Raw genomic sequence first — 57,671 nt, 5'->3', positions numbered from 1 at the left:
TATCCTTTGAAAAATCAAAAGCATTCTTATAATTACACAGTTTGTCCATATTATTAAAAATCATATACTTAACTTCCTTTCACTACTGTTATAGTCATATTGCTTAATGTAATTTATAAGATTACTTCCAATTATAGAATTAGAAGCAATCTTTTTAAAATCAATATCATCGTTAGTGTACTGCAGTATTATTTCATCATTATATCCATCGCCAGGCATAATTCCAGAAAAAATAAATCCTAGAGATTCAAGATATCTTGTTATATATGCAGTACTTTTATTGCATAGCTTCAAATAAATAAATATTGTCTTATTATTTTTTAATAATAATTTATTTATCTCATCAATTAATTTTGTACTACCATCAATACTAAAAGAATTAATATGAATTATTCCAACAGAATAATCAGCATTGGTACAAGCTAATGAGGTCTTAGAGGAATCAAGTTCATTTTGGTCTTTGGTGCTTTTAAATTTAATTTTTATACCTAAATTGTTATATAGTTGATTTACGATCTTCTCGTGATGTGCTGGAATATAGGCAATTTTTTTTCTCTGCTTTTTCATAGGCCTATATTTAAGTATTAGGCTTTCTCTATCTTGTATCTCACCGCAAATATTATTAAATTTGAGTGGTGTTATTCTAGATAGAAGTAATGCACAATCCTTAAAACCATATTTTGATGCACACCTTTGAGAGTAGGTGTGACTTGTTACTGTAAGAACGTACAGTCCAATAGCACCTAACTTTTTACCTTCATTAATTGCAAATTCAGTTAAATAATTAAGGTGACCCATACCTCTAACAGAAGGATCGACAAAAGCATGTGATAATTCTAAAACATAAGGATTAGAACCATATTCTAAGGATACATGTCCTAAAACCTTATTATCATAATTCATAGATATATATGAAATTAACTTTTTTTCTAAATTCATCTTCATTAAGGCATTAGCATCATAAATGTAGTTATGAATATATGAATTTCCATAAGTTCTGTATGCACACTTTGTAATTTCTTCAGCCTCAGCACATGTTTCAAGTTTTTTTATATAAAAGCCATCATACTCACTAATACTCTTTTTATTAGAAGAATTAAATTTATTAAGTTTTGGTTTAAAGCTAAGTAATAGAGTTATAAAACTAGAGCCCCAAAATGTAAAAATACCAAGGTATCTAACCCAACAAGGGAAAGTGCTTAGTACAACTTTAATTAGCGATGAAATTAAAATTAAAATATGAGAAGCAAAGAAGTTAAATACATAGAATACTATAATTAAATAGATCATAGATTTGTTATTGTATATGAAAGAAAATTCGCTTTTAAAGTTGGTTTTATTGGAAACGATTTCATATAATGGCTCAATTTTAGAATCCATAGATAAAATTAATAGTAATGAAATAAAATTAATATCGGTTAAATCTTCAAGCTTAGAGTTAACTGATGATTCAAATAGGGAAATAAAGGAGTAAACTATAAAACATAGTATATATAGCATTGTTATTGAAAGAGAATTGTTACTTAATAGTACAAATGCAAATATTATAAATATAAATATTAATTTAAAGAGATAAGCTACAAAAACACATGTTTTTTTATTAAGTTTATCTCGGATAGGAGAGATAAGTCTACCTAAAAAAAGTTTTTGAAAACATTTACACACATATGTTGGATGTATTGTTATATTGTTATGCATTGTATCACCTCAAATAAATGAAATTATTTTAGACCAACAATGAGTATTATAATACCTCTAGATGTAAAAATCAACAAACTTACTTAAATTTTTACAGAATGTTATAAATTCTAAGGACTTTAGGGTGAAATATGGTTTTTTCTGATAGAATCAAGATCTTATAACTAATTTTAATAAGGAGAGTTATCACTTTTTATGTACAATAATTTTATGAAGTAATGTATTTATAAATATCTTTTCTTACAGGAGTAATCAATTGATATTTAATTTCTACAGCTGCTTTATTAGTGTTTTTCATAATAAACTGGACATGAGAACATCTACAAGTTACCTTGGTGAGCATCAATATTTGTGATGATATAGGTTTAGAAGTTCATCCAAATGTTGATCAGTTCATACGTATTGAAGAAGGGCAAGGTCTTGTTAAAATGGGAAGAAATAAGGAGAGATTAGATTTTTAAGCAAAAGTCTATGATGATTTTGAAATCATGATAACTGCTGGTACATGGCACAATATTATTAATCTAATTTATTATAAAAAAAATTTTAGATAAAGCCTATCATTTAGAGGAATTAACTAATCGGTTTTTTGATATTACGAGATTTAATCTTCAAGAGATTCCATTAAGCAAAACAAAAATTGACGGAGAATTCTTCTTACAACAGATAACGGATGAGTTCTATCCATTGTATATACTAAAAAATTATAGATAAATTTAAATGTATTGCCAACCTTAAAATTATGGTGATGGTAATCTTTGGGCGAGAATTTGAATAATGTTTTAAAAAATTCTATCAGTTATATTAATAGAGATTCTGTTATTAAAATTGTAGGTAGAGAAGAGCCTAAAATAACTAGTATAACTGTGAAAAATGATGTGGATAGCATATGTGATCATGAACTTAAACTAATATTTTCAAAATTATACCAAAGTGATAAAGTAAGAAATCAATCATCATGGTTGGATTCGGACTTGCTATTGCCAAGGAAATTGTAAAGCGGCATGGCGAAACATTAAAGGCAGAAAGTGTAAATGGGCATACAACCTTTAGCATTCATTTACTAAAATCTTTATAAAATCTATATAAAGCATAAATAAACATTTGTTCAATCATTGATAGACTAATGATGAGACAAAGGTTTATTTATTTTTTAGAAGGACTAAAAACAGAATTAAAGAATCAAGCAAAAAGAGAATCTGATTTAATAGAACTTATCTACATTTGATTTAAAAATAGGATCATATTCATAATAATTAGTGATTCTACATAAAAGCTAAAAATCATTTTTGAAAAAGAAAAAGAGGCCACTTTTTCAGCGATCTCTAACTAAATACCCAATTATTTTATATGACTATCAAAAGACACGCTCGAGTTCTTGTCCGAAGGAGTTTCTAAAAGGTTTTTCAGATTATTTGCAAACCTATGGATACGCTGGGTAGAATAGAGTTGAAGATATTAAAAGATTGCATTGATTAGCCCATGCCATGAGAAAATTCCATGAGATAATAGTAAACTTAGATGATGAAGCCGTAAAAAAATCTAGAGCAATTATAGGGTTTAATTTTTGCGAGAAACTTTATAAGATAGAAAAAGAACTTAGGTAAGCCTATGGTGATAAAGAAGATTTCTATAAAAAAATATATGAAGTAAGTCTTGAGAAAATAGTTCGCTGCTAGATGCTTTCGAAGAATATGTAGAAAGAGAAATTAAGGATCCATTCCCCAAAAGTCTACTTGAAAAAGCATTAGATTACACTAGAAAACTTTTACCAGATATGAAAACTCTTTTAGAAGATGGTGCTTTAGAAATAGACAATAATGGCTCTGAGAGAGCTATAAACCCTTTTGTTATCGAAGGAAAGAATTGGCAAAAGTGCAAAATCAAGTGCCTTGATATATAGTATAATCGAAACTGCTAAAGCTAATAATTTAATAGTTGAAAAATATATAGTATATTTATTTGATATATTATCTAAGGATGAAGTTAAATTAAAAGAAGATATTCTAGCTATACTACCTTGAATGAAGACCATTCCTTCGGAAGTAAAGATTTTAAATCCAAATAAAAAGTAATATTGAAATTTACTCCCAGTAGAGAGCTACGCTGCTTTTTGCTGGATAGGTTCGCTTAGCAATAATTTTTAAAATCAAGACGTAGAATTGTTGAGTAGATAAAGGAAATTTCACCCCAAACCTCTCACAGAACCGTACGTGAAAGTCTCCCTTCATACAGCTCTTATTATCCAATCGTTGGTACTATATCAATCTGCCAGTGGCAAAATAGAGTTGGTCTTGCTTTAGCAATATTAGCTATAAATTTATAAGCTCTCCTATTACTCTTTCTTACTCTTTTATATTTTCGCTTAACCCGTCTTATCAATGTTAAATTAATATAATATAAAACTTTCCTTGCTTCACCTGCACAGTATTGTGAAAAATAATTTGTCCATCCTCTTATTATTGGATTTATTGCTTCAGCTAGTTTTTTTTGTTTCCTTCTTTAATTCTCTAATCTTTTCCCTAAATTTCTGTGATGCTTGTTTACTCACAGCGGGCGTAAAAGCATTAAAGAAATTTCCGTATTTACTTTTTATATACTTTCTTCTGAAAGTGTATCCTAGAAAATCAAAAGATTCATGTTCATGTCTTCAATTAAATTTATCACTTCTGCAATATACTATCATTGTTTTATATGGATGTATTTCAAGTTTACATTCTTTTGGCTTTCCTTTTAAGTGATTCAATAGTTTCTCTTTGAAAATGAATAACAGCATCATCTGCATATCTTACCCATGGGCTATCTGGATGATTTATTTCAAAAGCATAATGTAAAAATAAATTTTCAAGAATAGGACTAATTATTCTACCTTGAGGTGTCCTGATTCTCTTTTGCATACTTCTACCTTTGGCTCAAGTTCCATTCTAACTATCATTTGAGCAATTCTATATTCTGTAGTAGTTATTCCTAACAGTCTCTTGTTTCCATTTTTCCTAGGTATTTTAACATCTTCCACTGCTTTCAGAAAATATGTTCCTGAAGACGTTATATTCCATAACTTTTGATTACAGCACCTAAAGGTAGTTTGGAATCTACACCTGAATGTCGATTCCGAGGGGCCTTCCCTCATATCTTATAAAGCATGAATTGGCTATTAAGCCATATTAAGGACACACTTTGACGCTTGCCAATTCTTCTGAAAATTTCACGTTGAGATAGTCCTTCTCTTAAATAATCCAATATAATTTCTTATTTTTCCTTTAAATTTATCACCCTCACACAACCTTTATTACACATAATATTTGTTAATAACATGTGTAATAAAGGCTTGTAAAGTTCTATGTGGAAGAATTTTCAATTATTTATTGGTATATAATTAGTTTGTGTTAAACAATAGTATTAAATGATATTAAATAAAATAAGAGTACTATTTAAATTAATAAGAGTCATGAACTAATCTATCAACCAATTGCTTCCTATACTTAATCTTTTCTACTTGCATTGCAATTAATGAATAAAGCATTGGCTTAATATTATAGCCCTTAGGGCCATGAGAAGCGTGAGATTTGTTCAAACAGCTTACTAAAGGATTAAAATTCAATTTTGAGAATCATTTCTAATTTTGTAGCTGGTTGAGTTTTTATAATTTCATCAAAGGATAAAAAGCTTTCTTATTGAATATAAATAAGTGTTCACCACGTTGATTTGTATTTGGTTGTACTTTACATATTCGACATTTGGGGTGAACTTTCCTTTTCGAATTTAAAAAAGCTTGGAAAATCAACGTATATAAAATATGAAATTTACTCAGTTATGTGAATTATAGGAGGTAATATGACTTATCAATATCAAATTTCTTTGTTTGATAAAGAATATGTTAAACTTAAAGCAAATGAAAAAAAAATTAAAATATTGTTTTGGAATATTCAAAATCCATCATATGAAAGAGCTAAAAAACAACTTGAATGGATGTACAGTTTAAATGTAGATGTATTTATATTAACAGAAGTTAAACTATCAAATGGATTTTATTACATTAAAACTGAACTTGAACAATTAGGATATGAAATTGTATTTAATAGATCTGAAGAGTATTTTACTGTCATAGCAATTAGGGAAATAAAGTTTATACAAAAAGAGTTTTCTATAAATGTAAAGTCCCAAAGAATAGCTATGATTGAAATGGATACTTTTGTTGGAAAAGTAACATTAATTGGCGCATATATTCCCGCTAATGGTTTTGAGTTTAATAAAATAAAAGCCAAAAATGAATTTCAAGAAAAATTTTTAGATAATATTGTGAAATTAATGAAGGATAACTTAAATAATAGTGAATTTATTATTGGTGGAGATTTAAATATTCTTGAACCAGGACATAATCCAAATTATCCTGAATTTATTAAATGGAATTATTTTTATGAAGGATTAACAAAGTTAAATTTAAATGATGCTTTTAGAGTGTTAAATCCTTTGATGAGTGGATATACGTGGAATCAGAGAAATGAACCTCAAAGATTAGATTATATTTTTATTACAAACAAAATAATTACATATGTAGAAGAATGTATATATATTGACAAGCCACGTGAGGAGAAATTAAGTGATCATTCAGCTCAGCTATTAATATTAAGTGATAAAAATAAACAATAATGATATATTTATTTTGAAAAGGACGATAGTACTGACATGGAGAATAGAAATTTTATTGTTATAGAGAGTGTAGATTCACAAGTGAAAAAAATTAGCAACTTATTTAGAAAAAATTTTTAATATAAAATATATTAAAAGAAAAGAAATTCCTAAAGAAGATGAATTATAGCTAGCAGAATTTAAAAAAGTTAAAGATTTGATGTGGCCCAAAAATGATGCTGAAATAGGACATTTATTACCATTAGAATATTGGATAGGTGTTCAATCAATTTGGTATACTTTAAAGTCAAAATATATTAAAGAATATGAAATAAAGAAAAATAATATACTAATTATTGCATTATGGTTAAATTACCATATTTGAGACGAAAAAATTCATTAGATATTAATGATGAGTAAAGTTAAGGGTAAACACACGACAATAGGTGAATATTCAGATATGGTAAAAAATTATTTGTTTTTAAAAGCAGACATATTAACCTTATATATTCAAAATATTGGAAGTGAAATGTAGAACTTTAAAATAATTGTTAAAATTAATAAAGAAATAATAAAAAACAATTAGAGAAACAACCTTATCTTATTATTTTAGACTTAATGCTTCTATATATTGATGGACTAAGCATTTTCAAAAGTATTCGTAAAAAATACTATTATCCCATTATTATGATTACAGCTAAGAATGCAGATCAGGATAAAATATTAGGTCTAAGTTATGGTGCTGATGATTATATTACAAAGCCATTTAATCCATTAGAAGTGATTGCTAGAGTAAAGGCACAATTAAGATAATATAAAAAATATACTGAAAGCATAACTAATACGGAGAGGATTTATCATAGAGGGCTCACTTTAAATCAAGAAAGCAAATAAGTAAATATTAATGAAAAAGAGATTAAGCTTACACCAACTGAGTTTAAAATTCTAGTAGTCAATGTATGATTTAAATATAATAGGTAAAAGTGTACCAAGAAAAGAATCTTTAGACAAAGTAACAGGTGCAGAAAAGTATACAGATGATTATGAAGCCACTGGACTTTTACATGCAAGAATGGTAAAAAATCCCTATGATCATGCAAGAATAAAGGCTATTGAATATGAAAATTAACTAATAAAACCCATAACAACAAGAAATATGATGTTATGGGTTATTTTGAAAAATATTTTTTTATATGCTTAACCTTTTGGTTTAAATACCATGGCAGAAATAAACCCAAAGACTATTGCTGAAGAGACTCCTGCACTTACTGTCTTTAAAACACCAGTAAATATTCCTACAAATCCCGTTTGCTCAGCCTCAATTATAGCCGCTGTTACAAGGGTATTTCCAAAACTACTTATAGGGACAAATGCTCCAGCACCTGCGAATTTCACCAAAGGATCATATAGACCAAGTCCTCCTAAAATTGCACCGATTACAACTAGTGTGCAAGTTGTGTGTGCAGGAGTAACCTTCAAAGTATCCATTATAAGTTGCCCGATAACGCAAATTAAACCACCTACGATAAATGCAAAAATAAATTTTTCCATAACTTAACTCACACCTTCTTTTTTACATTTCTATAGAAACAGCATGGGCGATGCTAGGTATGCTTTCCTTTTGTTGAAAGGATAGAGGAGACATTAAGGCACCTGTTGCAACAATTAATATTTTCTTTAATTCTCCTTTTCGCATACGATTAAGTAAATGTCCATAAGTTACAACAGCAGAGCAACCACAGCCACTGCCACCACAAAAGCTTGGTTGATCTTTTTTATATATTAAAAGTCCGCAATCTGTAAATATATGTGTTGGCATATTTATTCTATGTTTTTCGAATAAAGCATTAGCAAGTTCATGACCAACTTTTCCTAAATCACCAGTAGCAATGAGATCATAATGAGAAGCATCAATATTTAGATCTCTAAAATGAGCTTCAATGGTATCTACAGCTGCTGGTGCCATAGCTGCTCCAACGTTATAGGGATCTGAAATTCCCATATCCACTACCCTTCCTATGGTAGCAGAAGTTATTTTAGGTCCATCTCCATTTTGTCCAAGGACTACAGCTCCAGCTCCAGTTACTGTCCACTGAGCAGTAGGCGGCCTTTGCACACCATAATCTGTAGGATATCTAAATTGTTTTTCAGCAGCTGCATTATGACTACTTGCAGCTGCTACAACATACTTAGCTGCTTTACTTTCTATTAATTGAGCTGCTAATGATAAACCTTCCATGGAGCTAGAGCAAGCACCAAAGACTCCTAAATAAGGTATTCCTAAAGTTCTTGCAGTAAAGCTACTAGAAATGATTTGATCCATTAAATCTCCACTTAAAAAAAAGTTAATATCTTCTTTTTGTAAATTTGCTTTTTGTATTGCTCTTTCGCAAGCATGCTCAAGTAGAGCCCTTTCTGCTTTCTCATAGCTATCTTGCCCAAGCCATAAATCTTCATGAAGTATATCAAAGTCATCAGCTAAAGCACCATTACCTTCAAAAGGACCACCAACAGCTGCAGAAGCTAATATTGTAGGTTTAGAATCAAAAATCCAAGATTGATGTCCTTTAAGCATTTACATCGCCCCCAACCATTTTATTGTCATTTTTATTGTAGCAACTACAAAAGCTGAAAAAACTCCATAAACAATAATCGCGCCTGCAAGTCTGAACATATTTCCAGCCACTCCAAGTACAAATCCTTCACTCTTATGTTCAATTGAAGCAGAAGCTATAGAGTTGGCAAAACCTGTGATAGGAACAGCAGTTCCACATCCAGCCCATTGACTAAGATGATCATAAATTCCAAGGCCAGTAAATAACGCTGCAAAAAAGATTAAAACTATGGAAGTAGGCGCTACTGAGGTCTTTTCATTAAAATTAAAATAGTTAATAAAAATCCACTGTAATCCTTGACCAATTGTACATATTGCACCACCTACGAGAAAGGCTCTAAAACAATTAGTTAAAATAGGTCTTTTGGGTTCTATATTACTTACTAATTCATCATATTCCTGCTGAGTTGTGGTCATTTTTTTCTTTTTCATATCTGACATTTATTTCACCCTCTAACGTAATAAATATGGTTCTAATTTTTTCATGACTTTTTCTAATTTTTCAGCACTTTGTAAGTACATATTTTTTGAATCTTCATTGTTACAGTCTAAAGAAAATGATACGAGGTCTGCTTGACTTTTTTGAATGCTAGCATATAGCATTTCTTTAACCTGTGTTTTAGGGACTTGTATCATATCATCAAAAATATCTACATATAAGTCTCCAGAAGAATCTACTTGACCAAGAAAAACATTTTCAAGGGAAACCCCTTTGATTTCTAGCTGGGTTGTAAGCCAGTCGCGATTTAATCCAGCATTAGTAAGACCTTCATCTAATATATTTCCATCTAAGATAACTGGTTGTGGTTCAGTTTTAGGTGCTACTTGTTTTCCTAAGTCATATGGAGTAACAGGTTTTTTATCAGCTTTTAAACTAACATTTATATCTCCGGTTGATTCCATTACAGCAAATTCAACATCGGCTAAGTTAAATGCTTTTTTTGAACGCATTTCTTGTAGGAATTCTTGACCTGTAATCCTCTCTTTAGATAAGTTATCTTCCATGACTTTACCGTTTTTAACTAGGACTCTTTCCTTACCATGTATTAAGTTATAAATCAACTTACTTTTCATGGAAGCGTAATCTAAGATAATAGGCATCAATGCCCAAACAGCCAGCGTAGTTAGTCCAAAGTAAATATTATCAATGATATTTAAAGAAATTAAAACAATTATAATAGCAATGACGGCATAAGAAATAAAGTCAAAGGGAGTAGCCCTAGCTAAGGTCTTCTTTTTCATGTATTTTGCTATAACTAATGATAAAAAAAATAAAACTATTGAATTAAATAATATTATTAACCAAGAATTCATATGCTACCTCACTTAGTTCCCTTTGTATTGGGGCTCTTCAAACTCCATAGATCCTATTCTTTTTTCTAAATCCGTTTTAATTTTATTTATTTCTTCAGATGTCTGATTATAAATAGCTTTAGATTTTTTATCACGTTCTTGTAATGAGTACATTCTTAAAGTGGCCTCAGCCCCCTTTAGTGTAGCCAATGTTTGTTTTACCTTTGAAATTGCAGTCATATAAGAGCCTCCTTTATATTTATTAAATTACTTTCTAACTTACTTTAACCAATAAGCTTAATTTTAATTCATTTCTTAATATAAATATTTACTTAGATTATTAAAGCATCTGAAAATAAATAATAAGTCAAATAGACGAGCATTCTGACTTATCTATTTTTGAAGATGCTTAAAGACAAATCACTAAAGTTTAATAAATATAGACTAGATTAAAAAAGGAATATATTTCATTATGAATAAGGTGAATATTTAAATTGATTATGAACAAAATATATTTGCAATAAAAAATTATAAAGGAGGGATTTTTATGCCAACAGGAACTAAACTTGAAACAGCATTAGCTAGTGTTAAAGGATTAGCTGCTGATATGAAGACATTTTCTTTAGATACAGACAATCAAGAAGCAAAACAAATGTTTAATCAACTTGCAAGTACAATGGAAAATGTACAACAAACGCTTCAATCAAGAGTTGACTATGTAAAGCAAGAAGAACCTCAATATAATGAATAATTAATATACTCTCATATCTAGTTAAATTTATATTTTATAGATATGGGAGTATATAATATAATTTTGAGTTCTTTTAGAATTATTAAGCTATGAATTAATTACATCAATAAACTTCCAATATAAAAATAATTGCTAATAAGTATATTAATATCTATGCTTTTATAACACATTTAGAAATGAAGAAAAATTCCAATATGAAAATGTGTAAATAAAAATAGTACCTTGTNNACAAGGTACTATTTTTATTTACCGAAGATAGCTATATGCAATTAGCAAGACTTAAAAGAAGAATATCAGTTATAGTTACCCTATAATCCTTCTGAATGGAGTCTTTTATAAATTTCTCGATATGCTTTAGTTAATCAATATTCCGAAACGGCTAAGCATTAATAATATAAGTTCTTATTCAATATTTATTTAGATTATCTTTTTTGCGAAAGCCCCTATTATAATAGTAATGATTGTTTTAATATATAAAAAAGTTATGTAGAAGATATATTCTGCAAATACCTAATCACCTAAGTTTCGTACAAAGGAAACTTAGGTAATTAGGTTATATTTTTTTAAATTTAAATTTTGAAACCATAAGATAAGTAAAAAGTGCAAATAGAATAATTGATAAAAGTATAGAAAAAATACCATTATTAGGTGTAGCTAATGAAAATAATGCAATAATAGAACCTGCAACTGTTATGGGTACTCCAGTAAAAATACCATCAAATTGGCTTGTATTATATTTTGCCAATCTATAAGAACCACTGATGATATATGACAATAGAAAACAACCGCCAATCACTTTCATATAGTCTAGATCAAGAAAGTTATATTTAATAAATACTAAAAAAGCTGGTGCTACTCCGAAGGAAATTAGATCAGACAAGGAATCTAACTGCTTTCCTAAATCACTAGATACATTTAAAAATCTAGCAATTCTACCATCGTATCTATCTATTAAAGCTGCAATAATTATAAATATAGCAGCCCAAAAGTAATTTTGCTTAAAAGTTTCAAGTATTGAAAGAATTCCCAATGATAGATTAATAGATGTAAGTAAATTTGGTATAGACGTTTTAAGCATAGACTCACTCCTCGTTAACTGAATTGACTTAATTAATTTTACAAGATTTTTAAACATTTTTATTATATGAAGACTTAGAAAACTTACTTATAAGCTTATCTTTGTAACATATTCCTAAAATAAATGATATTACGGATATTACCGATACTATTATTGTTGATATATAATTGCCATAATGAAGATTTGATCCAATACTTACAGATGCTAAAAGCCACGGAAATCTACTAACGAGTAAAATTCCAAAAAATCTTAATGGATTTATAGGTGTTAATCCTGCAACGTATATTAAAAAATCTTTAGGTAGCCCAGGAACTAGAAAAACAATGAATAAAATAGCAGAAAATTTTTTGCTATCCATAATGTCTACCATCCATTGAGAATTTTTCCTATTTAGTAACTTTTCTATAAAAGGAGTGCCTATAAGCCTAGTAAAGTAGAAAGCTATAATAGCTCCTAACAGCAACCCTATTGTTGTGTAAATTACACCAAAGGTCACACCATAAACATATCCACCAGCAACTTGAATTACTTCTCCTGGAATTGGAGCAATAATCGTTTGTAGCATTTGAAAAAAAATTAAAACAACAGATCCAAAACTGCCTAGAGAAATTATATAATCCCTAAATTTATCAAGTGATACAGTCAATTCAAGAATACGTGGTAAATATTTTAACACTAATATAATTATTAAAAAGCCTAATAAAGCTAATGAAATTTTACAAATTAAAATTTTTTTGGATTTATCCATAATTGTTTATTCCTTCCTCCTATATTATTTTAATTAATAGTTTATTAGGAATATCTTAAGATTTGTCTATAATAAATCTTAAGAGTTCTTAAGACTTCTTAAATCATTTAAATAATATAGATTTAAATTATATTGAAGTATATACTTAATAATAAAATGGAGGTAGATTCAATGGATACTATGAAGAATATTTTGATAGCAGATGATAATGAGGAGATAAGAGAAATAGTCCACGTTTTACTAGAGAGCGAGGGTTATAATGTAATAGAAGCTGTAGATGGTGAAGATGCTGTAATTAAAGTTGATGAAAGTATAGATTTAATCATACTTGATATAATGATGCCTAGAAAGTCCGGATTTAAAGCATGTGTAGAAATTCGTGAAAAAACAAGTGCTCCTATTTTACTTTTAACTGCTAAAACTCAAGATTCAGATAAATGCATGGGATTTTCTGTTGGGAGTGATGATTATCTATCAAAGCCATTTTCATATACCGAGTTAGTTTCAAGAGTTAAGGCGCTACTTAGAAGGTATTATGTATACAAAGGAAAAGAGAAAATTGATTCAACTGGTCTTATTAATATAAATGGATTAACAATAAATACAACTTCAAATGAAGTATCAATAGATGAAGAAGAAGTTACACTGACGGAAATTGAGTATAACATCTTGCTTTTAATGGCACAGCATCGGAAAAAAATATTTTCAGCACAAAATTTATATGAAAGTGTTTGGAAAGAACCTTATTTTTATTCTTGTAACAATACAATTATGGTACATATAAGAAACCTGAGAAGGAAATTGGAGAAGGACCCAGAGAACCCTAAATATATAAAAACAGTATGGGGAAAGGGGTACAGGATTGAATAAGAACTTTTTATGCACCAAGTTAGAAATTAAATTAATTCTATGCTTAATATTTTCATTTATTATATCTGTTGGTATCTTCTTTTTATTACAAACAATAGGAGGAAGTATATTAGATAATCATTTTAGTAAAATATCCTTTATTGACAACCAAAAAAATCAAGCCATATCCGATTTTAGAAGATATATATCAGATAACAATTTGACAATAAATGATCATGATGAAATAACAAAATGGGTTCGTAAAGAAAAATACGTAAATCTTTATATTTATAAGGACAATAAATTAGTTTATGATTTTAACAGGAACAATTCAACTATTGGTTATGGAGAACATGAGGAGAGTTCAATAATTTTGCCAAGCAAAACCCTTTATAATATTGAATTTACTGATACGAACGCACAAATATATATGGAATGCTTTTTTGAATACAAGTATTATTATATTGCGAGCTTTTTAGGTATTGCGATTTCCTTTTTTTGCTTTATAGCGATTATGTTATTTTTCATAAAAAGAAAAACAACGTATATTGGAATGCTTGAGAGTGAAATAAAGATATTAGAAGGTGGGAATTTAACTCACGAAATTACTATTAATGGGAATGATGAGCTTTCTTCTTTGGCTCAAGGAATTAATGAGATGAGAAAATCATTTATAGGAAGATTGGAAAGTGAAGATAAAGCAAGGTTAGCCAATAGTGAACTGATTACAGCAATGTCACATGATTTAAGAACACCTCTAACAGTGCTAGTAGGATATTTAGATATTATAGAATACAAAAAATATAAGACAGATGAAAATTTAAGACAGTATATTCACAATAGTAGAGAAAAAGCATATCAAATTAAATATCTTTCTGACAAATTATTTGAATACTTTATGGTTTTTAACACTAATGATGATGATTTAGAATTAGAGACCTTTGATGGAAATGAACTTTTAGATCAACTATTTGAAGAACAAATTTTTATATTGGAAGATAACGGGTTTACTTTTCAGATTAATTCTTGCAGTACGCCTTTTCTTATAGAGGTAAATTTAATTTCGATACATAGAGTTTTTGATAATATTTTCTCTAATATAACGAAATATGCAGATAAATCCAAGCCAGTTAAAGTTAAATACTATATCGAAAATCAATTACTATTTATTTATGTTGAAAATCAAATAAATAATAATTTGAAAGCAGTAAGTAGTACAGGAATCGGTATGAAAACATGTGAAAAAATTATTGAAAGGCATAGGGGAGAAATTGTTGTTAGAAAAACGGAGAATACTTTTTCTGTCCAGATTAGCTTAGCTATAAAATTAAATAATCACTAAGTAAAATTAAGATAAGGCATCTTCAAAAAATAAATAAGTCAGAATGTTCGTCTATTTTGTGTTATACTGTGTCAACAGAACCCTTAGATAGTNNTGTTTCCTTGTCTAACTCAAAATATACTTCCCATCTTTGACTTATTATTTATTTTCAGATGCCTAATAAAAATAAAGAAAAAGAGCTTTCAAATGTAGAAATTCCCCACCGCCTGTACGTGGCTTAAATAGCTACTTGCAGGCGGTTGTATTTTTTGATTGGTTAGGGTAGCTCTACCAAGTAAATATTTTCAAGTAAATATTTTTGATGAAGCTAACCTACATTTTTTCATTCCTTATAGAATCCTTATAATTGTCTATTATGATTTAATTATACAGGAGGATTATAAGAATGAATGATTTAATTTTAGAAACAAAAAATCTTTGTAAAACATTTAAGGGACAAAAGGTGGTACAGAATATATCACTTGAGGTGAGGAGGAATTCCATATATGGACTGCTTGGGCCAAATGGAGCAGGAAAATCCACAACCTTAAAAATGATAACTGGAATGCTTCATCCAACCAGTGGAGAGATTTTCTTTGAAAACCAGCCATGGAGCAGAAAGAATCTAAGTGATATGGGAGCTTTAATTGAGTCAGCACCACTTTATAATAATCTCACTGCAAGGGAGAATTTAAAGGTGCGTACTACAGTCTTAGGGCTACCCGATGATAGAATCGATGAGGTATTACATATAGTTGATTTGGAGAACACAGGGAAAAAGAAGGCACACCAATTCTCTATGGGAATGAAGCAAAGGTTAGGTATTGCAATTGCTCTCATTAATAATCCAAAACTACTGATTCTAGATGAGCCTACTAACGGGCTGGATCCCTTTGGAATACAAGAACTTCGAGAGTTAATTCGTTCTTTTCCAAAACAGGGAATTACAGTGATTTTATCAAGTCACATTTTAAGTGAAGTAGAACAGATAGTTGATCAGATTGGAATTATCTCAGGGGGAGTCCTAGGATATCAAGGAGACATGAAGCAGGGAGAGGATTTAGAGCAGTTGTTTATGGAAGTTGCAGGAAAATATAGAAGGGAAGGTGAATAATATGTATTCATATTTTAAATCAGAAGCCTTGAAGATGAAGCATACTTTTGCCGGAAAGCTTATTATTTTAGCACCAATGTTCACTATATTACTTTCTCTAGTTTTAGCTCCTATGTATTTTAAAAGTAACTGCTATAATCAGTGGTATTCTATGATACTTCCGGGGAGCATATCTTTAGGATGCACCTTAGTTGCTATTAAGGATCAGAGGATGAAAAACATGGCAGTGATTTCCTTACCAATTAATCTTAAAAAAGTATGGATATCGAAAGTGCTTGTATGTACAGCGATGATTATTGTAGCTTCTATGATTCTTTTCTTGGGGACTTTAGTTCTAGGAGGCATTCTTAATCTAAATGAAATAATAAGAATTCCAATCACCAATGGATTTGTAGGAATTTTGGTTCTAGCTATTACATTCTTATGGCAGATTCCACTTTGCCTATTCCTTGGTAGCAAGATTGGAATGTTTCCAACCATATTAATTAATATGGCTGCTTATATGATATTGGGAATATTAACTGCCACAAAAAGTATTTTATGGATGATACCTTATGCAATTCCAGCTAGGCTCATGTGTCCCATTCTAAAGATTCTTCCAAATGGACTACAAGCTGTAGAAGAAAGCGTGACATTTAAACCAGAGCTACTGTCTAGCGATGTGATTCTACCTGGAATCATTATTTCAGTAATTCTATTTATTATTTTGACAATGATAACAGCAAAATGGTACGAAGGGCAGGAGGCAAAATAAATGAAGACATTTTTTAGATTTATGAGGGCAGATTTTCAAAAAATTCGTCATACACCAATGCTCTGGATTCACATTGTGGTTCCAATACTAACTGTAACAGTATTTCTTTCCTACTATTCATTTTCCACAGCAAGTAGCTTCGGAAAGGTGGGTGGATATATGGAGGCTTTAGCTATAGCATTTCCACTATTAATTGGTATTCTTAGTGCCATGGCTGTAGAACAAGAAGCTTCAGCAGGACATTTTCAAGAACTTTTAATAGCAAAATATAAATTAATGAGTTTTTTTAGCAAGGTGTGTACGCTACTTTTACTGGGATTTGGTTCTCTTTTTATTACAGTAGGCGGTTTTGCTTTTGGATTCAAATTTTTACTTCATCAGAATCTGTTTTCATCTAACTTTTATGGAAAGATGATTTTGATTTTGTTTTTCAGCCAAATTTTTCTGTATTTATTGCATATTCTATGCAGCTTTCGCTTTGGATCAGGAGCTTCTATAGGACTGGGGATTGCAGAAAGTTTGGTTGCCGCTCTTATGCTTACGGGCCTTGGGGAAGGAATATGGATGTGGATTCCCTGCGGCTGGGGTGTAAGGTTTAGTGATTATTACATATCATGGAACACTAATAATGGTGGTATTAGTATATTGATGGAGGAGTTTCAAAGTGGGGCACTCATTTGCTTTGTCATGACAGTTCTTTTACTTTTGAGCAGTTTTATTTGGTTTCACTATTTTGAGGGAAGAAATGAAGATTAAAGATGTTAAGCTTAAAAGTTAGAAATCCTATAATGCTTAAAAATGAGTTATAATTAACAAAAGGGAGTGATAGTATGGCAAATATATTAGCAATTGATGATGAACAAGGGATTTTGGAACTGATAAAAACAGCATTGTTAAGAGATGGTCATCAAGTTACTACGGTAAGTAAATTCTCTACACTTCCTGTGGAGCAGTGTTCATATTATGACTTGATTTTACTAGATGTCATGATGCCTGACATGGATGGATTTACCCTGTGTCGAAATATCCGTGACCTAGTAGATTGTCCCATTCTCTTTTTAACGGCAAAAACCATGGAAGAAGATATTATTAAGGGATTGGGTATGGGTGGTGATGATTATATTACAAAACCCTTTGGATTAGGAGAATTACGTTCAAGAGTGGCAGCCCATTTAAGAAGGGAGCAGAGAGAAAAACACCACAATTTTATTATATCTGGACTTAAGTTTAAGTTATCAGCAAAAGAGGTATTTGTAGGAGATGAATTGATTTCTTTCACAAAAAGTGAATATGAAATTAGTGAATTTCTTGCCCTTAATCACGGACAAGTATTTTCAAAAGAAAAAATATATGAAGCCGTATTTGGCTTTGACAGGGAAAGTGACAGTTTATCCATTGTAGAACATATAAAAAATATTAGGGCAAAATTAACAAAAGTAAATCGTTCTCCAATAGAAACGGTTTGGGGGATTGGGTATAAATGGATTTAAAAGGAAAAAGAAGTCTTCGTAGTATATTTATCAGATATATCTTATATTTCATATTGGGAATAGTTCTGATACTATTTTTAAATATCGTGACATTTTCACTTATGCTTAATAGCAAGATAGTACTGCCTGCCAATTATTTTGAACAGAAGATTGAAAGCAACCGTGATATCATCTTGAAAGCGGATATAGTAACAAAGGATATGATACCGCAGGGATGCAGCTATGGAGTCTATAATGAGGATGGTAAGATGCTTTATGGCAATTTCAATAGTAAGGAATCAAAAAATGCCTGGACTGCTATGAAGGGAGATCAAAAGAGTGCAGGAGGAAGATACTATTATAAGGTATTTCATAGGGAGAATCAGATTTGCATTGTTGAATATTCTTTGATGCCACAGTTTAACCATCCATTATTAAGAAAATATTTTATAAATCCAGAATTATTCATGGGCATTTTGCTTATTTGTCTTTTTATAGGAGAAGTATTATTTTTGTCCACTAGATTTGGCAAGTATTTTTACAAAGAAATGAAGATTCTGATGAAGGCAACAGAGCAGATAAAAGAGCAGAATCTAGATTTTCAACCTGAGCACTCCAATATTCGTGAAATTGAAGAGGTTATTGACTCTTTAAATCGAATGAAAAGCGCATTAAAGGATTCTCTAGAAAAACAATGGAATATGGAAAAGTCAAGGAAGAATCAAATCTCTGCACTGGCCCATGATATTAAAACCCCTTTGACCATTATTAAGGGAAATGCAGAATTAATTAAGGAAACCTGTCAGGATGTGGAGCAGGTAAAATACAATGATTATATTCTAAAAAGTGCAGATGAAATTCAGCACTATCTAAAAGTACTTATGGATATGACAAAATCAGAAGACACGTTGGTTTTAAAACCAGTTAAGATAGAAACTAAAGCATTTTTTCAAAAGCTTGTAGAGCAGGAGGAAGCCTTGGCTTCTGAAAAAAATCTTCAGATTATAAATGAACAGGAAACAATACCGGAATTCTTCTATGGAGATAAGGAGCTTTTATATAGAGCTATCATGAACGTAATTGCAAATGCCGTTGAATATTCTCCTAAAAACGGCAGGTTGCTTTTTAAAGTTCAAGGAACTGAAAAAAACTTGCAGTTTTTGATTGCAGATAGTGGAGAGGGATTTTCAAAAGAAGAATTAGAATTAGCAGCAGAGCAGTTCTATCGGGGAGATAAGAGCAGAAATTCTAAAAATCATTATGGCATAGGCTTGTATATCACAAAATCATTTATAAAATTGCACCACGGAGATATAGAATTATCTAATTCTACAAAAATGGGAGGTGCACAGGTGGTATTAAAACTTAATATAGCTGATACCTTTACTCAAGAAAATATTATATGAATAGTTTACATAGTGATCTAAAGTTATGAATGTATAAGTTCAAAGGTGTATATACTAAACTTTGTTATGAGTATGAAAGTTAATTTAAAAGATGAACAATATATTTTACTAAACCAATAAATACGTATATAATTAGTGGTCGTAAGAAATTATTTATATAGATACAAAAGGAGAGTTGTTATGGAGAAAACTGCGAGGATAAATTTTGAAATAATACTATATAGTAGTATTATAGGAGGTATGGTAGGTTTCGTAACGTGGTTATTTCTAGAAGCAGTTAGTTTAGGAATTCACTTTATATGGCATACACTACCGAATTATTTTAATACAAATCATTGGACTTTAATTATGGGTATAATAGGTGGAATATTAGTAGGAGTTATACAGAAGTATTTCGGAGATTACCCTAAATATATGAATCAAACTTTAGATGAATTTAAACAAAATAAAAGAGTAGAATATAAATCAATACCAAAAGCTATTATTGCAGCGCTTACAACTTTATTTTTTGGAGCTAGCTTAGGTCCAGAGGCAGCACTTACAGGTATAGTTGGTGGTAGTATTACATTTGTTGGAGATAAGATAAAGAGTAGGTTTAAGAAAAATAATATCATTAATGAGTATGCAGAAGATATAACTCAATGTAGTATGCAAGCAAGTATAGGTATGATATTTAGGGCACCTTTATTTGGCGTATATACTCTTAGTGATGATATTGATAAGGATAAGAGTGTAATAAAAAGAATAAAAACTATTATATATACAGTTACTACGATAGCTGGCTTTTTAGTTTTTATATTATTATCTCAAATAGATAATATGGAATCTTTTGTAGTTAAATTTGGAAGCAGTAAAATTGGAAGTCGTGAAGTAATATTTGCAGGGATACTTATATTAATAGCTATATTATTAGGTGAGATTTATAAAATGTATGGCAAAGTACTTCATAAAGTGTTGAAAATTTTTGATGATAAAAAGATTATTAAAGCATTGATAGGAGGTATATCAATAGGAATTATAGGTACATTATTACCTTATACATTATTTTCTGGGGAACATGAATTAAAGAATTTAGTTTTCCAATGGAATAGTATAGGGCTATATATGTTGATTATTATAGGTTTAGTTAAGTTATTATTAACAGAAATTTGTTTATCAACTGGATGGAGAGGTGGACATATTTTCCCTATAATATTTTCAGGAAGTTGTATTGGATATGCCTTATCAATTTTGTTTTCAATTGATCCAGTATTTAGTGTAGCTATAGTCACTACAGGTTTTGTGAGTAAAGCTATAGATAATTATATTGTTGCTATAGTTATACTTATATTCTTTTTTCCATTAAATAATTTACTGTTAATGATATTATCTGCTGTCATAGGAAAATTATCTAATAATTTGCGACATGTGATATAAAACTTAATCTATAAATAATTAACTATAGTTTTCCTTTGTAATTTACGGATGAACTGATTATAAATTTACTTACAAGAATAATAAGGTAATAAAAAGGGTGATGATAGTAACTTAATAAGCAACGCGCTTAATTCATAATATAAAATTTAACAATTATCAGATAAAAGGGATATTTTTATAGCTGAAAATATCCCTTTTGTTTACAGTATAAATAGGTTAGTAAAATTTTTTTATAAGTAATATTTTAAGAAAATATCTAAAAGTTGTTAAAGTTTTATTCTAATTATTTATGAGTCAAGTCATAATTTGTAAGAAAAATAGAGCTTACTATTGGGAGAAATTTAATTTAAATTAACATATTATTATTTGATATAACCATTTTTGTAAAAAAATAAACCAATATATAGAAAATAGGAATATCTTGACAATTAAATATATGAAATGATAGAATAATATCGTGTTGTAAATGGTTACGACAAATAGAGAGATAGATGACAATCCTATAGTCGCAGCAGTAAAAGATGAAAAAGAATTAGAGTTAGCTTTAGAGAGTGATATACAAGTTATTTTCATTTTATTCGGAAACATATTAAATATTAAATATTAAAAATATAAGTGAAAAAATATTTAATAGTAATAAAATAGGTGTTATCCATATATACTTAATAGAGAGGATTTCAAGTAAAGAAGTATCTTTAAGATTCCTAATTGAAAACACAAAATTCCAAGGGATAATAAGTACAAAGCCACAAGTGATAAGGTCAGCTAAGAGACTTGTACTTATAACCGTTCAAAGAGTATTTATGATAGATAGTTTGTCTAAAGAAAATATAAAAAATCATTTAGTACATGGGTGTGATGCTGTAGAGATTCTTCTAGGATTACTTTTTAAAATAATTAAGAAACTTTCTTTAAGTCTTAATAAGCCTTTAATAGTAGGGGAATTAATTTCAGATAAAGAAGATGTAATGGAAGCCTTAAAGTGTGGTGCGACATGTATATCTACAACTAAAAAAGAAATAAGGTCTATGTAGAACAAAGAGAATGAGAGAAAAAGCTACATAAGATTGCTCATGCAATTTTATGTGGTTTTTTTCTTAAAATAATAAATTTTAATAAAAGGGGGAGAGCAAAATGCAAGCATATTTAGCAGAGTTCTTAGGTACACTTATTTTAATTTTACTAGGTAATGGGGTTGTTGCCAATGTAGTACTAAAGAAAACAAAGGGAAATTCTTCAGGGTGGATTGTAATAACAGCAGGATGGGGGTTTGCTGTAGCAGTAGCAGCATATATTACAGGATGGATGAGTGGTGCTCATCTAAATCCAGCAGTAACTATTGGACTAGCTTCATCAGGATTATTTTCTTGGGGAAAGGTACCAATGTATATAATAAGCCAGATGTTAGGAGCTATGGTTGGGATGCTTATTGTTTATATTAACTATAAGCAACATTATGATGAAACCTTAAATGGAGAAGACATAAGAGCAACATTTTGCACAGCACCAGCTATAAAAAATAAATTTTATAATTTTGTAGGTGAATTTACTGGAACCTTTATATTATTATTAGGTATAAGAGGAATAACTTATAGCGAAGTCTTTAAAACTACCTTCCAGGGTTCAGGTGGAGAAATAATAGGAACAGTAGGAATTATGGGATCATTCTTAGTAGGTATTTTAGTATGGGGTATAGGATTGTCTCTTGGTGGCACAACAGGATATGCTATAAATCCAGCTAGAGACTTAGGACCAAGAATAGTGCATGCTATACTACCTATAAAGAATAAAACGCATTCAGATTGGAGCTATGCCTTAATACCAGTTATAGCACCTATACTTGGAGGAATTTTTGGAAGCTTAGTATTTGATTTAATTGTTAAATTATAAATTTGAAATTGTAAAATTAGGGGGAGATAACTATGGGAAAGTATATTATAGCACTAGATCAAGGAACAACAAGTTCAAGAGCAATTGTATTTGATAAGGAGCAAAATATAGTAGGAATAAGCCAAAAAGAATTTACTCAAATATATCCTAAAGAAGGATGGGTTGAGCATGATCCAATGGAAATATGGGCTACTCAATATGGAGTTCTTCAGGAAGTTATAGCTAAAACTAATATTACTCAAGATGAAGTAGCAGCTATAGGTATAACAAATCAAAGAGAAACTACTATTGTTTGGGAAAAAAGCACAGGAAGACCTGTTTCTAATGCTATTGTATGGCAATGTAGAAGAACAGCAGATATATGTGATAATTTAAAAGCTAATGGCTGGGAGGATTATATTAAGAAAAATACTGGGTTAGTTGTAGATGCTTATTTTTCAGGAACTAAAATAAAATGGATACTAGATAATGTAGAAGGTGCAAGAGAAAAAGCAGACAAAGGAGAACTTTTATTTGGAACTGTAGATACATGGCTTGTATGGAAGTTAACTAATGGTAAAGTACATGTCACAGATTATACAAATGCATCAAGAACTATGCTTTATAACATAAAAGAGTTAAAATGGGATGAGAAAATTTTAGAGGAATTAAATATACCAAAGTCAATGTTACCAGAAGTTAAAAATTGCTCTGAAGTTTATGGTTATACAAATCTTGGTGGAAAAGGTGGAGTAAGAGTTCCTATAGCTGGTATGGCAGGAGACCAACAAGCTGCTTTATTTGGTCAAACTTGTTTTGAAAAGGGTGAAGCTAAGAATACCTATGGAACAGGATGCTTCCTATTAATGAATACAGGCGAAGAAATGGTAGAAAGTAAAAATGGTCTTTTAACTACTATAGCTATAGGTCTTGATGGAAAGGTTCAATATGCTTTAGAAGGATCTGTATTTGTAGGAGGAGCTGTTATCCAATGGCTTAGAGATGAACTAAGAATAGTAAACGATTCAACAGATACGGAATATTTTGCATCTAAAGTTGATGACAATGGAGGAGTATATATAATACCAGCTTTTGTTGGACTTGGAGCACCTCATTGGGATATGTATGCTAGAGGAGCAATATTTGGACTAACAAGAGGAACTAATAGAAATCATCTTATGAGAGCAGCTCTTGAGTCTATAGCATATCAAACAAGAGATCTTATAGATGCTATGAAAGAGGATGTTGGATCAGATCTTAAGAGTATAAAAGTAGATGGAGGAGCAAGTAGAAATAAATTCTTAATGCAATTCCAAGCAGACTTATTAGGTAAGAAGGTTGTAAGACCTGTAATATCAGAAACAACAGCATTAGGAGCAGCTTATTTAGCAGGTCTTGCAGTAGGATTCTGGAAGGATAAAGAAGAAATTAAGAAATTCTGGCATATGTCCGATGAATTTGATGCAAAGCTTGATAAAGAGCAAGTAGATAAGTACTATAGAGGATGGAAAAAAGCTGTTAAGAGATCTTTAAGATGGGAAGATGAAGAGTAGTATTAAATAAAATTCTTATAATTTATGCTGTATCAGATTGAATATTAAATTTTATCTGATACAGCATATTTTATTTAAGCATAAATAGAGCTGTATTTTTTATAAAATCATCACTATTAAACTCAGGGTTATTAAGCTGATTTTGTATTAATATTCCATCCATAGTAGTAAGTAATAGCCAAGCTAGATATTCTCCATCAGAGTTAGGCAGTCTTTCATTAATTTTTTCAGTTAGACTTCTTTTGAAATAAAGATATCTTTCAACATATTTTTCTCGTAAAGATGTATTTTCAGAAACGCAAGCACCAATTAAATAAAGTCTTAAATTCCCATATTCTTTTTCAGCACCTCGTTCTAAAACATATTTAAAAAGTCGTGGAGCACTAGTATTTTTTTCTTTATTTTCAACCCAAACTATTAAATCATCAGCAAGTTTAGAAACATATCTATCAATAATATCAAAAAGTATATCTTCTTTATTATTATAGTAATAATACAAAGTTCCTTTGCTTATCTTTGATTCCTTTGCAATTTTAGCAAGAGTAATATCATGAAAGGATGTGCTATGTAAAAGTGAGATTGTATTTTCAACAATTTTTTCTTTAATATTTGAATTAAGTGGTGTAGCCATAAAACATCTCCTAATTAATTTTATACTAAGAACTAATATATTAAAACTGTATTAATAATATACATAATTGTAACATATTTACAAAACAAAATGAATATATTTAGATTAAGAAAGAAAGTCAGTCGGTTGACTGACAAAGAAGGTGAGATAGTGCAGTTGATGAACAAGCTTAAAAAGAAATTATATAAGCAGTTTGGGAAGGATATTAGTGTAACAGAAAAAGATAATATTATAACATTAAGTGGGAGTTTAAATAGCTGGGATGATGTTGTCAGTGCAGGACGTATATGTGCTAATAGAAAGAGCGTAAAGTATGTTGTTAACAATATTACTTGTAGTAATATCAAGTCTGTGCCTATGAAAATTCCATCATTGAAGGATGATGTTCTTCATGAAAAGAATTTTGATGTTGTTGTAATTGGAGCTGGAATTGTTGGGTGTGCTATTGCTAGAGAATTAAGCAAATGGAATTTAAGTATTTTATTAGTTGAGAAAGAGCATGATGTTGCACTTCATGCCTCAAGTAGAAATGATGGAATGATACATCCAGGTATAGATTTAAAAATTGGACAGGTAAAACATAAGTATAATGCACTGGGAAATAAAATGTATGATGAAATCTGTAGAGAACTAGATGTACCGTTTAAAAGAACTGGACAATATCTAGGGTTTACAAATAAGTTTATGAAATATATCTTACCTTTAGCTCCAAGGTACTGGAGGAGAATGGATGTATCTTGTAGTTATGTGAGCAAAGAGGAATTACTAAAAAGAGAGCCTAATTTAAATAAAAATATTAGTTGTGGACTTTTCTTTAAAAGTGCAGGAATTGTTTGCCCTTATGGTTTAACTATTGCTTATGCTGAAAACGCAGTTGATAATGGAGTGAAATTAAGCCTTGATACTGCTGTACTTGATATGAAAGTTGAAGATGGAGTTATTAAAAGCATAATTACCAATCGTGGTACAGTTTATCCTAAGATTGCAATAAATGCAGCTGGTGTATTTAGTGAAGATATTGCAAAAATGGCAAAGGACCACTTTTTTTCAATACATCCTAGAAAAGGAACAAACTCTATTTTAGATAAAAAAGCAGCTTTTCAAGTAAATACTATTGCTTCTTTAATGGGAACTGTAGATACACAGAAAACAAAATCTAAAGGTGGAGGAGTAGTAAGCACCATAGATGGTAATTTATTAGTGGGACCAGATGCTATAGAAACTTATGATAAAGAAGATTTTTCAACTAATGCAGAAAGTATTAAAAGAGTATTTGAAAGGCAAAAGGAAATTTCTCCATTATTAAGTACATCTGATATAATAACCTATTTTACTGGTGTTAGAGCCGCTACATATGAAGAGGATTTTATAATAAAAAAAGGACACTTTACTAAAAATATTGTACATGCAGCAGGTATACAATCACCTGGTTTAACTGCAGCTCCTGCAATTGCTGTAGATGTAGCTGAAATGACAGTTGATTTACTTTCAAAGGATAATAATATTGAAAAAAACAAGAGCTTTAATCCTTATCGAAAGAGGATAGTAAGAACTTCTGAACTTGATATAGATGAACGAAATAAGCTAATAAATGATAATCCTGATTACGGTGTGATTATTTGTCGTTGTGAAGAGATAAGTAAAGGAGAAATAATAGAGTCATTACGTAGGTCTGTATTTTGTAACACTTTAGATGGAGTAAAAAGACGTGTAAGACCAGGGATGGGACGTTGTCAAGGTGGTTTTTGCAGCCCATTGGTAGCACAAATTATTGCTGAAGAAAAAGGAACAGAATTAAAAGATGTTCTTAAAAATGGGGAAGAAAGTAAGATTGTTTATTGTAGCACAAAGGAGGCTATAGAGAATGAATGATGTTGAAAGATTTGATGTTGCAGTTATTGGTGGAGGACCAGCAGGACTTGCAGCTGCACTTTCAGCAGAGAGTGAAGGTGCAAAGGTAATATTAATAGAACGTGAAAATCGTCTTGGTGGAATATTAAAGCAATGTATTCATGATGGATTTGGTCTAGTACGATTTAAGAAGAAAATGGCTGGACCTGAATATGCAGAAAAATTTATAGAAGAAGTTAAAAAAAGTGCTATACAAATAGAATTATTAACCTTTGCAATTAATATTAAGAAAGAAATGGGATTAATTTACCTTACTTTAGTAAGCAGAAGTGGTATCCGTGAGATTATAGCAAAAAGTCTTGTATTAAGCACTGGTTGTCGTGAACGTACAGCGAAACAGATTGGAATACATGGTACAAGACCTTCTGGTATTTTTACAGCAGGAACTGCACAGTATTATACAAATATTTTAGGACAGCTACCTACTAAACGTTGCATTATTCTTGGAAGTGGTGATATTGGATTAATTATGGCTCGTAGATTAACTCTTGAAGGGGCAGAGGTTCTAGGTGTATATGAAGCTAAATCTACACCAAGTGGACTTATGCGTAATATTTCGCAGTGTTTAAATGATTTTAATATTCCACTTTACACAAGTCATACAGTAACAAGAGTATTTGGAGAGCGAAGATTAACTTCTGTGGAAATTGCGAAGGTAGATGAAAATATGAAACCTATAAAAGGAACTGAAGAAATAATAGAATGTGATAGCTTAATTTTATCAGTTGGACTTATTCCTGAAAATGAGCTAGCTGAAAGCTTAAATATTCCTTTAGATATAAGAACAAAAGGACCTATAGCTGACCAAAACTATATGACAATGGAAGAGGGAATTTTTATATGTGGTAATGCTATGCATGTAAATGACCTTGTAGATTATGTATCAGAAAGTGGTGAATCAGCAGGAAAGGCCGCAGCTAATTATTGTATAAGTAATCGTATTATGGCTAAAGTTAATGCAGATTACAATTTTTTATATACTATACCACAAAGAGTTGATATTAATAAAACTTCAGATAAGACAGTTATATTTTTCCGTTCAAGTAAAGAGAGAGGTGAGACTGTTTTAATTTTAACAGTTGATGATAAAGAGATTTTTAGTAAGAAATATAGAAGTTTACGTCCTCCTGAGATGGAACGTATAGTAGTAAATTTTAATAAATTCAAAATACATGAAAATAGTAATATTCAGCTTTCACTAAGAGAGGTGCATAAATAATGGAGATGATATGTATTGTTTGTCCAATGGGATGTAAGCTTTCTGTAGAAATGCAAGGAGAAGATATCATTGTGAAGGGAAATAATTGTAAACGTGGGGAAGAGTTTGCAAAAAGTGAAATAATAAACCCAGTACGTACCTTAACAACTACAGTAAAAACTATTTTCAAGGAAATGCCACTTTTACCAGTGCGTACTGATGGAGAAATTCCAAAGGGAAAAGTATTTGATGCTATGAAAGTATTAAATAAGGTAGTTATAGATTATGAAGTTAACGGTGGAGATGTTATTCTTGAAAATATAATAGGGAGTGGCTGTAATGTAATTGCAACAAATAGTATTAATAAATGAAGGGAGAAATAATATGCCTACACCGCTGGTATTAACCTTTGATATGGGAACACAAAGTGCAAGGGCTATGCTTGTAGACCCCAATGGGAATATTGTTATGAAGTCACAAAAGAAATATGAACATCCCTATTATGCAAAAGAACCAGGCTGGGCAGAACAAAGTGCAAATTTCTATTGGGAATCTCTTTGTGAGGTAAGTTTAGCATTAAAAAGTGAATGTGGGGAACTATGGGAGGATATAATTGCAGTAACATGCACAACAATCAGGGATAGTTGCCTTTGTGTAGATAAAAATGGAGAGCCTTTAAGAGATTTAATTTTATGGATAGATAAAAGAGAAACGGTGGATATGGAGCCAATAAAGAGAACGACAAAATTCTTGTTTAATTTAGTTGGAATGGGAGAAGCTGTTGAACTGCAAAGGAGAGTATCTACCTGTAATTGGATAAAAACTTATGAATCTGAAATATGGGATAAAACATATAGATACTTATTATTATCAGGATATTTAAATTATAAACTTACAGGAAAATTTACTGATTCATGTGCAAGTATTATTGGACACATACCTTTTGATAGTAAATCAAGAGGATGGATGAAATCAAATAATATTAAGAGATGTATATTTGATGTAGAGCAGGAAAAATTATGTGACTTAGTTGAACCAGGAGATGTTATTGGTCAAATTTCTTTAGAGGCCAGTGAAGCTACTGGCATTGGAACACATCTTCATTTAATAGCTACAGGGTCAGATAAAGGATGTGAAACACTTGGACTTTCATGCGCAACACCTAATAAAGTAGCTATTAGCTTTGGAACTACTGCAACTATACAGCTTACTACTGATAGATATATGGAGCCATTACCTTTTATTCCTGCTTACCCTGCGGTATTAAAGAATCACTATAATCCAGAGGTTCAGATTTATCGTGGATATTGGCTCATATCTTGGTTTAAAAAAGAGTTTGCAGCAAAAGAAGTGGAAGAAGCAAAACAAAAGGGGATTGACCCTGAAGAGTTATTAAATGAAAGGTTAAAAGAAGTTCCAGCAGGTTGTAATGGACTTATATTTCAGCCATATTTTACTCCAGGTGTAGTAATGCCAAAGGCAAGAGGATCAATTATAGGTTTTTCTGATATCCATACAAGAATACATATATACAGAGCTATAATTGAAGGTTTAAATTTTGCATTATTAGATGGAATGAGAACAATTGAGAGAAGAGGCAAGATTAAAATTAAGAAGATTTTTGTTGCTGGAGGAGGCTCTAGAAGTAAAGAAATATGCCAAATAACAGCTAATATGTTTGGGCTTCCAGTTTGTCGTATTCAAACTCATGAAGCAAGCGGACTTGGAAGTTCTATAGTTGCTTTTGTTTCAAAGGAAGTTTTTTCAGATATAAATGATGCAGTAGAAGCTATGGTCCATATTAAAGATGAATTTATTCCTGATATGAAAGAGCATAAATTATATGAGAAATTATTTAATGAGGTTTATAAAAAGATATTTCCAAAGCTTTTACCTTTATATAATAAAAATCTTACTTAGGCATCTTACAAAAATAAATAAGTCAGAATGNNTATTTTCAGATGCCTTAAATAAATATTCAGTTTAAATAGTTAGGAAATATGAAAAAAATAAAGAGAACTAGTTATTACTATTTAAGAAAGAGGGGGAAGTTATGTCACATCCATATAAAGATTTTGAACCAAAGTGGGTTAATGAAAAATTTAGCAAAACATCTTACCGTTCTATTTTCAAATGGGGAGAACCATCACAGATTAAAGCACCAAAAGAGAGCTTATATAAGATGGTTAAAGAAACCTTTGGATTAGATGATGAATTTTTTAAAGAGTATAAAGAAGATTTGGGTTTTGATGAAGTTAAATATGATATCCCTTGCAAATTAAGTAAGGTACAAATTGATAGATTTAAAGACATAGTAGGTGAAGATTTTGTATGGGCAGATGATTATTCTAGGCTATCTGTAGCTTATGGAAAAACTATGTATGATATTTTACGTCTCCGTAATAAGATTATAGAAAATATTCCAGATGTAGTTATTTATCCTGACACAAAGGAGCAAATTGAAAAGATTGTTGCTTATTGTGTAGAGGAAGAAATCCCTGTTTATGTTTATGGTGGTGGTTCAAGTGTTACTAGAGGTGTTGAATGTACAAGAGGTGGAGTTTCTCTTGACATGAGACTAAGATTTAACAAGGTTATATCATTTAATGAAGTAGATCAAACAATTACTGTTGAAGCAGGGATGAGTGGTCCTAAATTAGAAGAAACATTAAATAATGCTGTTAAGCTTTTTAAAGCAGAAAGACCTTATACATGTGGTCACTTTCCGCAAAGTTTTGAATATTCATCTGTAGGAGGGTGGGTTGTAACAAGAGGAGCAGGACAAAATAGTACTTATTATGGATGTATAAGTGATATTGTGATAGGTCAAGAATATGCAACACCAATAGGCAATATTAAAACAGATTCTTATCCACGTAAAGCTACAGGACCTGATATTGGACAAATTATGATGGGGGGAGAAGGTGCTTTTGGAGTTCTTACCCATGTAACACTAAGAGTATTTCGTCATACTCCAGAGACTATTAAGAGATTTTCATTTATGTTTAAAGATTGGGAAACAGCACAAAAAGCTGCAAGGGAAATGATGCAAAGTGAAGCTGGATTTCCATCAGTATTTCGTTTGTCTGACCCAGAAGAGACTAAGATTATGCTAAGGTTATATGGGGTAGATGAAAGCCCACTAAGACGTTTATTTAATATTAAAGGCTTTAAAGAAGGGGAAATGTGCTTATTCCTTGGATTTACTAATGGTGAACAGGGATTTAGCAAAAATTGTGCAAGGATTGTAAAGAAGGTTGCAAAGAAATATGAAGGGATGAATTTAACAGGGATAGTTACAAAATCATGGGAAAAGGGACGTTTTAATGACCCATATCTACGTGATACTATGCAGGATTTTGGAATTGTTACTGATACTATGGAGTGTAGTGTAAATTGGAGTAACATGTCTCAAGTTCATCGTGATGTAAGAGCTTACTGTAAGAGCAGACCTAACACAATATGTATGACACATATGTCTCATGTCTATCCTCAAGGAGCAAATTTATACTTTATTTTTATTGCAAAGATGAGTGACCCAGAAGAATATAAAGCGTATCATGCAGGTATCCTTGATGCAATTCAAAAAGCAGGAGCATCAATGAGTCATCATCATGGTATTGGAAAAATGTTTGGTCCTTGGTTAGAAGGTTCAGTAGGAAGAAATGAGTATAGTATTTTCCGTGCTTTAAAGAATCATTTTGACCCTGATAATATTATGAATCCAGGAGGAACACTTGGCTTTGATTTATTGGAAGAGGAGAAGAAGTTTTTACGAAGTGATATAAGATAGAAAAATGTTTCTTTTAAATTGCCCCAAAATGTTAGATTTTAAGCTATTTTAAAAATGGAAAGTGTACCAAGGAAGGAAGAATATAATAAAAAGGAATGTACCTTCTAAAAGATAATTCTATATTTTTCATGAATCATCTTTTAGAAGCTGTACAGCCATTTTTATAAAGATCTCCTTAAAGGGTACACTTTTTATTTTAAATTTTTATAAAAGATTCATTTAGAAATCGAAATTTCATACTATAGAAAATATAGCTATTTTATAAAAAAACTGCATAATTTAAGAAGGCTGACAGAGAATTTTTTATAACATAAATTACTAGATGGAATAAAATTAAATATTTGCATTAAATTAATTTTGACCTAAGGAAATAAAACAGTTTAGATAAAGAGCTAATAGACTAAAATGTATAGGTATAGTTAAGTTGCTAAGATTTTGGAACTTTGCTAAAATCAAATTATTATAATATTTAAGTAAGAGGATTATGGATGAATGGAATATAGGTATGAAAACATAGAGCATGATTCAAAGATACCAATTAAAATATTTACTCATACATTAGAGCAATTTCCTTATCATTGGCATGAGGATATGGAGATATTATTTGTTCTAAAGGGAACTATTGAGGTTTTTGTTGATAGAGAAGTTACGTTTTTAAAAGAGGGTGATATTTTTTTAATAAACAGTAATGAAATTCATTACGTAAAGTCAACAAATTATCTAGAAAAATCACAATTATTAGCACTTCAATTTAACAAAGAGTATTTAAATAAATTTAATATAGATTTAAGTCAGGTACAGTTTAAATTAAATTCAAGTCAAGATAATATCAGTAATAAGAATATTTACAATAAAATTAGAGCAATTCTTGCAATGATGATGAATGTAGTTATTAATAACGAAAAGCCATATGAACTTTTAATTAACAGATATTTATTGGACCTTATAATTATTCTTGTAAATAAATTTAGTGTTAGTGAAAGACGTGATTATACTACTATTAAAGCAAGTGAAAATAGATTACATGATATAGTTAAATATATCAATGATAATTATAAAGATAGTGAACTTACAGTTACAAAAATAGCAGGAATTTTTTATTTGAATCCACAGTATGTTTCAAGATATTTTAAAGAAAATATTGGGGTATCAATAAAAGGATTTATAATAAATTTAAGGTTAAATAGGTCATTAAATGATTTAAAAACTACTAGAGATAGGATAATAGATATTGCCCATAGGCATGGATTTCCAGACGAAAAATCATATTATAGAGCTTTTAAAAATTTATTAGGAATAACACCTAATAAATATAGAGAAATCAATAGTATAGAAATAAGTAAAGAAAGTACAATTAATTATTTAAATATTAATAGTAGTGACACATTATCAAATCTTTTTGAATACTTAAAATCATATGATGATATTTTTGAAATTAGAAAAAGTAATTATAATATAGATATAATAAAAAGAGATATAGTAATTAGTAAACTAAAGGATAGTTGGAAGAAAATATTAACTTTCGGGCATGCATCTTATGGCTTAAGAAATGATTTTACTAAACAATTGAAAAGAATACAAAACGAGATTGGATTTGAATATATTAGATTTCATGGGATTTTTTCTGATGAAATGCTTTTATATAATGAGAGCTTAAATGGAGATGTATATTATAATTTTAATCATATTGATAGTCTTATAGATGGATTTTTAGAAAATGGGCTAAAACCATTTATAGAAATAGGGTTTATGCCTAAAAAACTTGCAACCACGGAAAATAAGGTTTTTATGTGGGACTGTTATATTAGTTCACCTAATGATATAGATAAATGGTTAGATATGGTGGATGCCTTTATAAGACATATTTTAAATAGATATGGAGTTCACCAAGTTGAACAATGGTATTTTGAGTTTTGGAATGAACCAAACTTAGAAAAAGTTTTTTGGGATGGAACACGTGAAGAATTTTTTAATTTCTTTATGCTAACCTATAAAAGAATAAAGTCTATTAATAGTAGACTTAAAGTTGGTGGCTTTGGGATTCTAAAGCTGGGAGAACTTAATAGTTGGATTGATGACTTTAAGGACTATTCTAGAAAACACCAATGTTTTTTAGACTTTTTTTCATTTCATGCATATCAGTTAAAGAGTAATGATAGAGAATTTGACATAGATAGTGCTTTTAATGAAGGATTAAAATATATCAAGGATAGTCAGAGAATATATATAGATGATTTAGACCTTGGAAATATAGTTGAAATTGGTAATGAAAGTTATATATCTGAAACTATAAAAGAAATGGTGAAAATGGGTAAAAGTCTAAATACAAATTGTAATGAGTATTGGATTACCGAATGGAATTCTAGTATGGACTGTAGAGATTTAGTCCATGATACATGTTTTATGGCAGCTTTTATAGTTAAAACATGTATTGAAAATAGTAATTTAGTAAATGGAATGGGATTTTGGACTTTTACAGACTTATTTGAAGAATTTAGATTAGAACAGAAGTTGTTTCATGGTGGTTTTGGGTTATTAACCTATAATGGGATAAAAAAAGCAAGCTACCATGCTTATGAGTTTTTAAATAAGTTAGGTGAAGATGTAATATATAAAGATAATGGTTTAATTATTACAAAGAAGTATGATGAATACCAATTATTATTTTATAATTATTGCCATTATAATGATTTATATAGATTATTTGATTATTCTCAGATATCGCAAACAAATAGATATGATGTTTTTAAAGATTCATTTGAAAGAACGTATAATTTATCAATTGATTTAGAAAGAGGCCAATATCAGCTTGATAGATATAGAGTTAATAGACATGAGGGGTCAGCTTTTGATGCTTGGGTTAAAATGGGGGCTCCTAAAGTTTTATCAAAAGATGGTGAAAAATATTTACAAAATGCTGCTGCCTGTGGTTATAAAACATGGATAGAAAATATAGATGATGTATTAAGTATTAAAACGGAAGTTTTACCACATGAAATACAATTAATTATCATTAAAAAATTATATTAACTATATTAAACATATTAAAAAGGGATGTACTAGATAATGTATATTCCTTTTTTATATTTTGTGCAATGTGTAAAGGAATACAAAGTCGTAAATTGGAAGCAATTAAGCTGAAAGTGGAAGGTTTTTATAAAGTGTAAATTTTATAATTTAAGTATATAAATTTTTAAAGTTTATACATTAGATTTATTTACAATCATAGATTATGCTGAAGAATATTAATGAATTTTATTTATTTGAACTTATATATCTTATATATAAAGATTATTTGCAAGGGGGAACAAAAAATGAAATATAATGAAAATTTTTATGAATTTGTTGAAGCAGAAGAGGGTGCAATTGGAGGATATGTAAAAATACCAGCACTTGTAACAAAGCTATGGATAAAAGGAAATGTAAAAAAAATAAGAGCTGCTATGGGGGGAGAAAGTAAAGATATTACTGATGGAAGAATAGGTTTTGAAGATAAAAATATAAAAGGATATAAAGAAGATATAAGAGTAAGAATTTACAAACCAGAAGGTAATGAGAAAAGACCATTAATGGTTTTCATACATGGTGGTGGATGGATTGGAGGCTCCATTGATGCAGTCCATCACTACTGTATGGCAGTAGCAGATAGAGCAAATTCAGTGGTTGTATCAGTTGATTATCATTTAGCTCCTGAAGCACGATTTCCTACAGGACTTGAAGATTGTTATTTAGCAGTAAAGTGGGCTGTTGAGAATAGTGAAGAGTTAAATATTGATACTGATAACGTCACAGTATCTGGAGATAGTGCTGGAGGAAATTATTCAGCAGTAATTTCAATAATGGCTAGAGATAGAAAAAAATTTAAGATACACAGACAAATATTAATATATCCTGCAACTGATTTAACAGAAATGCTGTCTAAGGAAACACAAAAGCAAGAAAGAGCCTTTGGAGAAGCTATGATAGAAATGTATTTGAAGGATAAGAAGAAGGCCTCAGACCAATATGTATCACCTGCTTTATGTAAAGACTTAAAAAATCTTCCGGATGCATTGTTAGTGGTAGGTGATTTAGATTTTCTTCATCAACCAACGTTAGCTTACGCTAAAAAGTTAGATGAGGCTGGAAATAATGTGAGCTTTTCTTTATATAAAAATACGAGACATGCATTTATAGATAATACAGGAAATTGTAAACAAGCTGAAGATTTTGTAAATGAGGTTGCAGAATTTATTAATTCTAAATAATTAATTAAGTGTACGATAATTTTAATTTGGTATATAAAATATTTAAAGAAATCTGTTAAGCTGCTATGAAAAAATAACTTGATTTTTCATAGAACTAATATCTCTTTAAAAATTATATAAGCTTAGGCATTTTATTTCTTGCAAACTTATTGTATTTTCTAAGATTGACAAGGGTATTGCTCATATAGCTTAACAGATGGACTTAAAGTTTAGGGGGAATAACCATGCTATTAAATAAAAAATTTTTAGTAAGGTCATTAATGGTTTTATTTGTATTACTAGGAATATTAGCATATGGTCAAATTGATTATACAATATCAAATACAATTATAAATAAGCACTCTATATGGGCTGAGTTTTTTAATATGTTTGGAGAAGTACCAGCAATGTTTGGATTATTACTAGGAACAACGATACTTTATGGACTTAGAAATAAAGAAGTTTTGTGGAAAAATATATTGTTCTCAATAATTGGATTATTATTCATGTTTCAATCTTCATTTATGATTTGTTTTATGCCAATTAAGTATATTTTCGAGTTTTCCAAAGGTGGAGTACCACAAGGTTTTAAAATATTAAGTTTTGTATTAGCAGCAATAGTGTTTATAAGTAGTGTTGTTATTGTAAATAGAATTTCACAGGAAAAATTGAGAAGATTTAAGAAGATTGCTATCGTTTTTATATTATTAGTTGTTTTAGAAATTCTTATCGTTAACATACTTAAGGTTGTATGGGGAAGACCCCGTATGAGATCAATAGAAAGTATAGAGCAGTTTAAACATTGGTATCAAATAAGTGGACCAACTGCCAATAATGAATTTATGTCATTTCCATCAGGGCATACTGCAAATGGATTTGTAATATTAGCATACTCAATGTTTTTACCATACTTTAAGAAGATTAAACCTAATTTGTTTATATCTTTTGCTTTAACTTGGGGTGGCTTAGTTGCATTAAGTAGGGTTGTGCTTGGTGCACATTTCCTTAGCGATGTATTAGTAGGAGGATATATAACAATCTTAGTATTCTATACACTTAATCATATTTTTATAAAAGATAAAATAGTGGGAGATTTAGCAGAAAGGAAAGGAGAGTAATATGAGTGTAGATTTAAGTAAAAAGCCATTTTATTTAAACAAGGATCAAATAAAGTGGGTAAATGATACAAAAAGTAAAATGACTATAGAAGAGAAGATAGGTCAACTATTTTTTATGATGGTAGCAGATACAAAAAAGGAAACTCTTGAAGTAATTTCAAAGATAAAACCAGGTGGTGTTATGCTAAGACCAATGAAAGCTAATGCCGTGGTGAAAGCACATAGGAAGCTACAAGAAGATGCTAAAATACCGTTATTTTTAGCTGCTAACCTAGAGGCTGGTGCTAATGGTTTAGCTGAAGAAGGTACAGAGATAGGAAATGAAATGTTAGTAGCTGCTACAAATAATATTGATAATGCATTTAAGTTAGGTGAAGCCTGTATAAAGGAAGTAAAGGCTCTTGGTGGAAATATGGCTTTTGCACCAATTTTAGATATAAACTTTAACTGGGAAAACCCTATTGCCAATATAAGATGTTTTGGAGATAAGGTAGACTTAGTTTCCCAAATGGGTCAAGCATATACTAATGGTGTTCAAAAACATGGTGGTAGTGTAACTCTTAAGCATTTCCCAGGAGATGGAGTAGATGGACGTGATCAACATGTTATTAAAACAGTAAATAGTTTATCTTATGAAGATTGGATGAGTACTTTTGGGAAAGTATACAGAGAAAATATAGATAATGGAGCAACAGGGGTTATGGTAGGTCATATTGCTTTCCCTGGATATTATGATGAGAATAATGTAACTGATGAAGATAGATTAACTCCAGGGAGTTTATCTAAAAATTTATTAACTGGTTTATTAAGAGGAGAGCTTGGCTTCAATGGACTTATTATGACGGATGCAACTTTAATGACAGGTTTTGGGGCCCATGGAAGAAGAGAAGATTTAGTACCTATGAGTATAGCAAATGGTAATGATATGTTCTTGTTCACTAAATCAGCTTTAGAGGATTATAACTTTATGTTAAATGGTTATAAAAAGGGAATTATTACTGATGAAAGATTAAATGATGCATTAGATCGTATTTTAGGGATTAAAGCGCATCAAAAATTAAATACAAATGATAATTTAGTTCCAGGTGAAGTAGATAAAATTGGTGCATCAGAGCATAAAGCATGGGCTAGAAAAATAGCTGATGAGGGAATAACATTAGTACAAGACAATCAAGGACTATTGCCACTTAATAAGAATAAAATAAAGAAGATTGGTATTATTCCATTAGGTTGGGATAATGATTTATTTTCTTTACTTGCAAGTTCAAAATCACTTCCACTTGTAGTTAGATTAGCTCTAAAATGTAAGAAGCCTGCACCTAAGAAGTACCAAAAGTTTATGGAAAAGATGAGTAGAGAAGGATTTATCTTTGAAGAGATTGATCATACAGATCTTTTATTAGGAATGAAGCAAATATCTCAAAGTATAGAGGAGTTTAAAGGTAAATATGATTTATTAATATATTTCTTAAATAAGTCAACAAAATCTAATCAGACAAACTTAAGAATTGAATATAAGTCATTTGGGGGCTTTGACTCACCATGGTTTATACATGAAGTTCCAACCATGATGATATCTGTTGCAAATCCATATCATCAATATGATTTAGATAATGTAGAAACAGTTATAAATACTTATTCCTCAACGGAAGAGGTATTAGATTCATTAGTAGATAAATTAGTTGGTAGAAGCAAATTTAAAGGACAAAGTCCTGTAAAATTAGAATTCAAACCATTTGTAGGAGATATTTCAGCATGGAAATAAAGGCAGTTTTATTTGATTTAGACGGAGTAATAGCAGACACAGCAAAATTTCACTTTATAGCATGGAAAAGTATAGCTAAAGAAGAGGGTATTGATATTGATGAAGAGTTTAATGAGCAACTTAAGGGAGTAGATAGAGTTTTATCTTTTGATAGAATCCTAGCTCATGGTAATATTACATCTTTAACAGAAGATGAGAAAGAATATTATAGAACAAAGAAAAATAATCTATATAAAGAGTTATTAAAAGACCTTACACCACAAGATGTATTACCTGGTATATTAGCTTTATTTAATGAGTTAATAGATAATAATATTAAAATAGCTATTGCATCTATTTCACAAAATGCACCATATATTTTAGAAAAGTTAAACTTATTAGATAAAATAGATTGTATTGCAGATCCAAGAACAGTAAAGCATTCAAAACCAGCACCAGATATATTTTTAAAGGCAGCTGAACTTGCAGGAGTGGATATAAAGAATTGTGTTGCTATTGAGGATGCCCAAGCTGGTATAGAAGCCATAAACAGAGCAGGAATTTTTTCAGTAGGTGTAGGGAATTTAGTAGATGCGGATTTGTTAGTAGACTCTACAAGTAAATTAAATTTAGATAGTATTAAAGAGAGTTTTAAAAAACAGTAATACATTATTAAAAATGCATGTAGAATATCACATGCATTTTTAATTAACATAATTATTGAGTACGATTTTAAAGTATATTATTTGAATGTAAGTTATGAATAATAAAGTAACAAAGAAATAGGAGAGATAATAGTGAGTAATTGGAAAGAAATTAAGAAGGATGGATATAACATAATAATAAATGACGGTGGACAAAACATAGCTTATGATCCTAATTCAGGTATTAAAATAATAGAAAAAGATGGGTTTGCTTTTAAAAATTTAAGTAAAAGTGGTAAGCTAGAGAGGTATGAGGATTGGAGATTATCAGTTGATGAAAGAGCTAAAGATTTAGCATCAAAGTTAAGTATTAAAGAAATAGCTGGACTAATGCTTTATAGTGCTCATCAAGCTGTTTCTTCAGGAGATGATCCATTTTCTAAGATGTTTGCAGGAACATATGATGGTAAAAAGCTAGAAGAAAGTGATGCTGACATAAGTGATTTGACAGATGAGCAGAAAGAATTTTTAATAAATGATAATCTAAGACATGTACTATTAACAGTAGTAGATAGCGGAGAAGTTTCAGCAAAGTGGAATAACAATATACAAGCTTTAGCTGAAAAGTTGGGGTTTGGAATACCAGTAAATATTAGTACGGACCCTAGACATGGTGCAAGTGCGGATAGTGAGTTCAATGCAGGAGCTGGTGGAGAAATTTCAAAATGGCCGGAATCACTTGGGTTAGCAGCTACCTTCGACCCGGAGGTAGTTAGAAGGTTTGGTGAAATTGCAGCAAAAGAATATAGAGCTTTAGGCATAGCAACAGCTTTATCTCCACAAGTAGATATTGCTACTGACCCAAGATGGATGAGATTCTTTGGAACTTTTGGAGAAGATCCAGCTTTATCTACTGATATGGCTGAAGCTTATTGTGATGGATTCCAAACTTCAAGTGAAGAATATGAAATAAAAGATGGTTGGGGATACGAAAGTGTAAATGCTATGGTTAAGCACTGGCCAGGTGGTGGTAGTGGCGAAGGTGGTAGAGATGCCCACTATGCTTATGGGAAATATGCAGTATACCCAGGAAATAATTTTGATGAGCATTTAAAACCTTTCACAGAAGGAGCATTTAAGTTGAAAGGAAAAATAAAAACTGCTTCTGCTATAATGCCATATTATACAATATCTTATAATCAAGATAAAAAGAATAATGAGAATGTAGGTAATTCTTATAACAAATATATAATAAATGATTTGCTAAGAGAAAAATATCAATATGATGGAGTTGTATGCACAGATTGGCTGATAACTAAAGATAATCATGTATTAGATGCTTTTATATCAGGTAAATGCTGGGGAGTTGAAGGGCTTTCAGAAGAGGAAAGACATTATAAAGCATTAATTGCTGGTGTGGATCAATTTGGAGGAAATAATGAAGCACAACCTATAATTGAAGCTTATAAAATGGGAGTAAAAGAATATGGCGAAGAATTTATGCGTAGTAGATTTGAAAAGTCTGCTGTGAGATTGTTGCGTAACATATTTAGAGTAGGTTTATTTGAAAATCCATACCTTGATATAGAAGAAACAAAGAAAATAGTTGGAAATGCTCAATATATGAAAGAAAGCTATGAAACACAACTAAAATCCATTGTTATGTTAAAGAATAGAAATAACGTATTACCTATCAAAGAAAGAAAAACAGTATATATACCAAAAAGAAGAGTTAAGGAATCTAAAGATTGGTTTGGAAATGTGATACCTGTTCATGAGAAATATCCTATAAATAGAGAGATAGTAGAAAAATATTATAATATAACAGAGAATGTAGAGAAGGCAGATTTTGCTTTAGTATTTATAGAATCACCTAAAACTGTTGGTTATACAGCTGAAGAGGGATATTTACCAATTAGTTTACAATATAAACCATATACTGCTATAAATTCAAGAGAAGCAAGTATTGCAGGTGGAGATCCATTAGAAGAGGCTACTAATAGAGCATATAGAGGTAAAACAAATTATGCAAGCAATGAAGCAGATTTAGATATAGTACTAGAAACAAAAAAAGCTATGGGAGATAAGCCTGTAATAGTATCTTTAAATATGAGTAATCCTACAGTCGTAGAGGAATTTGAAAGGTATGTAGATGGAATTATAGTTGAATTTGGAGTACAAACTCAAGCAATAATTGATATTGTTAGTGGAGGTGTAAATCCAAGTGGACTATTACCATTCCAAATGCCAGCGAATATGGACACTGTAGAAAGTCAATATGAAGATATACCACATGATATGGAATGTTATAAAGATGAATTAAAGAATGTATATGATTTTGCATATGGACTTAATTTTGAAGGTATTATAAACGACGCTAGAGTTAAAAAGTATAAAATTAAATAGCTTAAATTAAAATAAACAACATCCTAGGGGAAAGAAATTTAATTTATTTCACTTAGGATGTTATTTACAATTCAATAAAAAACTTAAATTTGTAGTGTTGGCTTTAAGCTCCTTGGCTATATTTTATTATATAGTTCCCGAGGAGCTTTTTTGTAAAAATAATTCAAATTTACACCAATAATTGGAAGTACATAGTGTAATTAGTTTATATTAATAAATCTAGTGAATTGCAAAACTAAAAGATATTATATGTAAAAAATATAAAAAAGAAGGGGAATAATGGTGAAATGAAAAAGTACAAGCAAATTATAATAAGAAGATTACTTTTATCAATGGTAACTAATCCTATATTTGTAGTTATATATTTGATTTCCTTTTATGAATTATATACTTTATGCAGATTTGGAAGGTTTAATAACAATATTATTGTATTATTTATATGTATGCTATTCTTTTTATCTTGGTTTATATATTTAATAATTAGAATTAGGAGAAAATCAGTAACTATGCCACAACATATTATAGATGAATATGAGTTTCATGAGAGTGGTATAAGGATCTTGCAAGATCAAGAGATACAAGTAGGCTTTCAAGATATAAAATCATTTAGTATAAATAAAAAATATGCTTATATAGTTCTTAAAAATAAAGATATTGTAATTTTAAATATGATAAGTAAAGCTCCTGAAGATAGAAATATTATAAAGAATGATTTAAATAAAAGTGTAAGTGTATGGCGTAAATCTCTTTATAAAGTTATATGGATATATATAGCTATAATTATTATGGTTACTACAACATTATTTTATGGATATAAAATATATCATGATGCAGTAAATTTTAATGGAAGGTTTTCATGGGTTTTATATGATTTAAAGCATAAAAAGGAGATAAAATTTGAGCATAATAATATATATCAAGATGGGGCAGAAGGAATATTTACAGATATTAATGAAAAACTTCATATGCCTGAAACTTTATATGTTGCTAATGGCTTTAGCCTTAATTTTGATTCTGATGGAATAATTAAATCCTTTGGTGCTTTTCTATATGGCAATAATAGGAAAGGTAAGCCAAAAAGTTATTCAATTTATTATGATAGCAATAAGTCAAAAAAGATAACTGTATATTTAAATGATTATATAGATGCAGATTTTAATGAGGATAAGCTTATAGAACCATTAACTAATACAATGAAAGTTATTCCACTTAAAGAAACAGTAAGTAAATGGAATGAAAGGCAGTATGGTATTCTTTATTATGGTAAAAGAAGCTTTGGATACAATACAGATGGAATTGTTTATATAGATTTAGAAGGAAATACAAGGTCAGCTGATGAAGTATCATCAGAAATAATAGGATATACTGTTTCTGTATATGTACCAGAAAAAGAGCATGCATACACTCCAGTTAGATATAACTTAACAGAAGATTTAAATAATATTAAAAAATATCATTTAAATGTAGATGAAAATGAAAAGACCTCTAGATCAGCAAATAGTGAAGATAAAGAGTTTTATTTATCAGACAATATTGGATATAAATTAAAAGTTGTAGAGGCTGCAGCAGGTAGTAGATTTTATTCTTTATATGGTACTAAGGATGGTGGAAATACATGGGATACTATAAATGAAGATCCATTCATAGGAAGAGGTGGCGTAGCAGCAGGAATAACATTTATAAATGAAAAGCTTGGATTTATAGCCTTGTCTCATAGTGGTGGTAGTTATGGTGAGTTATATCGCACAGAAGATGGTGGATTATCTTTTGAAGTGGTGAATTTACCAGAGGTAAAAGTAGCATTAAAAGGTGAAGAAACTTTTACTCCTTTTGATTTTCCTAGAATGCCTTACAAAGAAGATGGAATTCTTAATATATTAGTTGGGCAAGGTACTGATGGAGACTATAATGGAAATTCTAGTGCTTTATATCAATCAAAGGATGAGGGAATTACATGGGAGTATATTAAAGAGGTTAAGAGGGAGTAAAAATAAAGAAGCGGATAAGTACAGAGAGATATATTTGCTAATAGGGTAAAACAAAAGGATGTCGCGAAAGGCGACATCCTTTTTATATGCTTTTAAAATTATTTATAGTATATGATGTAATAATTTTAATAAAAATTAAATGAAAAATGTTTTTTCATATAGTTCATGAATATTGCAAATTCAAGTTGCGGATTTGCAATTGTAGATTGGTGTTATTTTGGTGTAAAACCTATTATAATTTACACATAATAACAAAGAAGAGAGGTAGAAAGTCATGAGTTTTGCAGATAATTTAAAATCAATTAGAAAAGAAAGGCATATTTCACAGGAAGAGTTAGCAGAAATAATTGGAGTAAGTCGTCAAGCGGTTTCTAAATGGGAACAGGGAAGTGGATATCCAGAGATGGAAAAATTGCTTGTGTTATCTAAAGAACTTAATGTATCTTTAGATTATTTGATGTTAGGTGAGATAAAATCAACTGAAAATAACAAAGCTTTATCTAATAATATAATTGTACCAACTGGGAAGATTACTATTAAATCATATGATGGGAAATCAATTGTTAATTGCTATAAGGTTTTAGCATCACATGTAATGTACAAAGCAAAAAATGATGAGCCAAAATATTGGTTGATTGGTGTTAATAGCGGAGCATTTTGGGGAGAAAAATCAATTGTACTTGGTTGGTATGTTGATGAAGAAAAAATAAAAAAGGAAATGGATGAAATTGCAAAATCAATTAATAATGGTATACAAGCATATGAATTAAAATATGCAGTAAAAGTTAAGAATAAAATGTTAAGAGTAAAAATAGATGAAGAGTAACTTAATTTTTATATGATAAATGAGAATAATTTGGAGCTTAACAAAGCTCAATTTATCTAAGCGATTATATAGAATTAAATAAGAGTAATTTTCATATTTGATTCTAAAGTATGCTGTTTTTAATGAATAGCATACTTTTTTTGTTACTAAAATGTTGTAAAAGTCTATGCGAAAATGAGTGTAATTTTTCTTTCAATAATTGTTCTGCAGCGGGAATATCAGCAGGAGCCCAATTTAAAGAAAGTAAATTTTCTTTGGGAAGCCAAATAAGTTTAGCATGTTCATTAGCAGTAGGCTCATCTTCTATTAATCTACATCTAACGGTTATTAAATTAACTATAAATTTATCGTATTCGTTATTGAAATTTAAATAAATATATTTTTAGATATATTTTCATGTAATAGAAAATAGTATTAATTAAGGGCAATATAATAAATTTATATAAAAATTTGACAATAGGAATTAAAAGTTTTATAATAATTATTATTAAGAGATAAGATTAATTAAATAATTAAGTTAATTATTATATAATCAATTTAATTATTAGAAGATTATATAAACAATTTTAGCTTTAAATTTCATTGCGAGGATATTGTACTTTCTAAATTAAAGATTATAAATTTTTACAAGTTCTATTAATAAAACTTGTGAAAATTAGAATAAAGCACTAAATTAAAGGGGGTAAATTTATGTTTTTTAAGACTACAGAACAACATGAAGCTTTTCGTGCAAAAATTAGAGAATTTGCAGAAGTAGAGGTAAAGCCACAAGCATTTATGCTGGACAAGGAAAGTGAATTTCCAACTGAGGCTATAGAAAAGTTAGGTAAAATGGGGGTATTAGGTACTCCTTATCCTAAAGAGTATGGAGGAATGGGATTAGATGTAACTAGCTATGCAATTGCTGTTGAAGAGCTATCTAGAGTAGATGGTGGTACAGGTGTAATTTTATCAGCCCATGTTTCTTTAGGAACATATCCAATTTTTGCATATGGAACTGAGGAACAAAAGCAAAAATATATGATTCCTCTAGCAAAGGGTGAAAAGATTGGTGCCTTTGGCTTAACTGAGCCAAATGCTGGTAGTGATGCTGGTGGGACTGAAACTACTGCTGAACTAGAAGGCGATTATTATATATTAAATGGTGGAAAGATTTTTATAACTAATGCAGATAAGGCAGATACTTATGTTGTATTTGCTGTAACTACTCCAGATATAGGGGTTAAAGGTATAAGTGCCTTTATAGTTGAAAAAGGATGGGAAGGATTTACATTTGGTGATCATTACGATAAACTGGGAATCCGCTCCTCTTCAACTGCTGAATTAGTATTTAATAATGTTAAAGTACCTAAAGAAAACTTATTAGGTGAAGAAGGACAGGGCTTTAAAATAGCTATGGGAACATTAGATGGTGGTCGTATAGGTATTGCAGCTCAAGCTCTAGGTATAGCTCAAGGAGCTTATGAAAATGCTTTAGAATATTCAAAGGAAAGAATACAATTTGGTAAGCCTATATGCCAGCAACAAGTAATTTCATTTAAGTTAGCTGATATGGCAACTAAGCTAAGAGCAGCTAGACTTTTAGTATATAGTGCTGCTGAACTTAAGGAAAATCATGAGCCTTATTCTATGGAGGCTGCTATGGCTAAACAATATGCCTCTGATATATGTTTAGAGGTTGTAAACGATGCACTACAAATCTTTGGAGGATCTGGTTACCTTAAAGGAATGGATGTAGAAAGAGCATATCGTGATGCTAAAATTTGTACTATTTATGAAGGAACAAATGAGATTCAAAGAATGGTAATTGCATCTCATATAATCGGGAAAATGCCTAAAAACCAAACCAGAGATAAAAAGTCTAAACATGGTGGAGTCACTGGTGCTCGTAAGAAGATGATTATGAAAGATGGAACAGCTGAAGAAAGAGTTACTAATCTTGTAGAAGTATTAAAAGCAGATGGTTATGATTTTACTGTTGGTATTGATATAAATACTCCAATATCTAAGGCAGAGCGTGTTGTTAGCGTAGGTAAGGGAATTGGTGAAGAAAAAAATATGGAACTTGCTAAAGCTTTAGCTATTCAAGCTGGTGCAGCGATTGGTTCATCACGTCCTGTAGCTGAAACTTTAAAATATTTACCTTTAAATCGTTATGTTGGAATGTCAGGTCAAAAATTTAATGGAAACCTTTATATAGCATGTGGTATATCAGGGGCTGGACAACATTTAAAAGGAATAAAGGATGCTACTACTATAGTTGCTATCAATAATAATCCTAATGCTCCAATATTTAAGAATGCGGATTATGGTATTGTTGGAGACGTATTAGAAATAATGCCACTACTAGCAGCTGCTTTAGATAATGGAGAACCAAAAAAGGAAGCACCTCCTATGAAGAAAATGAAAAGGTATGTTCCTAAAAAGACTATTCCTACCTGGAAGACATATGTTTGTAACGGATGTGGCTATGAATATGACCCAGCTATAGGAGATATAGAAAACGATATATCACCAGAAACTTTATTTGAGGCTCTTCCAGAAGAATGGATTTGTCCAGAGTGTGGTGAAGAAAAAGATAGTTTTATAGAGGTCTAATTTTATAGCAAAAATTTTAAGGTTTTTATAGTAAAAAGGAGGAGTAATTTATGTTTTGTGTTAGAAAAGTAACGAAAGACCTTTATTGGGTAGGTGGTAATGATAGGCGTTTAGCTCTTTTTGAAAATGTTCATCCAATTCCAAGAGGGGTTTCATATAACTCATATTTATTATTAGATAAAAAAACTGTGCTATTTGATACTGTAGATTGGTCAGTTTGTAGACAGTTTTTAGAAAATATACAAGCTGTTTTAAATGGCAGGCCATTAGATTATTTAGTAATAAATCATATGGAACCTGATCATGGAGCTGCTATCGAAGAAATAATATTACGTTATCCTAATGTTAAGATTATAAGCACTGAGAAAGCTTTTCTATTAATGAGACAATTCGGATTTGACATCGATGGAAGAATGGAAGAGGTTATTGAAGGAGATACAAAATCTTTTGGAAAGCATGAAGTAACATTTGTGGCTGCACCAATGGTACATTGGCCAGAAGCTATGGTTACATTTGATACTACAAACGGTGTTCTTTTCGCAGCTGATGCCTTTGGATCTTTTGGAGCATTAGATGGTAAGCTATTTAATGATGAGGTTGACTTTGACCGTGATTGGATTGATGACGCTAGAAGATATTATACAAATATTGTTGGAAAGTATGGACCACATGTTCAAGCATTGTTAAAAAAGGCAAGTGGACTAGATATTAAAATGATTTGTCCACTACATGGTCCAGTTTGGCGTACAGATCTTGGATATTTTATTGATAAGTATGATAAATGGAGTAGATATGAACCAGAAGAAAAAGCAGTAATGATAGTTTATGCTTCAATGTATGGTAATACCGAAGCTGCAGCTACTGCCTTAGCTACTAAATTTGTAGAGAAGGGAATGAAAAATGTAGTTATGTATGACGTTTCAAGCACTCATGTATCTGAACTGATTTCAGAAACCTTTAGAGTTAGCCACGTAGTTTTAGCTTCTGTAACCTATAACCTTGGTATTTACCCACCTATGCATAATTATCTTATGGATATGAAGGCTCTTAACCTTCAAAAGAGAACTTTTGCAATAATTGAAAATGGCTCATGGGCATGTAAGTCTGGAAGTTTGATGAGTGAGTTCCTAGAGGAAATGAGAGAAATGACAGTTCTAGAAGATAAAGTTACACTTGTATCTTCTATGAATGAAGGAAATGTTACAGATATGGATACAATTGTTGAAGGTGTTATAGAATCAATGAAATAGTTATAATAAACATGTTGTTTAAGGGATGGCTACCTAAAAAAATTATGACGTAAATTTTATCGCAATGTATTACCTTCACCATGAAACCCTCGATAGAAATGTCGAGGGTTTTCCTCTGTACATAAATTTAGAATCATTTATTTAGATGATGAGCATTGTTTATTACTAAAGTTAAGAGAGTTTTTTAGCTATTAAAATTATATCATAGGACATATTTAACAGGGGCTTTGGCAAAATATATTACTAATCTTATATAAAATATTGAAGATATACTTTAATATTATTGTTAGCAAATGCCATTTGAATAAGTAAGAATCTAAATCTATGATTTAGTTATTCGAAACGGCTGAGCGTTAATAATATAAGTGCTTATTCAATATTTATTTAGATTAGTTTATTTTGCCAAAGCTCCTTCAGTTTACATCGATTATTTTAAATAGCGATTTAAAATAAGAATTATCTTTTTTAGTTTTATTAATTATTTCCTACAGACATATTTCCTAATGTAGCACCAAATGAGAAAGGTTCTTTTGGAACCCAAACTTCTGTTACTTTTTTATTTAACTCCATATTTACTTTTTCAAACTCAAAAGTATTTTCTTTAACTTCAGTTGAAGGAGTCAATGCTTTAATATTTTCAATTAGCTTATTAATATAAAGCTCTGATATTTCAGCTTTATCAGAAATTTGATTATTTAGTACTTCAGCAACTGTATCTTCAGCAGCTTTAGTATCTGCTCCCATCATATCAATGTATGGTGTTGAAATCTTAACTTGAGACACTTCCTTATCATGGGAAACAAGCTCTATGGTAGGAGATAATTTTCTTAAGGCTTCTATTTCAGATTGATAAATTGATTCTAATTGCTCATCTGTAATAGGTAGATCAGCTCGTACAAAATTAGACCTCACAGCTTCTCTCATTAAATTTTTTTGAGATTCAGCAAGGTCTGTAAGCTCGTTATCTGCAACACCGAGATTTTGAAATCCAGTATTGTCTTGTAAAATAATTAGGTCATAGAAAGCTTTTGCAGTTTGTTCAGCAGAAACAGCGCTTTTACTACAGCCTAAAAAAGTTAATGTGAAAATAAGTAACATAGAGATGCAAAGAATTCTATGATTTATATTTTTTCTCATGTGTATTTCTCCTTTTATGTAAAATTTATGTCTTTTTATAGATAATCCTTATTAAAGCGTAACTATATATTAACATAATGTTAACAGAATATCAATTATACTGGATAAAAGATAATTTATATACATAAGTTGTATATATTAACTAATTCCTTATATTTATATTTAATGAAAAAGGAGTAATAAGTAAATAAAATGTGCCCTATAGAATTGATATGCTCCCTTTATATGTAGATAGCTAAAATAATAAAACTGTTTCTATAAAGGGAGCATTTTATATTTCAATCCTTACTAGTTTTATTTAAATAAATTCAATCTAAACAAATTAATGAATTAATCTCTTTATTAATTTAAATATCTCGGAAAAAATAATAATTGTAAATGAAATGCAAACAATCTTTATCCACATTAAAATTGGTAAAGGCACTGTACCAAAGAATACACCACCAAACTGTGTAATTATTACTTGTAATCCAAAAGTTAAAGAGAAGATACCCAGCATTAATTTATTGTTAGTGATATTTTTAAAAATACTAGTATTTGTAAGCTCACGGCTGTTAAAGGCATTGAAAAGTTGGAATATAACAAAGAGAGTAAATAAAACTGTTGTCATTTGTTCAGTAGTAGCACCCATAAAGTTCCATATATGTTGTGATAGGAATATTGCTGAAATAAATAAACCATTTGCTACAATTCTTGAAAGCATTGTTACTGAAATAATATTTGAATCACGTTTAATAGGTTGTCTATCCATCAAATCATTACGAATCGGTTCCAGTCCGAGTGTCAATGCAGGTGGACCATCCATGATAATATTAATCCATAAGAGCTGCAATGCTGTAAATGGTGATTTAAAGCCTAACAGAATTGAGAATAATACAACAATAACGGATGATAGATTTACTGTAAGTTGAAATTGGATAAATCTCTGAAAATTTTCGTAAATACCTCGTCCCCATTGTACTGCTTTTACAATAGTTGAGAAAGAGTCATTCAATAAAACAATATCACTAGCTTCTTTGGATACCTCTGTCCCAGCTATTCCCATTGCAATACCAACATCTGCATTTTTTATTGCAGGAGCATCATTTATTCCATCACCGGTAACTGCTACAATATTTCCAGTAGATTTTAGTGCATTTACAACTCTCATTTTAATAATAGGAGTACTACGAGCAATTACTCTAATTTTTGGAAGCATCTTCACTAATTTATCTTCAGATATCTCGTCCAACGCTTTTGCTTCAATGGCAATATGCTCCTTATCTAAGATGCCTAATTCATTAGCAATAGCTGTTGCTGTGATAAGGTTATCTCCAGTAAGCATTTTTAAATCAATTCCTGCATTTCGACAACGCTCTACAGCAATAAAGACATCACTACGAAGAGGGTCACTAATAGCAACAAATCCATCATAAACCATATCACTTTCAATGGCCTTACGATGATCTTCATAGCTATCGATATTAGAAATGTCTTTGTGAGCAAAAGCGATAACACGACAAGCTTTTTCTTGAAAACTCATTATTTTGTTTTCGATTTTTTGTATATCACTGAAGGGTAAAGTACAAATTGATAATATCTTTTCAGGACTTCCTTTTGTGTAAGCAATCTTTTGGTTACCATTAGAAACTATTGTTGTCATATTTTTGGTCTCAGATGAAAATGGAAATGAAAGATCAATATTAGTATTATTACGGTACCTCTTATAGTCATAACCAGCTTCATATGCTGCCACAAGTAACGCGCATTCTGTTGGGTTACCAATGAAATGCTTTTGATTTTCTTCAAAATTCACATCAGCAGTACTATTAATACAAAAATTCTCTAGAAGAATAGTATTATTAAGCTCTTTAGGAACTACCATCTTTCCAGCGGTATATATGTCTGTAACTGTCATTTTATTTTGGGTTAATGTACCTGTTTTATCAGAACAGATAACATTTATACATCCTACAGTTTCACAGGCAATCATCTTCTTAACTAAAGCATTTTGCTTTGACATTTTAATGATATTAATAGAAAGGGAAACAGCTACAATTGTTGGTAAGCCTTCAGGTACAGCTGCAACAATTAGTACAATACTTGTAATGAATGCATTAGATATAGTATCAATAGAAGCTGTACCATTCACAACAAAAATTATTGTTTGAATGATAAAAACAATGGTAGCAGCTGTCGTACCGAGTATGGTAATAAGTTTACCTAACTTAGCCAATTTCTCTTGTAAGGGTGTAATTGATTTTTGGGTAGAAGAAAGTTCTTTTGCAATTTTACCAAATTCCGTATGATCACCAACATTAGTTACTATCATTTTTCCATTACCACTTGTAATAAAGCATCCAGAATAAAGCATGTTACTTCGCTCGGCTATAGGAGTTTTTTCATTATTGAGAACAATATCTGCATTTTTTTCAACAGGAACACTTTCACCAGTTAAAGATGATTCATCGGCATTAAGCGATATACTTTCAAGAAGTCGTCCATCAGCAGGAAGCTTATCACCTGTTTCTATTAAAAGGATATCACCAACAACAACCTCTTTCTGAGGGATAAGCTGAACTTCACCATTACGAATTACTTTCACAAGGTTATCCTCATTTATCTTGCTAAGAGCCTCAAAAGCTTTTGCGCTTCGACCTTCCATAATAACAGTTATAATAACAGACAATGAAATGGCCACAAAAATACCAACACACTCTAAGAAGTCTGATTCTCTTCCAGTAAATGAACGAGTAATGTTTACACCAAGTGCAATGGCACCTGCCATAATTAACATGAGAATCATTGGTTCACTAGCTGCTTCCAAGATTCTTCTAGCAAGTGATACTGGCTTTTCTTTAGTGAAAGTATTAATGCCATTTTTTTTTGCACTTTCTTCTACTTGTTTTACGGAAAGCCCTAGATTTTCATTTACTTCAAATGAATTAAGTATTTCTTGTTTTTCTTTCATAAAAAAATTCATTTACACTCCTCCTATACTTTATCTTAAATTGAAAAAGACCCAAGCATGGATTTATAAACCATGCTTGGGTCTTTATAAAACAAAAAAAGACCAATGCATAGCTATTATAGATGCCATACATGAGTCTCATTATTTAAGACAAGCCAGACCGAAATAGGTCAGTATGTTGACTTGCCACGCATAAATATGCGTCAACTACTCCCTCACGGGTAATTTTCAATTTACTTATATTGTAATATAGTAAAACAGACATGTCAAGAAGAGGAAGTTAAGTATGTAACATAAAATATCAGCACAAACTTAAGTTCATTTTCTATGAGATTTTTACCATTTAAAATCAAAAGAGCTATCGCTCTTGACTAATTTTTAGTCATTTTGCAATAGCTCCTTTTAATCTTAATTTTTAAATAATTACTACGAATTAATATATTTACTTAACAGCTTGAAGTGCAGCTGCATAGTCAGGTTCATTAGTAACCTCACTACAATATTCCACGTAAGTAATAGTGTTATCTTCATCTAATACAAAAACAGCCCTAGTAAGTAATCCTAGTTCATTGATGTATACTCCATATTTATCACCAAATTCTCTATTTTTGTAATCAGAAAGAGTAATTACATTTTTAATTCCAGCAGCTCCACACCATCTAGCTTGAGCAAATGGTAAGTCCATAGAAATAGTGTATATAGTAACATTATCAAGTTTAGAAGCTTCTTCATTAAACTTTCTAACTTCCATATCACAAACACCAGTATCTATAGATGGAACAACTACGAAGATTCTTTTTTCTTTAGTATCTTGTAAAGTGACAGGTTGTAGTTCATTATTCATTAAAGTAAAGTCAGGAGCTTTATCTCCTACTCTTAATTGAATTCCTTTTAAAGTAATTGGATTACCTTGAAATGTAATTTTCAAGCATATCATCTCCTTTTAAATTTATATTCCATAAATATAATATGCTCAATTACATTATTTTTATGATGAGGTTTTTTTATAAATCAAAATATTGGGTTTGAAAACATTTTATAGAACTCCTTTTGTGGCTATAATAATTAAAATAATTCCGCCCCAAATTTCAGCCTTTTTACCAAGTAAATCTCCAAACTTCTTTCCTATAAAAATTGCAAGGAAGCTACAAAGAAATGTAGTTATACAAATAATACAAACTGCAGGAAGAATAGATATATTCATAGCATTGAAACCAATACCTACAGCAAAGGCATCTATGCTAGTGGCTATTGCTTGAAAAAATATAAACTTATATGTAAGAGTAGTAGTATCATCTTCTTCTTTTTCTTTACCTGGGAAGAAACCTTCTTTTAACATATTCGCACCTATAAATCCTAATATAATTAGAATTAAGATTCCTGCATATTTACTTAAAATTTCTGAGAACATTCCTCCTGTATAATACCCTAATAAAGGCATAAACCCTTGAAATAAACCAAAAAATAAAGGCATAGCAATAATTTTTGATTTAGTAGCATCTTTATATACCATCCCATTAGTCATAGATACTGCTACAGCATCCATACTAAGACCTAATCCTATCATTATAATTTCTATAGTACTCATTAAAAAACTCCTTAATCTTATTTTATTAAATTCTAAATTATCCTCCTCATAAAAATAAAAGACCCATGTATAGCTTAATTAAAATGCACTTATGAAGAGTACATTTTAAACTATGCTATACATGAGTCTTGTTCTTTAAGGCAAGCCAGATTAAAAAATTAATCATTATGTTGACTTGTCACGTATAAAAGATATTATACGCAAACTACTCCCCCACGATACATTATTTTACTATTATATTATGAAACTATGAATAAGTAAATATATTTTGTGATTTGGTGAGGATAAATAGTGGGTTTTATAGGTAATATTTTAAGTAACATTAAGCCATATAAGATTAATATAAGTTTAATATAAATTTGATATAAATTTGATATAAATTTGATATGATTAGAAATGTTGGATATAATATACATGTAGTATTAAGAAAAGAAATAATGTTTAGTAAGTATATAACTTTTATATAGAAGGGGATTTCGCAAAATAAGCTAATCTAAATAAATATTAAAGTGCATCTTCAATATTTTATATAAGATTAGTAATATATTTTACGAAAGTCCCTAGATATGAAGATTTTAACTAGAGAACTATATAAATATTTATATAGGAAACTTTTTAAAAAGCTAACTTTTTGCATATACAAAATTTTAAAAAGTTAACTTTTTGTATATTTAACTTTTTAGAAAGTTAAATAGTTGACTATTTATAGGAGTTTCATAGAACTTACTACATTAATAGTATATTTAAAAGTACATGAAATATAGGAGTCAATAATAAGCTTCATATCATTAATCTAAGTAAAGTGATGAGTCAAAAATATAAGAAAGTAAGGAGTAACGGTGTGATAGAGGATAAATTTTTAAGCAGAATAGATAATTATAATAAAGAAATTGCTAAATACAAAAAAGAGTTTGATAGAATTGGATATCTAAGATTAATAGTAATGATATTAGCCTTATATTTCACCTATAGAGGAGTAAGAGATGGAATGACTAGTAAGGTTTTATTTTTTTCTCTAATTTTCTATGGAGCTTTTGTATGCCTAATAATATATCATAGAAAAATTAAGGGTAAATTGAAATTAGCTGAGGATATGATTGAAATAAATAATAGATATCTTCAAAGAATTTCTGGTGAATGGATAAACTTTCAAGATTTAGGTGATGAATTTGTAAATAAAGACCATAGATATGCATCAGACTTAGATATTGTAGGGAAAGAGTCTTTATTTCAATTAATAAATATAACAAATACTTGGCATGGAAGAGAGAGCCTAGCTAAGATTTTACTAGAACCTAATTATGATAGGTCGGAAATCTTGTTAAGACAAGAGGCAGTAAAAGAATTATTTGATGATTTAGACTTTTGTGAGGAAATAGAGTGCATAGGCAAAAATAATAAAAATGGATTAAAAAATCCTAAAAAGTTAATAAATTATGTAGAAGATAAGGGTGTTCTTATAAAATCAAAATTTGTTAAAAAACTCTTATATTTAATGCCGCTATTTACAATACCTATTTCCCTTATAATTTTTATATTTAATTTAAATAATCTAAATTTTTTAATGTACTTTTTATTAATAATTCAAACTGGTATATGGGTAATATCTACATTAAAGGTAAATCAAGTATTAGAAAATATTAATTATTTTAGAGGAAGTTTAGAGGAATATTTAAATATTTTAGGTCTAATAGAAAAAAAAGATTTCAAATCTAAAAAGTTAAATGACATAAAGGAAAGTTTATTTAAAGATAATGGATCAGCAATAGAAGCTATTAAGAAACTTTCTAGTATATCAGAAAAGATAAATATAAGGCAGAGTAATGGACTAATATATATAGCTTTAAATATATTACTTCTCTGGGATTATCAATGTGTATTTTCTCTTGAAGAATGGAAGGCTGAAAATGGAAATAAAATAGAAAATTGGCTTTCAAATATTGGATGTGTAGAAGAGCTGATGAGTCTTGCTGTATTAATGCATATTGATGAAAATATAGCATTTCCAACGATAAATACTAGTGAATTTAAGGTAGAAGCAGAGGAGCTAGGTCATCCTTTAATAAATAGAGATGTAAGGGTTAATAATGATGTAACTATGAAAGAAAATATATTTATAATAACAGGATCTAATATGTCAGGTAAAACTACATTTTTAAGAACTATAGGCATAAATTTAGTTTTAGCATATGTAGGTGCACCAGTATTTAGTAAGAATATGGAATGTAGTTTATTAGATATATATACATCCATGCGAATAACAGATGATTTGAAAAATGGAATCTCAACTTTTTATGGGGAATTAGTAAGAATAAAAGAAGTTATTGAAGGGGCAAAGAATAATAAAAACATGATTTTTCTCATTGATGAAATTTTTAGAGGAACTAATTCTAAGGATAGAATTACTGGAGCGGAGGCTGTAATTAAAAATTTGAGTAGATCTGGTGTTATAGGAGCTTTAACTACTCATGACTTAGAGTTGTGTAATCTTTCAGAATATGATGGAATAAAAAACTATCATTTTTCTGAGTACTATAAAGAAAACAAAATATATTTTGACTATAAACTAAAGGTAGGAAAATCAAATACGACAAATGCTAAATATTTAATGAGAATTGTAGGGATTGAAATTTAACTTATAAATAAAGGCATAATTTGTAAAGGAAGTATAATCATTATAAAGACTTTTGCAATAATTAGAGTTAAGGGAGTTTTGCTTTCAATCATAGTATTTTAATACAACTATTTACTATAGGTATATTAAGTCTTAGTAGTAAATGATATGAATTTTTGATGTCAACTTTAGATAAGCTCTTTACTAAGAGCTGTACTTTGGCAATTATAAGGAGAATAGTGTAATTTCAAGTATGTATTGGGGAATTTTGAGTATATATTTTAACGAGAAGTAATATGTATGCTATTCTTTTCATAATATATAAAGGCATCTTCAAAAAATAAATAAGTCAGAATGCTCGTCTATTTTGTGTTATCTGATGACTACCCGCTCTAATACTCCCATCTTCTTCAAAGTGGGAGTAAAGAGCGGCGACGACCCTAGATAACGATTTCTAAGCTTCAGTGGGATTAAAAAACCTCTGAAG

Annotated in this window: 50 protein-coding genes and 4 pseudogenes (1 of these 54 running past the window's edge); 36 read left to right on the top strand and 18 right to left on the bottom strand. The window is 30.0% G+C overall.

The genetic code is table 11. The features are described from left to right. Positions 1 to 64, bottom strand: partial view of an acyl-protein synthetase LuxE gene (locus B3W71_RS10505; RefSeq protein WP_346888882.1) — the 5' end (the start) only. It extends 1,055 nt beyond the left edge of the window; 64 of the gene's 1,119 nt are visible here — the first part of the coding sequence; it begins with the start codon at positions 62 to 64; its stop codon lies beyond the left edge, outside the window. Then, positions 61 to 1,698, bottom strand: coding sequence for a GNAT family N-acetyltransferase (locus B3W71_RS10500; RefSeq protein WP_346888881.1), 1,638 nt, complete (start codon positions 1,696 to 1,698; stop codon positions 61 to 63). Before B3W71_RS10500 ends, B3W71_RS10505 begins: the two co-directional genes overlap by 4 nt. A 317-nt stretch (positions 1,699 to 2,015) precedes the next feature. Between B3W71_RS10500 and B3W71_RS10495 the strand changes: the two are divergent. From B3W71_RS10495 to B3W71_RS10485, 5 genes and pseudogenes are all read left to right on the top strand, one after another. Next, positions 2,016 to 2,222 (top strand): annotated as a pseudogene (locus B3W71_RS10495) (cupin domain-containing protein); the annotation flags it as partial. Positions 2,223 to 2,468: 246 nt separating this feature from the next. Then, positions 2,469 to 2,696 (top strand): hypothetical protein, encoded by a 228-nt coding sequence (locus B3W71_RS10490; protein WP_346888880.1) that lies wholly within the window; start codon positions 2,469 to 2,471, stop codon positions 2,694 to 2,696. Positions 2,697 to 2,987: 291 nt separating this feature from the next. Further along, positions 2,988 to 3,140 carry an IS66 family transposase gene (locus tag B3W71_RS19305; RefSeq protein ID WP_414632018.1) on the top strand — a complete coding sequence of 51 codons (153 nt, stop codon included), beginning with the start codon at positions 2,988 to 2,990 and terminating at the stop codon, positions 3,138 to 3,140. Between the two features lie 230 nt (positions 3,141 to 3,370). Beyond that, entirely contained in the window at positions 3,371 to 3,601 is a 231-nt protein-coding gene (locus B3W71_RS19300) for an IS66 family transposase (protein WP_414632019.1), read from the top strand. After that, a complete protein-coding gene (locus B3W71_RS10485; RefSeq protein ID WP_346888879.1) occupies positions 3,546 to 3,722 on the top strand; it encodes a hypothetical protein in 177 nt (58 codons plus the stop codon). Before B3W71_RS19300 ends, B3W71_RS10485 begins: the two co-directional genes overlap by 56 nt. A 217-nt stretch (positions 3,723 to 3,939) precedes the next feature. On the opposite strand, the gene B3W71_RS10480 is transcribed toward B3W71_RS10485, so the two are convergent. The 3 genes from B3W71_RS10480 to B3W71_RS10470 all read right to left on the bottom strand — a co-directional run bounded on the left by B3W71_RS10480 (position 3,940) and on the right by B3W71_RS10470 (position 4,828). Beyond that, on the bottom strand, positions 3,940 to 4,158 hold the full coding sequence (locus B3W71_RS10480) for a group II intron maturase-specific domain-containing protein (protein WP_346888891.1): 219 nt from the start codon (positions 4,156 to 4,158) through the stop codon (positions 3,940 to 3,942). Between the two features lie 251 nt (positions 4,159 to 4,409). Beyond that, positions 4,410 to 4,595 carry a reverse transcriptase domain-containing protein gene (locus B3W71_RS10475; RefSeq protein ID WP_346888878.1) on the bottom strand — a complete coding sequence of 62 codons (186 nt, stop codon included), beginning with the start codon at positions 4,593 to 4,595 and terminating at the stop codon, positions 4,410 to 4,412. Beyond that, complete coding sequence (locus B3W71_RS10470; protein ID WP_346888877.1) at positions 4,559 to 4,828, bottom strand: hypothetical protein; 270 nt, start codon at positions 4,826 to 4,828, stop codon at positions 4,559 to 4,561. Before B3W71_RS10470 ends, B3W71_RS10475 begins: the two co-directional genes overlap by 37 nt. A 704-nt stretch (positions 4,829 to 5,532) precedes the next feature. Between B3W71_RS10470 and B3W71_RS10465 the strand changes: the two genes are divergently transcribed. The 3 genes and pseudogenes from B3W71_RS10465 to B3W71_RS10455 all read left to right on the top strand — a co-directional run bounded on the left by B3W71_RS10465 (position 5,533) and on the right by B3W71_RS10455 (position 7,456). Continuing rightward, positions 5,533 to 6,348: an endonuclease/exonuclease/phosphatase family protein gene (locus B3W71_RS10465; RefSeq protein WP_346888876.1), complete on the top strand. Its 816-nt coding sequence runs from the start codon at positions 5,533 to 5,535 to the stop codon at positions 6,346 to 6,348. A gap of 576 nt (positions 6,349 to 6,924) precedes the next feature. Next, positions 6,925 to 7,137 (top strand): annotated as a pseudogene (locus B3W71_RS10460) (response regulator); the annotation flags it as partial. A 145-nt stretch (positions 7,138 to 7,282) separates the two neighbouring features. Next, complete coding sequence (locus B3W71_RS10455; protein WP_346888875.1) at positions 7,283 to 7,456, top strand: hypothetical protein; 174 nt, start codon at positions 7,283 to 7,285, stop codon at positions 7,454 to 7,456. 68 nt (positions 7,457 to 7,524) lie between these two features. Here the strand turns inward: B3W71_RS10455 and spoVAE are convergent, their stop codons facing one another. The 5 genes from spoVAE to B3W71_RS10430 are packed head-to-tail and all read right to left on the bottom strand — an operon-like array spanning position 7,525 to position 10,474. Further along, on the bottom strand, positions 7,525 to 7,878 hold the full coding sequence (spoVAE, locus tag B3W71_RS10450; protein ID WP_346888874.1) for a stage V sporulation protein AE: 354 nt from the start codon (positions 7,876 to 7,878) through the stop codon (positions 7,525 to 7,527). Positions 7,879 to 7,900: 22 nt separating this feature from the next. Beyond that, positions 7,901 to 8,902, bottom strand: coding sequence for a stage V sporulation protein AD (gene spoVAD / locus B3W71_RS10445; protein ID WP_346888873.1), 1,002 nt, complete (start codon positions 8,900 to 8,902; stop codon positions 7,901 to 7,903). After that, the gene (spoVAC, locus tag B3W71_RS10440; protein ID WP_346888872.1) at positions 8,903 to 9,382 is read right to left on the bottom strand and encodes a stage V sporulation protein AC; all 480 of its coding nucleotides are present in this window, start codon (positions 9,380 to 9,382) and stop codon (positions 8,903 to 8,905) included. A 12-nt stretch (positions 9,383 to 9,394) separates the two neighbouring features. Next, on the bottom strand, positions 9,395 to 10,255 hold the full coding sequence (locus B3W71_RS10435; protein WP_346888871.1) for a DUF421 domain-containing protein: 861 nt from the start codon (positions 10,253 to 10,255) through the stop codon (positions 9,395 to 9,397). A gap of 12 nt (positions 10,256 to 10,267) precedes the next feature. Beyond that, on the bottom strand, positions 10,268 to 10,474 hold the full coding sequence (locus B3W71_RS10430) for a DUF1657 domain-containing protein (protein ID WP_346888870.1): 207 nt from the start codon (positions 10,472 to 10,474) through the stop codon (positions 10,268 to 10,270). 307 nt (positions 10,475 to 10,781) lie between these two features. Here B3W71_RS10430 and B3W71_RS10425 point away from each other — a divergent pair, with 307 nt between their 5' ends. Beyond that, on the top strand, positions 10,782 to 10,985 hold the full coding sequence (locus B3W71_RS10425) for a DUF1657 domain-containing protein (protein ID WP_346888869.1): 204 nt from the start codon (positions 10,782 to 10,784) through the stop codon (positions 10,983 to 10,985). A gap of 553 nt (positions 10,986 to 11,538) precedes the next feature. Here the strand turns inward: B3W71_RS10425 and B3W71_RS10420 are convergent. Continuing rightward, positions 11,539 to 12,063 carry a CDP-alcohol phosphatidyltransferase family protein gene (locus B3W71_RS10420; protein WP_346888868.1) on the bottom strand — a complete coding sequence of 175 codons (525 nt, stop codon included), beginning with the start codon at positions 12,061 to 12,063 and terminating at the stop codon, positions 11,539 to 11,541. 49 nt (positions 12,064 to 12,112) lie between these two features. After that, positions 12,113 to 12,811: a TVP38/TMEM64 family protein gene (locus B3W71_RS10415; protein WP_346888867.1), complete on the bottom strand. Its 699-nt coding sequence runs from the start codon at positions 12,809 to 12,811 to the stop codon at positions 12,113 to 12,115. Positions 12,812 to 12,991: 180 nt separating this feature from the next. On the opposite strand from B3W71_RS10415, the gene B3W71_RS10410 reads away from it, so the two are divergent. The 11 genes and pseudogenes from B3W71_RS10410 (at position 12,992) to glpK (ending at position 24,562) form a co-directional block, all read left to right on the top strand. Then, the gene (locus B3W71_RS10410) at positions 12,992 to 13,681 is read left to right on the top strand and encodes a response regulator transcription factor (protein ID WP_346888890.1); all 690 of its coding nucleotides are present in this window, start codon (positions 12,992 to 12,994) and stop codon (positions 13,679 to 13,681) included. Beyond that, on the top strand, positions 13,674 to 15,002 hold the full coding sequence (locus tag B3W71_RS10405) for a HAMP domain-containing sensor histidine kinase (RefSeq protein WP_346888866.1): 1,329 nt from the start codon (positions 13,674 to 13,676) through the stop codon (positions 15,000 to 15,002). Before B3W71_RS10410 ends, B3W71_RS10405 begins: the two co-directional genes overlap by 8 nt. 385 nt (positions 15,003 to 15,387) lie before the next feature. Beyond that, on the top strand, positions 15,388 to 16,095 hold the full coding sequence (locus tag B3W71_RS10400) for a lantibiotic protection ABC transporter ATP-binding protein (RefSeq protein ID WP_346888865.1): 708 nt from the start codon (positions 15,388 to 15,390) through the stop codon (positions 16,093 to 16,095). Between the two features lies 1 nt (position 16,096). Continuing rightward, the gene (locus tag B3W71_RS10395; RefSeq protein ID WP_346888864.1) at positions 16,097 to 16,849 is read left to right on the top strand and encodes a lantibiotic immunity ABC transporter MutE/EpiE family permease subunit; all 753 of its coding nucleotides are present in this window, start codon (positions 16,097 to 16,099) and stop codon (positions 16,847 to 16,849) included. Further along, positions 16,850 to 17,605, top strand: a complete 756-nt coding sequence (locus B3W71_RS10390) for a lantibiotic immunity ABC transporter MutG family permease subunit (RefSeq protein WP_346888863.1) — start codon at positions 16,850 to 16,852, stop codon at positions 17,603 to 17,605. 74 nt (positions 17,606 to 17,679) lie between these two features. Further along, positions 17,680 to 18,339: a response regulator transcription factor gene (locus B3W71_RS10385; protein WP_346888862.1), complete on the top strand. Its 660-nt coding sequence runs from the start codon at positions 17,680 to 17,682 to the stop codon at positions 18,337 to 18,339. Then, positions 18,330 to 19,724: a HAMP domain-containing sensor histidine kinase gene (locus B3W71_RS10380; protein ID WP_346888861.1), complete on the top strand. Its 1,395-nt coding sequence runs from the start codon at positions 18,330 to 18,332 to the stop codon at positions 19,722 to 19,724. Before B3W71_RS10385 ends, B3W71_RS10380 begins: the two co-directional genes overlap by 10 nt. Positions 19,725 to 19,904: 180 nt before the next feature. Next, complete coding sequence (locus tag B3W71_RS10375) at positions 19,905 to 21,140, top strand: chloride channel protein (protein ID WP_346888860.1); 1,236 nt, start codon at positions 19,905 to 19,907, stop codon at positions 21,138 to 21,140. Between the two features lie 466 nt (positions 21,141 to 21,606). Further along, a pseudogene (locus B3W71_RS10370) lies at positions 21,607 to 22,174 on the top strand (glycerol-3-phosphate responsive antiterminator). Between the two features lie 100 nt (positions 22,175 to 22,274). After that, entirely contained in the window at positions 22,275 to 23,030 is a 756-nt protein-coding gene (locus B3W71_RS10365) for an MIP/aquaporin family protein (RefSeq protein WP_346888859.1), read from the top strand. 32 nt (positions 23,031 to 23,062) lie between these two features. Further along, a complete protein-coding gene (glpK, locus tag B3W71_RS10360) occupies positions 23,063 to 24,562 on the top strand; it encodes a glycerol kinase GlpK (RefSeq protein ID WP_346888858.1) in 1,500 nt (499 codons plus the stop codon). Positions 24,563 to 24,632: 70 nt separating this feature from the next. On the opposite strand, the gene B3W71_RS10355 is transcribed toward glpK, so the two are convergent. Then, positions 24,633 to 25,193, bottom strand: a complete 561-nt coding sequence (locus B3W71_RS10355; RefSeq protein WP_346888857.1) for a TetR/AcrR family transcriptional regulator — start codon at positions 25,191 to 25,193, stop codon at positions 24,633 to 24,635. Between the two features lie 159 nt (positions 25,194 to 25,352). On the opposite strand from B3W71_RS10355, the gene B3W71_RS10350 reads away from it, so the two are divergent. From B3W71_RS10350 to B3W71_RS10290, 13 genes are all read left to right on the top strand, one after another. Continuing rightward, the gene (locus tag B3W71_RS10350) at positions 25,353 to 27,065 is read left to right on the top strand and encodes an FAD-dependent oxidoreductase (protein ID WP_346888889.1); all 1,713 of its coding nucleotides are present in this window, start codon (positions 25,353 to 25,355) and stop codon (positions 27,063 to 27,065) included. Further along, positions 27,058 to 28,323, top strand: a complete 1,266-nt coding sequence (locus tag B3W71_RS10345; RefSeq protein ID WP_346888856.1) for an NAD(P)/FAD-dependent oxidoreductase — start codon at positions 27,058 to 27,060, stop codon at positions 28,321 to 28,323. Before B3W71_RS10350 ends, B3W71_RS10345 begins: the two co-directional genes overlap by 8 nt. Continuing rightward, complete coding sequence (locus tag B3W71_RS10340; protein WP_346888855.1) at positions 28,323 to 28,673, top strand: DUF1667 domain-containing protein; 351 nt, start codon at positions 28,323 to 28,325, stop codon at positions 28,671 to 28,673. Before B3W71_RS10345 ends, B3W71_RS10340 begins: the two co-directional genes overlap by 1 nt. Positions 28,674 to 28,686: 13 nt before the next feature. Then, positions 28,687 to 30,222, top strand: a complete 1,536-nt coding sequence (locus B3W71_RS10335) for an FGGY-family carbohydrate kinase (protein WP_346888854.1) — start codon at positions 28,687 to 28,689, stop codon at positions 30,220 to 30,222. A 133-nt stretch (positions 30,223 to 30,355) separates the two neighbouring features. Continuing rightward, positions 30,356 to 32,095: an FAD-binding oxidoreductase gene (locus B3W71_RS10330; RefSeq protein ID WP_346888853.1), complete on the top strand. Its 1,740-nt coding sequence runs from the start codon at positions 30,356 to 30,358 to the stop codon at positions 32,093 to 32,095. Positions 32,096 to 32,587: 492 nt separating this feature from the next. After that, a complete protein-coding gene (locus B3W71_RS10325; RefSeq protein ID WP_346888852.1) occupies positions 32,588 to 35,125 on the top strand; it encodes a GH39 family glycosyl hydrolase in 2,538 nt (845 codons plus the stop codon). A 284-nt stretch (positions 35,126 to 35,409) separates the two neighbouring features. Then, a complete protein-coding gene (locus B3W71_RS10320) occupies positions 35,410 to 36,342 on the top strand; it encodes an alpha/beta hydrolase (RefSeq protein ID WP_346888851.1) in 933 nt (310 codons plus the stop codon). A gap of 224 nt (positions 36,343 to 36,566) precedes the next feature. Beyond that, positions 36,567 to 37,439, top strand: coding sequence for a phosphatase PAP2 family protein (locus B3W71_RS10315; protein ID WP_346888850.1), 873 nt, complete (start codon positions 36,567 to 36,569; stop codon positions 37,437 to 37,439). A 1-nt stretch (position 37,440) separates the two neighbouring features. Further along, entirely contained in the window at positions 37,441 to 39,204 is a 1,764-nt protein-coding gene (locus B3W71_RS10310; protein WP_346888849.1) for a glycoside hydrolase family 3 protein, read from the top strand. Continuing rightward, positions 39,195 to 39,848, top strand: coding sequence for a beta-phosphoglucomutase (gene pgmB / locus B3W71_RS10305; protein ID WP_346888848.1), 654 nt, complete (start codon positions 39,195 to 39,197; stop codon positions 39,846 to 39,848). The genes B3W71_RS10310 and pgmB overlap by 10 nt, the downstream gene beginning before the upstream one ends. Positions 39,849 to 39,980: 132 nt before the next feature. Then, complete coding sequence (locus B3W71_RS10300; protein WP_346888847.1) at positions 39,981 to 42,233, top strand: glycoside hydrolase family 3 protein; 2,253 nt, start codon at positions 39,981 to 39,983, stop codon at positions 42,231 to 42,233. Positions 42,234 to 42,520: 287 nt separating this feature from the next. Continuing rightward, the gene (locus B3W71_RS10295; RefSeq protein WP_346888846.1) at positions 42,521 to 44,221 is read left to right on the top strand and encodes a hypothetical protein; all 1,701 of its coding nucleotides are present in this window, start codon (positions 42,521 to 42,523) and stop codon (positions 44,219 to 44,221) included. A gap of 274 nt (positions 44,222 to 44,495) precedes the next feature. Beyond that, positions 44,496 to 45,047 (top strand): helix-turn-helix transcriptional regulator, encoded by a 552-nt coding sequence (locus B3W71_RS10290; RefSeq protein WP_346888845.1) that lies wholly within the window; start codon positions 44,496 to 44,498, stop codon positions 45,045 to 45,047. A gap of 181 nt (positions 45,048 to 45,228) precedes the next feature. On the opposite strand, the pseudogene B3W71_RS10285 reads toward B3W71_RS10290, so the two are convergent. Next, positions 45,229 to 45,405, bottom strand: a pseudogene (locus B3W71_RS10285) (8-oxo-dGTP diphosphatase MutT); the annotation flags it as partial. A 332-nt stretch (positions 45,406 to 45,737) separates the two neighbouring features. Between B3W71_RS10285 and B3W71_RS10280 the strand changes: the two are divergent. Beyond that, positions 45,738 to 47,645, top strand: a complete 1,908-nt coding sequence (locus tag B3W71_RS10280) for an acyl-CoA dehydrogenase family protein (protein WP_346888844.1) — start codon at positions 45,738 to 45,740, stop codon at positions 47,643 to 47,645. 50 nt (positions 47,646 to 47,695) lie between these two features. After that, positions 47,696 to 48,895 (top strand): FprA family A-type flavoprotein, encoded by a 1,200-nt coding sequence (locus B3W71_RS10275; protein WP_346888843.1) that lies wholly within the window; start codon positions 47,696 to 47,698, stop codon positions 48,893 to 48,895. Positions 48,896 to 49,369: 474 nt separating this feature from the next. On the opposite strand, the gene B3W71_RS10270 is transcribed toward B3W71_RS10275, so the two are convergent. The 4 genes from B3W71_RS10270 to B3W71_RS10255 all read right to left on the bottom strand — a co-directional run bounded on the left by B3W71_RS10270 (position 49,370) and on the right by B3W71_RS10255 (position 54,570). Further along, positions 49,370 to 50,032, bottom strand: a complete 663-nt coding sequence (locus B3W71_RS10270; RefSeq protein WP_346888842.1) for a hypothetical protein — start codon at positions 50,030 to 50,032, stop codon at positions 49,370 to 49,372. 322 nt (positions 50,033 to 50,354) lie between these two features. Further along, positions 50,355 to 52,994: a calcium-translocating P-type ATPase, PMCA-type gene (locus tag B3W71_RS10265; RefSeq protein ID WP_346888841.1), complete on the bottom strand. Its 2,640-nt coding sequence runs from the start codon at positions 52,992 to 52,994 to the stop codon at positions 50,355 to 50,357. Positions 52,995 to 53,424: 430 nt separating this feature from the next. Beyond that, positions 53,425 to 53,910 (bottom strand): thiol peroxidase, encoded by a 486-nt coding sequence (gene tpx / locus B3W71_RS10260; RefSeq protein WP_346888840.1) that lies wholly within the window; start codon positions 53,908 to 53,910, stop codon positions 53,425 to 53,427. 108 nt (positions 53,911 to 54,018) lie between these two features. Next, positions 54,019 to 54,570 carry a manganese efflux pump MntP family protein gene (locus B3W71_RS10255; protein WP_346888839.1) on the bottom strand — a complete coding sequence of 184 codons (552 nt, stop codon included), beginning with the start codon at positions 54,568 to 54,570 and terminating at the stop codon, positions 54,019 to 54,021. Between the two features lie 841 nt (positions 54,571 to 55,411). Between B3W71_RS10255 and B3W71_RS10250 the strand changes: the two genes are divergently transcribed. Next, on the top strand, positions 55,412 to 57,205 hold the full coding sequence (locus B3W71_RS10250) for a MutS family DNA mismatch repair protein (protein ID WP_346888838.1): 1,794 nt from the start codon (positions 55,412 to 55,414) through the stop codon (positions 57,203 to 57,205). Positions 57,206 to 57,671: the final 466 nt, after the last annotated feature.

The sequence above is a fragment of the Clostridium sp. UBA1056 genome, assembly GCA_002316385.1.
In the GTDB taxonomy this organism is placed as follows: domain Bacteria; phylum Bacillota; class Clostridia; order Clostridiales; family Clostridiaceae; genus Clostridium_J.
Note: the sequence above shows the minus strand (reverse complement) of the source record. Positions and strands in the feature narration are given on the sequence as shown.

What these genes read in the sequence shown, in the direction of transcription:
- B3W71_RS10500 (WP_346888881.1), bottom strand. Translation starts at nt 1,698, where the DNA reads ATGCATAACAATATAACAATACATCCAACATATGTGTGTAAATGTTTT.
- B3W71_RS10475 (WP_346888878.1), bottom strand. Translation starts at nt 4,595, where the DNA reads ATGCAAAAGAGAATCAGGACACCTCAAGGTAGAATAATTAGTCCTATT.
- B3W71_RS10470 (WP_346888877.1), bottom strand. Translation starts at nt 4,828, where the DNA reads ATGAGGGAAGGCCCCTCGGAATCGACATTCAGGTGTAGATTCCAAACT.
- B3W71_RS10465 (WP_346888876.1), top strand. Translation starts at nt 5,533, where the DNA reads ATGACTTATCAATATCAAATTTCTTTGTTTGATAAAGAATATGTTAAA.
- B3W71_RS10455 (WP_346888875.1), top strand. Translation starts at nt 7,283, where the DNA reads ATGTATGATTTAAATATAATAGGTAAAAGTGTACCAAGAAAAGAATCT.
- spoVAE (WP_346888874.1), bottom strand. Translation starts at nt 7,878, where the DNA reads ATGGAAAAATTTATTTTTGCATTTATCGTAGGTGGTTTAATTTGCGTT.
- spoVAD (WP_346888873.1), bottom strand. Translation starts at nt 8,902, where the DNA reads ATGCTTAAAGGACATCAATCTTGGATTTTTGATTCTAAACCTACAATA.
- spoVAC (WP_346888872.1), bottom strand. Translation starts at nt 9,382, where the DNA reads ATGTCAGATATGAAAAAGAAAAAAATGACCACAACTCAGCAGGAATAT.
- B3W71_RS10435 (WP_346888871.1), bottom strand. Translation starts at nt 10,255, where the DNA reads ATGAATTCTTGGTTAATAATATTATTTAATTCAATAGTTTTATTTTTT.
- B3W71_RS10430 (WP_346888870.1), bottom strand. Translation starts at nt 10,474, where the DNA reads ATGACTGCAATTTCAAAGGTAAAACAAACATTGGCTACACTAAAGGGG.
- B3W71_RS10425 (WP_346888869.1), top strand. Translation starts at nt 10,782, where the DNA reads ATGCCAACAGGAACTAAACTTGAAACAGCATTAGCTAGTGTTAAAGGA.
- B3W71_RS10420 (WP_346888868.1), bottom strand. Translation starts at nt 12,063, where the DNA reads ATGCTTAAAACGTCTATACCAAATTTACTTACATCTATTAATCTATCA.
- B3W71_RS10415 (WP_346888867.1), bottom strand. Translation starts at nt 12,811, where the DNA reads ATGGATAAATCCAAAAAAATTTTAATTTGTAAAATTTCATTAGCTTTA.
- B3W71_RS10410 (WP_346888890.1), top strand. Translation starts at nt 12,992, where the DNA reads ATGAAGAATATTTTGATAGCAGATGATAATGAGGAGATAAGAGAAATA.
- B3W71_RS10400 (WP_346888865.1), top strand. Translation starts at nt 15,388, where the DNA reads ATGAATGATTTAATTTTAGAAACAAAAAATCTTTGTAAAACATTTAAG.
- B3W71_RS10395 (WP_346888864.1), top strand. Translation starts at nt 16,097, where the DNA reads ATGTATTCATATTTTAAATCAGAAGCCTTGAAGATGAAGCATACTTTT.
- B3W71_RS10390 (WP_346888863.1), top strand. Translation starts at nt 16,850, where the DNA reads ATGAAGACATTTTTTAGATTTATGAGGGCAGATTTTCAAAAAATTCGT.
- B3W71_RS10385 (WP_346888862.1), top strand. Translation starts at nt 17,680, where the DNA reads ATGGCAAATATATTAGCAATTGATGATGAACAAGGGATTTTGGAACTG.
- B3W71_RS10380 (WP_346888861.1), top strand. Translation starts at nt 18,330, where the DNA reads ATGGATTTAAAAGGAAAAAGAAGTCTTCGTAGTATATTTATCAGATAT.
- B3W71_RS10375 (WP_346888860.1), top strand. Translation starts at nt 19,905, where the DNA reads ATGGAGAAAACTGCGAGGATAAATTTTGAAATAATACTATATAGTAGT.
- B3W71_RS10365 (WP_346888859.1), top strand. Translation starts at nt 22,275, where the DNA reads ATGCAAGCATATTTAGCAGAGTTCTTAGGTACACTTATTTTAATTTTA.
- glpK (WP_346888858.1), top strand. Translation starts at nt 23,063, where the DNA reads ATGGGAAAGTATATTATAGCACTAGATCAAGGAACAACAAGTTCAAGA.
- B3W71_RS10355 (WP_346888857.1), bottom strand. Translation starts at nt 25,193, where the DNA reads ATGGCTACACCACTTAATTCAAATATTAAAGAAAAAATTGTTGAAAAT.
- B3W71_RS10350 (WP_346888889.1), top strand. Translation starts at nt 25,353, where the DNA reads ATGAACAAGCTTAAAAAGAAATTATATAAGCAGTTTGGGAAGGATATT.
- B3W71_RS10345 (WP_346888856.1), top strand. Translation starts at nt 27,058, where the DNA reads ATGAATGATGTTGAAAGATTTGATGTTGCAGTTATTGGTGGAGGACCA.
- B3W71_RS10340 (WP_346888855.1), top strand. Translation starts at nt 28,323, where the DNA reads ATGGAGATGATATGTATTGTTTGTCCAATGGGATGTAAGCTTTCTGTA.
- B3W71_RS10335 (WP_346888854.1), top strand. Translation starts at nt 28,687, where the DNA reads ATGCCTACACCGCTGGTATTAACCTTTGATATGGGAACACAAAGTGCA.
- B3W71_RS10330 (WP_346888853.1), top strand. Translation starts at nt 30,356, where the DNA reads ATGTCACATCCATATAAAGATTTTGAACCAAAGTGGGTTAATGAAAAA.
- B3W71_RS10325 (WP_346888852.1), top strand. Translation starts at nt 32,588, where the DNA reads ATGGAATATAGGTATGAAAACATAGAGCATGATTCAAAGATACCAATT.
- B3W71_RS10320 (WP_346888851.1), top strand. Translation starts at nt 35,410, where the DNA reads ATGAAATATAATGAAAATTTTTATGAATTTGTTGAAGCAGAAGAGGGT.
- B3W71_RS10315 (WP_346888850.1), top strand. Translation starts at nt 36,567, where the DNA reads ATGCTATTAAATAAAAAATTTTTAGTAAGGTCATTAATGGTTTTATTT.
- B3W71_RS10310 (WP_346888849.1), top strand. Translation starts at nt 37,441, where the DNA reads ATGAGTGTAGATTTAAGTAAAAAGCCATTTTATTTAAACAAGGATCAA.
- pgmB (WP_346888848.1), top strand. Translation starts at nt 39,195, where the DNA reads ATGGAAATAAAGGCAGTTTTATTTGATTTAGACGGAGTAATAGCAGAC.
- B3W71_RS10295 (WP_346888846.1), top strand. Translation starts at nt 42,521, where the DNA reads ATGAAAAAGTACAAGCAAATTATAATAAGAAGATTACTTTTATCAATG.
- B3W71_RS10290 (WP_346888845.1), top strand. Translation starts at nt 44,496, where the DNA reads ATGAGTTTTGCAGATAATTTAAAATCAATTAGAAAAGAAAGGCATATT.
- B3W71_RS10280 (WP_346888844.1), top strand. Translation starts at nt 45,738, where the DNA reads ATGTTTTTTAAGACTACAGAACAACATGAAGCTTTTCGTGCAAAAATT.
- B3W71_RS10275 (WP_346888843.1), top strand. Translation starts at nt 47,696, where the DNA reads ATGTTTTGTGTTAGAAAAGTAACGAAAGACCTTTATTGGGTAGGTGGT.
- B3W71_RS10270 (WP_346888842.1), bottom strand. Translation starts at nt 50,032, where the DNA reads ATGAGAAAAAATATAAATCATAGAATTCTTTGCATCTCTATGTTACTT.
- B3W71_RS10265 (WP_346888841.1), bottom strand. Translation starts at nt 52,994, where the DNA reads ATGAATTTTTTTATGAAAGAAAAACAAGAAATACTTAATTCATTTGAA.
- B3W71_RS10255 (WP_346888839.1), bottom strand. Translation starts at nt 54,570, where the DNA reads ATGAGTACTATAGAAATTATAATGATAGGATTAGGTCTTAGTATGGAT.